This is a genomic window from Flavobacterium melibiosi (genome assembly GCF_048158545.1).
GTDB classification, from domain to species: Bacteria; Bacteroidota; Bacteroidia; order Flavobacteriales; family Flavobacteriaceae; genus Flavobacterium; species Flavobacterium melibiosi.
On record NZ_JBLNKU010000008.1, the window covers coordinates 57,672 to 115,342 of the forward strand.

Consider the following 57,671-nt stretch of genomic DNA (forward strand, 5'->3'; position numbering starts at 1 on the left):
CTAGCGCAGGATCGGTATCTAATCCTACAATCAGATAATCACAGCGTCGCTTGGCTTTTTTAGGTTTCTACTACTATGCTTGAACACACAATAAACAGTTGATAATCTATCGTATCTTAAACCGTTAATTGTTTAAATAATCGTCTAAGAATCAATATCAAAATAATTAAAAAACCACCTAAAAAACCACCTAAAACAATTCCTTTTGCTTTTCCAAATCTTTCTTTCGTCAAAGGTAAAATAGGCCTGTCAATTACTTGTATCAAAGGTGTTTCTTTGCGTAATGTAACTTTGGCTAATTCCGTTTGTTTGACTAGTTCAGTTAGAATAGCGGTGTTGGCTTGTACATCAACTTGCCTGCGTGCGGATGGTGCCCGTCGCACATTCATGGCAGGATTCAAACCAAATGTATTATCATTGGCTACCGCTACACCGGTAATGGCTCCGTTTAATTCTCTTCGAATAGAATCCGTTTGACGTTCCAGGATAGACATATTCATTCGAGCTTTCTTACTTTTACTAGTAACATAAAAATCAGAAACTTCTTTAACTAAAGCTTCGGTAAAATACTTAGAAAACAATTCATTAGAAGAAGAAACATCAATACTAATTATTGAGATTTTCTTGTCTTTTTGCCCGACAACCAATCCTTTCTTTGACAACTCTTCGTACATAACACCTAATATACTATCATGCACTCGCGTAAAATATTTACGTTTAGTATCCGGTAAAAACGCTATTGTTTTAAATTGTGGGTTCCCCATCCACTTTTCTCTCCAGCCTTGATCTTGCAGATACATTTCAGCAAGAGAAATAATTTTCCCATCCTGAACGACTGGACTCAACAAGGTTTGTTCCACCATTGCACGAGACTTAAACAACTCCGTCAAATTTGATCCTGTAAAAATACTGCCGCCGCCGCCGCCAAGATCGAACCCAAGTGAACTGGCCAGTCCAAGCGCACTACCTAATCCTCCTCCCCCTGATTTTTCATCTTCTAATGCAAAAGACAAAGTCGCGGTATATATAGGTTTCTTAATAAAAGAATAGCCCAAACCAATAGCGCCCCCTATGATTGCTGCCAACACTATTATTTTCCATTGAGAAAGTAAATAAGCATACCATACTTTTACTTTAATGATTAATTCTTTTAAAGAGATTTCGTCGCTAGGAATTTGTTTATTCATTTTTTCAAGATTTTACGCTTGTATCTATTTATTATTGAAATATTTTATTTAATAACGGTTAATCTATAATGGCCGTCCATATTTTTTGTTTGTTCTGTAAACTGTGACTCATGCGGCAAACTGAACAACGTCATCTCAATATCGCTATAATTACCCCTGCCAAACTCGCTAACACTCCCGCAATACTTACAAACTCTCCTGTACTCATTTTCTTGGCCTCCGGTTTTTCTGGCACTATAATTTGTGACCCCGGAGTTACTTTAGGATAAGATCTTATAAATAGGAACGAATGAGCCACTGCTGCTTTCCCATTAGGATAAATAATATAGGATTTCTTTTTCCATCCTTTATTGTCTACACCACCAACAGCACTTAAGTAATAACCAAATCCTTTTCCTTTTGTGTATGGGATTTCAGAAGTCAACAATACATTACCGGTAACTTTGACTCCTTCATTAAAAGCCGCTACTTCAATTTCATCACCAGCAAACAGCGTGACATTGGTATTACTTTCTGGATTTTTAACGATTGATTTCCAATCCACCGGTATTGTCGCAAATTTTAAATCCTCCTTTAATTTTTTGGTCAATTTTTTTTGAATACTATCTTTTTTACCCAAGTTCAAATTTACATTTTCTAAATCTTCTATTTGTTTGGCTTGAATTGGTCGTTTAATTTTAACCCCTTCTATATTAGCCACAGCCGTCAAACCACCTGCCCTCTGAATAATATCAAATACGCGTTCTTTTTTATTTGCTAAGACATATTTCCCGGAATAATTAACTGCTCCACTTACCGTCACTGATTCTGGTTTTTCATACACCGCCATTTTACGGATATTAACAACATCGAAAGGCTGTAATTCAAAGTTTTTCAACTGCTCATTATTGTTCGCTGTGATTTCAATATTAAATAGTTGTGCTTTACTTGGATTGGCATCATCTATTTCCTCAGACATGATCATTCGCGCTACCTCGACTCTTTTAGAAGCAGAACCGGTCAGACCACCTGCTTGAACCAACAAATCATTCAACGTTAAATTTTCATAATAATCATAAACTCCAGGTTTTTTTATCTCACCGCCAATCGTTATTTTATATTCTTCAACAAAATCCAAGATAGAATACACCGTTACAATATCTTCTCTCTTCAAAGCAACATCAGCTTCTAAGTCTCCGGCTAAGGCTTTAGCCAAATCCACATTCACGATTTCCGTTGTCAAATCTGATTGTAGTCGAATGATTCTAGCTCTATTTTGGTACGCATCCTCTTTTAAACCTTCCGCTTTTGAAATTAAGTCAGAAATACGCATTCCTTCGTAAAAAGAGTAGGTGTCCGGTCTAAAAACCGCACCTTCAATTTTAATACGGTTTTCAAATCGATTTAATATCTTAGACACTCTGAAAACATCACCAGAAAGTGGCTTATAACTATTGAATTCTGATGTATTAATGTCTATTACTTTAAATTCTTTGTCCGTTTTTTGCAATACATTTACCGAAGCGGTGTAAGCAAACTCATTAAAACCAGAAGCAAATGTCAATAAATCAGAGAATGTCTCTCCTTTTTTCATCTCAAAAATACCAGGACGTTTTACCTGTCCCTCTACAGTAACTCGCTGATTGTAGGCTGGAATTCGAATAACATCATTATCCTTTAAACCTACATTATCAGATTGGTCTCCATTGACCAAAAAACGATAAATATCCACATTTCTATACACCCTATTATCTCTCAACAGCTCAATATTCCTATAACTTCCATTTTTACCAGGACCGCCACCCAGAAACAAAGCATTATAAACAGTGGCCAATGAAGAGATGGAGTAGTTACCGGGTTGTTTACTCCCGATTATAGTAACCCGAATCGTTCTGATGCGACTCAAACTGATACCTACTTGTGATTGTCCGGATCGTACGGTACTATATACTTTAGCTATAGCCCCTTTTATTTTTTGGGTAGCTGCCTCAATAGTCATTCCTGAAACCTGAATTTGGCCTACATATTGAATAGTCACTTTGCCTTCTATTGAAACTGGAACACTGGCATTAAACTCCTGAACCCCATAAACGCTGACTTGTAATTCATCACCAGGCCCTAACACATAATTCACAGGAGTCGCCAATTTTAAATTGGGTTCGAAATTTAAGGTAGGATTATCAAACAATTCCGAACCAAAAATTAAGGCATTGATCGTATCTTTTACTTTTTTATTGACAATTTTCTCTTGTTTTCTGCTTAATTCATTTGATTCACCCTCTTCTTTTAAATCTTCTTTTTTGTTTAAAGTGGTAGCATTTGAATTTTCCGTTAAACGAATTTTTAATTTAGCAAACTCCGAGGCCGGCATTCCTTTTGCCAATGCCATTGGTTCTGCTTGTTCAACAGTCATATTATTAGTTTGCAACTGTGTTTTTATTTTTGCAATATCACTATCAGATAAATAATCCACCTTCACTGTGCTCAAATCATTGCTTTTTAACAAATCTTGTGCGAGCATAATTGAGGATTGAAAAAGGGCCATAAAAAATACAGCTGCAATAATTATTTTTCTCATATTTAATCTAAAATTTAAATTTATAAAATTTACAATTTATTCATGGCATTCAATTTAAAAAACACGTGTGACGCTATCACAAGCGTTAAAAACACCGCACAGCTACGCAGCAGTAAGCCACATTATAAAGGGCATACTCTTTTTAATTTTTTACAAAGCTAGAGTAAAATTACAGGAAAATCTATAGTTTCAGTAGGAAATATAAAACAAAAAAGCTTTCTGTTTGATTTATATTGCAGTACCAAAAAACAAACCCCGCCAATCTTTTGCGAAAGTAAACACAATTGTTTCTAAATGAAAAAAAAACGTGAATTCTATAAGGAATAACAGCATTAAATAGAAAAAAGTTTACAAAATAAAAATACTCTGTAAACTTTTAACTTTATTTTAATTCAAAAACGATCAGTACTATATTTTCAATAACGATTTATACCAAGGATCTTTTTTGTGTTTTACACCATAACCATAGCCGTATCCATACCCTTTTGTGGAATCCGTATCATTAAGAAGCAAACACAAGTTAGGCAGCTTTTGCTCTTTGTATAAGGTATTTGGAATATTGAGCATACGTTTTTCTAAAAAGTTAGCACGCGCTACATAAATAAAACAATCCGCATGTTTTGCAATCAATAGAGTATCCGCCACTAAACTTACCGGGGCGGTATCCACAATAATATAGTCGTATTGTGATTTTAGTGCTGCAAAAAGTAAGTCCACTTTTTTACTCATTAATAATTCGGCTGGATTAGGTGGTATAATCCCCGCCGGCAGTATATGAAAATCTTCAAATCCATCATATTTGACAATCAGATCTTCCAATTTTAAATCTTTCGATGATAAATAATTGGTAAACCCTCTTTCTGGCAAAGTAAAATATTCATCTAATCTTGGATTTCTGATATCCATACCAATTAACAATACTTTTTTTCCGGATAAGGCAAATGTTGCGGCAAGATTGGCCGATACAAAGGTCTTTCCTTCTTTAGGGAAAGTAGACGTTAAGAATATTGTTTTGGCTAACCCTTCCTCCGCTTTACTCAACATAAACTCCAGATTGGTTCTTATGATTCGCAAGGCTTCGGCAGAGCTGGTTCTGCTCTCCGATCTAATAATTTCCGAAGGACTATCCGAAGTAGGCACATCTCCTATAAATGGGATAAGCGTTTTTCCATCTAAGTCCAATCGACTCTTAATTTTGGTATCCAACAAATCATCGGTATAGATAATCCCAAATGGGATAAGAAGTCCTAATAATAAACCCGCTAAATAAATGATACTTTTCTTTGGCGAAACTGGAATTTTATTTGCTTTGGCTACGTCAATCACTCTTGCATTAGGTTCCGTAGCTGCCAGTGAAATGGCTGTTTCTTCCCTTTTTTGCAACAAATACAAATACAACTCTTCCTTTACTTTTTGTTGACGGGCAATAACCCTAAACTGACGTTCCTGAACCGGTATTTTACCGATTTTAGCATTCAGCATGCCTTCCTCTCTATTTAAATCTCTCTTTTGGATATTTAAACTGGATTGCATACGTAATAAACTGGTCTGAACGGTATTTTTTAAAGAGGCAATTTGTTGGTCCATCTTAATCACGGACGGATTTGATAAAGTAGCTGATTTCAGCACCCTGTTGCGGTCTAAAACCAATTGGTTGTAGGAACTGATCAGTCCTGAAGCATCTCCTTCACCTGCAATAATATTACTGGGCAACAAATCCGCATTCGTGCTTTTCTTCATAAAATCCAACATCGAAGACACCACATTCAGCTGTATCTCCGTCTCTATTCCTTTTTTATCGTATTCACTCGATCCCTCAATAAAAAGTTTCGCTTCTGATTCGATATCGGTCAGGTTATTGGATTTTTTAAAACTTTCAACATCTTGCTCCACACCATCTAACTCTTGGGTTATCAATTTCAATCGATTGGCAATAAATGTTGAAGTGTTTTCAGATATAAAATTCTTGTCGGCTGCCGCGTCTTCATTATAAATTTGAATCATGTTATCCAAAAAAGCTTCCCCTCTGCTTACCACTGCATCTTTGACAGAAATTTCAACAACACTACTAGTTTTACTGACGGAGGTAATTTCAAGATTTTCTCTAAAACTATCAACTACATCATCAAAAGAGCTTATTACCACTGTAAGAGAATGAATATCCTCCTTAGAAAAAACATCGTGAAATTTTGATTTTCTAAAAATTAACGTCCCATAGGCCGTTGCAATTTGCTCACCATAACTAAATTTAATTTTGTCCCCTAAAAGTATTTTTGTGGTATCATTTGTTTTTTCGACTTCCAATGCAAAGGTATTGGCCGTCAGTTCCGAAAATGCAAAATCAACTTTATTTTTATAAAAAATACCCGTTTTATTAATGATATCCACCTCAATTGGAGCATTACTGTAGATTTCCCTGTCTACAATATTTCCCTTTGCAAATATTCGAGTTGTAAGATTGAGTTTCCTAACAGTACTTTCCACTAAGGTTCTTGATTTCAGAATTTCAATTTCATTATCCACATTGCTTTTCATGGCACCTCCCAAACCCATATCGGCAAAAGCAGACAATTCAGACAGCATGCCGCCTTTTTTTTCGTCTTTAACCAAAAGGGAAGTCGTAGCCCTGTATTGGGGTACCGTATATCTTAAGTACAAAAAAGCTCCGAGTAAACAAATAGAAATTGCCAATACAAACCATTGCCATTGTTTTAGATACTTCTCTAAAAAACCTTTTAAATCAAAATCATTCTCTAAATCGTCGTCGAAATTATTATTTTCCATGCAAAAATTATTTGGTAGTCGTAATTAGTAAGGTGATCAAGGTGATGAGCAAGGACGATATAGAAATAATCACCCCTGTATTGGGCCCAATGGCCGCACCGTTTATTTTATTTTTATTGGGCTCCACATACACCACATCGTTTTGGGCTAAGTAGTAAAAAGGGGAGTTAATAAAATCTGCTTTGGTAATATCCACCCTGCTATAAGATTTCACGCCGTCTATTTCTCGAATAACCAATATATTATTTCTTTTACCGTAGATAGTCAAATCCTTAGCCATCGTTAAAGCTTCAATCAAAGTAATTCGATCCGAAGCCACGGGATAGGTACCGGGTAAATTTACCTCCCCTTGCACCGAAACTTTGAAATTCATGATACGAAGATTAATAATAGGGTTTTTAATATAGACCCCTATTTTTTGTTGTAACATTTGTAGCACCTCTGTACGGCTTAAACCGCTTACTTTTAATTTGCCTAAAACAGGAAATTCCATGAATCCGTTGGCATCTACCAGATACAACTGCATAGTCTCCTGACTGCGCACTAAATCTTGTCTGGAAGGACTAACCATACTAACTGATTTCAAATTAAAGGGCAAAGCGATTTCCGGATCTTCGGCAGAAACGATGATCATTAATAAATCATCCGGTTGCAATTTAATTTCATAGGAAGTAGCCTTTTCGGGAGGAACTATTCCATCAATACCCTGATAGTAGACAATATCGGTTCTGGAAGCACAGGAAAAAAGGAACAGGACCAAAAACAATGGAATTGTTTTATACAATAAAGGAAAATATTTCATACGTTGCTATTTATTATTTTTTAAGCGCCTGATAATTGCTTCGGCAGTTCGCAAAAGCTTGGGTTACATAGCGTCATTTGTATTTGCGACAAATCTATCGTTATGCTCATTTATAAAAATTTATTTTTTAAAAGTTGCAAATATAAGGATTATCTTTTTGATTAAATGTTAAAGAAAAAAGTGCTAATTAAATTGCGTTACAACCTTTAGTTTACTATTTATAACCCGTTGGGTTGCAATTATTAAAAACGTCAGTTCGAGTGTTTTTTGTGGAGTAAAACGGAACAAAAAATGTATCGAGAACCGTTTTTAATTCAAAATTTTCTTGTTCTCGATACCATTTTATAACGAAAATCACTACCATTGACGTTTTTATTTAATGTATTGAAAATCAATAATTTAACAAAATAAACATCCAAGAATAATACGTCATTTTATATTGCTTTTTTTAGAATAAAAATTATGCATCGAACTGACGAAAATTATAATTAAAAACTAATTCTAACTAACGGGTAAAATTTAGTGTTGAATAGCTATAAACACATTTTAGTGCGATTGTACCTGAACACTAATCCCTGAACACTGACCACTAAAAACTAATACGCATTTTTCTCTCCCTTGAACACATTAAAAACCGTCTGGAAAATAATTTTTAAATCCAATAACAGACTCCAGTTCTCAATGTACCAAATATCATGGTCCACACGATCCTTCATGTCAATGAGTTCCTTGGTTTCTCCCCTAAAACCATTCACTTGTGCCCAGCCTGTAATTCCGGGTTTTGCATAATGACGGACCAGGTAGTTATTAATCAATTCCGAGTATTGTTCCGTATGCATCAGCATGTGAGGTCGGGGTCCCACTACCGACATATTCCCCCAAAAAACATTTAAAAACTGTGGTAATTCATCCATATTGGTTCTGCGCATGAACGCCCCAATTTTAGTCACCCGTTTATCCCCAAGCGTGGCCTGTAATTTATCGGCGGAAGCATTCACGCGCATGGTTCTAAATTTCAAACAGCCAAACGCACGATTGTCCCTGCCGGAACGCTCTTGTTTAAAAAAAACGGGGCCAGGAGAATCCATCTTGATTAAAATCATTAGGATGGGAAATAACCATGGAAAAATCAAGACAATGACAAGCAACGAAAAACCAACATCAAATGTTTTTTTGGCAAGAAGATTGAGCGTAATTTCCAAAGGCTCCTTTCTTAGCATCAAAACGGGTGTATTCTCGTAAAAACTAATTTCGACCTTACGCGACTTCGTGTACAACTGAAAATCAGGGATGAATTTAATACGCACCATATAACGCTCACAGAGCTCGGTCAGCTCATTGATTATTTTTATATTATCAATATGCAAGGCAATATACATTTCGTCTACATTTTCATTGATGATATAATCCGGGATGGCATCAAATCCCCCTAATAATGGAGAGGATATAAAGGCAAAAGGATCTACCTTATCATCAAAAAAACCCAATACCCGATACCCATAAGTAAGATCTTTCGATAAAATCTTACGCATATGTTCTCCGGTATCATTAGCGCCTACAATAATTACATTCTTAAAATTGTACCCTTGAGCCCTGATATACTTCAAGACTTTCATAAAAAGCACCCGCGATACAAAAAGAAATACAAAAAATAGCAAATAGAAATACAACAAGCGCAAACGGGAAATTTCAGAATATTTTAAAACAACTACAAATAAAACAATCAATGCAACATGAAAGGCAATCATCCGAATGGTTCGCATCAGTATAGTCTCAATTCGTTCAATCCGTATAATCCGGTAGGAATCCTTGTAGAGCAACAATACAATCCAAAAAAGATTGGACAATAGGGAAATGGTACGTACTTCCTTTAAATCCAACCGATCCAAATTATCATACCGACTTAAAAAAGAAAGAATAATTGCTACATTCAGTAAAACGATGTCCCACATAAGAAAACAAAGTTTAAAATAACGCGAAAAACGGTAAGCGGCAAGTTCTTGTAAAAATGACATATAATGAGTAATGAATTTATGTTTTCAATTATTTTACAGTATTGGTTTATTAGGAACAAACTAGGAAGTACTTTTAAGTGCCTTTTTTCTATCTATTTATCACTCCTTCAACATCAAAAAAGTGCTTTGCATATTGATCGGTAATGAGTTCCCAATCATAGATGCTTGTGATTTTTTTACTATTTTCGTGTAACATCAGCTGATATTGATCCTGATGATATACCACATTTAACAGATGATTCGCCACATCATTAGATTCTTTAAAATAAATCGAATCATCTCCAAGAATATATTTGTTAAAAGGATTATCATTGGCACAAATCAAACTATTGGATGCCATTGCTTCTAAAAGTGACGGGTTGGTCCCTCCGACAGTGTGACCGTGAAAATAGATATTGGAATGATAGCGTAAATTATTCAAAACTTCCATATTATAAATACCACCAATAAATTGAATTTGATGGTGACTAGAAAACTTGTTTTTTAAATAATTGCCATAAGCGGTTTCATGATTGCCAATTACTAAAAAAGGACGAGATACATTGGCCTGTACAACCCCATCTAAAATGATTTCAATACTGTTTTCCGGTTCCAATCGGGCAATTAGCATATCATACTGGTAAGAAATCAAATTATATTCTTTAAGAATACTTGAATCCGGTGTCTCAAACAGTGTAGCACCATACGCAATATAAGTAGAGGTTGCCTTGTACTTCTCTTTTAGATAATCTTGAATTCCTATAGAATCGGATATTAAATGATCGCTGTATTTCACCCCCAAAGATTCTGCATAGCGAAGAAATTTTTTGACTTTTTCAGAGTATTTGGTACGTTTCCACTCCAATCCATCCATATTAGTGGTCACAACCGTTTTCTTAGGCAATAACCAGCCCCAAATAGAACTGCTCGTATACCCCAACTGTAATATCACATCACAATTACGTTTTCTGACATCTAAAATACAATTCAAATCATAAATGAATTGCCCAGCTGTTCCCAATTTATCCTCGGGATCATAACAATGTACAATTTGAACCCCATTCCATTCTTTTTCCTGATAAGGGTGATTGTGTGAATTATAAACAATAACTTCAAATCCTCTTTTAACCAAGCCCAAGGCAAGATATTCAGCACATTGCTCGAAACCACCATAATGGTTTGGTATGCCTCTTGTGCCAATTATTGCTATTTTCATTTATTTAAAACTGTATTGTAGGCTTTTAATGTTTGTTCAGCCGTTTGCTCCCAAACATAATTTTTTAATATTAATTGCTTCAAAGAATCTTTATTAGGTTCATTATAGGCTTTTAGAACCGCATTTTTAATTGAAAGAATATCATCCGGCTGGCAATAATAAGCTAAATCACTAAAATACTCTTCAGTGTCTCCTTTTGGAGTAACTACAATGTTGCAGCCCATAATTGCGGCTTCAAGAGAACTTAGTCCCGTGGTTTCAAACCAACTTGGTAAAACGTGCACTTTTGCAGCCTTAAATATTGATGCTAATTCCTTGTGATCTATGTGATCTATTATCTGCATGTTATCATTCTCTTCAATCAATCTAACACACTCTTCATAATATCCCATATGATTGGGAGAAGGCTTTCCAATGATTGTTAAAAACAAATTAGTTCCCTTTAATGCTTTAATTAAATTTAATTGATTTTTTCTTCCTTCAATTCTACCAACCGATAACACATGATTTTTAAAATTTTCATTGAGGCAGGTACTAGTACTAAAAGTTAAATTATTAATTGCGTTTGGAATTTTTAAATACGGTGTAGCTGTATGATACTTATTTACAAATCGATTATATTCGCTATGTGAATTTGGAAGTAGAAGACTTGCCTTATTCGCAACATATTTAATAGATGCTCTATGTCCATTCAATAAATAGAATTTTGAATTTATGGCATCTCCGTTTTTTAGAAACCTGGCAATTGCCTTAATATACTCTATTTTATCACTATTGAATATATTAGCTAGCAGCCCTAATCCACCACCTCTATTTCTTTCGTATTCACTATAATCCACAAATATCGTTGAAACAACAAATGGGAGTTTTGATTTTAAGATATGAGGTAATATATCGTCTGGTCTTATAATGTTAAAAAAATGCATAATATCATAAGTGGAATAATCAATTGCTACATCTCCTATATAAATATCCACATCAATCCCTAAATATCTTAAATATTCAGCAGTAGAATTTATTTGAATAGTGTCCCCCCCTGGCGATGTATTTAGGGTTTTCCTCGCAATCATGAGTACTTTCATTTTTCTACATTTTTTTATTAAGTAAGCCGCTACTGAATACTCTATAAATATCAATTAACCTATTTAAAATCATATAATGGTATTAACTAAACTGTCAATTTTTCAAAGCTTTTTTTATACTTTTTAATGGATTCATTCCTTTTTTTGTAGGAGTTAGGTATGCTCCTTCTCCATATTCATTCCAAGCATAAATTATTCCAATCTTTTCCTTAACCGTGTTTTTAGAATTTCTTTTAATCCAATTTTTACAGGAAAGTACCGAATTATACGCGCTTAAACCCGAAAACCCTTTGAAATAAGATGCTGTAGAATAATTATTCTTAGAATTTGCCCAAGGCCTAGGGTCCCAATTTAATGTGGTAACTGGCATGTAAGGCAATCTGGTTAACTGGGAGAACTGATTCCAAATGGCTACTTCAGCTTTTCGCATTTCATCTATTGGAATAACTCTTTTATCAGATTTAAGACCAGCATCATGATAATTATATCCAGTAATAACATCAAAACCACAGTCTTCAGCAAGTTTAATGTCCTTTTCTCGTGGATTTAAAACAATGGCAATTGATACCCCTTTTAGCCCTGATTTTATGGCCTGCTGTCTTAAATTAATAAGCGCTTCCCTAATTTTATCAACAGTTTTGAATTTATTTACTAACGAGCTTAAACTAAAAAAAGTTATAACAGGCTTACCATTAACCATTAAATAAGAATTTGATTTAAACTGAGAAATCCATTCATAGGTAACTGTGGCCCAATCATCAGGCCCAATTTCAAATCCAGAATGATTTGCCACAAGTAGATTATATTGTAATTTCTTTATATTTGGAGAGTTCAGATAGAATCCTAAACTCCTATTTAACGGTTCTTTTTTATAATTCTTTTCTCCCGTATAATACCAACAAAAACTAAAAAATGACAAACCAGAATTAGCTGCAAGATTAATCTGCTCATTCATTATAACTTGAGAGCTGGTAATCCAGCCCCATTTAGGCTCTCGTTCTGGAAATGATTTTTTTAATGCAGGAGTAATGTGGTAAGGATAAATACCTGTCCACCCATCAAAGTAGTATGCCCCCAGTTTTACGGTAACATCTGATTCTGAAAGTTTTGATTTTTTATTATTAGAAAGAACAAAGACACTTATCAAAACACATGTTAACGGGATAATAATAAAAGATTTATAACTGATTTTTAATATACTCATATTAGTAGTTCTCTTGATTTAATGAATTAGGCTATTCATCACATTAATTACTTTCTGAATAGATTTCTCTTTAAACATTTCACGCAACTCACATCTTAACTGCATGCTTTTTTTATGATCGTAAAGTACTATGTCTAATATATATTGGGAGAATTCTTCTGGGGTGTCTGCTATAAAAAAAACATCCAAAATTTCTTTTGGAAGTCCTTTAATTCCTACTGAAGTACAAACAACTTCATTGTCACGCATTAACATTTCAACTGATTTGATATTAACACCACTTCCAAACTTTACCGGATTTATTAATACATTTACTCGATCCAAATAAATATTTGGATTAGCTGGATTAGGTATTAACTCAATAGATTTTTGACAGTTGCAAAGTGCAATTACTTCATCTGAAGGTTCTGAACCTAAAATTAATATTCTTAAACTCGGATATTTCACTAATAAAAGGGGCAATACACTATTTACAAACCACTTTATCCCTTCAACATTGTTAGGCGTATTCAAATTGCCTAAAAATCCCACATTATAATCGAATTTAGTTGGTTTTATATGTAAATCTGATTTAGATAAAATGGGTGGTAACCAATGCCCATGGTTAAAGCCTTTATTTGTCCAGTATTTCAAATCATCAATTGATATGTCAAAGAAAGCATCACTCTTAGAAATAACACCTTTTTCGAATGACTTTAGATGTAAACAGGCGCCTAGTATTGATAACCTGGTTTTTAATCCTTTCGATAAAAGATATTGCCCTTTCATGTAAGAAGATTCAATATTATGTAAGCGAACCCCTATTGGTAGTTTTAAATCTTCTTTTAGCTTTTGCCCAATTAAAGCCCCATAAATATTATCTATAAAAATAAAATCGGGTGAAAATGCTTTAGATTCATTTAGAATTTCTTTGTATTTTTTTTCTGAAATGAAACGTGCTGCAACTAAAGAAGGGTATATAAGTAAACTTACAAATCGAATCCAATTTCTTAAAATATCTAAAACTATTAATTTATCTACATATTGCTCTAAGAATCTCTTTTCATCATCAGTTGGAACATTACCTTTTTTTATACCCTGCCAAGTAATTAAGAATACTCTATGACCTGCATTTTTAAAAGCTAGGATTCTATTAAGAATATCGACCTTTCCTCCATGATTAGCAGGATAAGGAAATTCGTTAGCTACAATTAAAATATTCATTTATTTTTATTATATTTAATTGATTCTTATCACTTATCTATCTATTAATAATAAGTATCATTTGTTATTTATCACGTCACTCAAAGCTTTTATATAGCTTTTTCCGTGAACTAAATCAGGTTCCATGTAATTTCCTTCAGCCCATTCATTCCAGGATTTAAGCATGACAATTTTATTTTCATCTTGTTTATTATTTATCATTTTTAATACATGATCAACATGCTTCTTAAAATATTCAGGGGTAGAACGATGAATAATAAAACCTCTATTTCCACTTCTTGGACTATGATCCCAATTAGGATAAATTGAGGGATAAAAATTTTCTTTTCTATCCAATTCTGATGTAAAATGAGGATAAGCTTCTTTATAGTCGACTGTGAAAGGGGGTCTTTTTAAAAAAAAGTTTTTTAACCTAAAAAAAGTTTTTTTTATCAGATTAGATGAACTGTAAACCCCCCACATTCTTTCAGATGAAAATGCTTTGTATCCAACATTTTCTAATGATTCTATATCATTGTCATTTTGTAATCTTCCAACAAAATGGATCCCTTTAAGTCCTTCTTCAATAGCCCATTTATTCCACAAGTTTAAAAATTCGTCCGGCAAAGTTTTCGTATCATAGATAAAAAATATGGGGCAATCATTCACTCTTATATATCTTGGGTCGAGAAATGCTTTCAATGCGTATTCAAAATGCAATCTATAATCTTCTTCGCCAGGATAGGTTTGCTCTATAAGTAAACGGTCTTTTTTAGCACCTTCACTATTCCATTCCTTTGCATACCAAGAATGATTAGCCCAACCCAAGCAAAAGGGGTAATCTGGTTTTCCACTTTTTAATACATCATCAAAAATATTTTCCATTAAACGTTTCCCATTTCCAAACCAGTAATGCCAATACATAAACCCTTCAATTCCTGCTTCTCTCGCCATTTCAGCCTGAGACTCTCTTACTTCCGGCATACGCAAATCATAATAACCCAAATCTGCTGGAACCCTTGGTTGATAGTGATTTTTATATAGTGATTTTGCTTTGCCAACATTAGTCCATTCTGTGAATCCTTTTCCCCACCAAAGATCATTCTCAGCTATTGGATGAAATTGGGGCAGATAAAATGCTATAACTCTTGCTTTTTTAGGTGTCATTAGTATATTAAGTATTGATGATATTATTTATTAATTTTTATCAGTGTTAATACATCCTTTATTTCTTAGATATTATTAATTATTCTTTTAAGAATATAGTTCAACTAGGAGTGATGTCACCCATACTTCAGAAAGGAATATAATAAAATTAGAGAGGATTACTTTTCAAGAATTGGTGATAACTTTTTGACTTTATTATATTTATTATTGGCTAATGAATTGATACTTAAAAATGAAACAATGAAAAAAGCGAACACAAATGTGTTAATCGAGTTGTTATTTGCAAAAGCTGTAACCCAACACGCAATCATCACGATCAATTTATCTTTAATATTATATTTTTTTAAGCAAAGATAGGATATGATAAGTTCGAGTATCACCTTAAGTACTCCTACAATCCATCCCCACCACGCAATAGTTAGAAGTATACCGTTTTCAATTGACACTTCTGTTCCTGGCATATAAATAGTACGTCCACCGAACACAATATCTTGAAAGCTCCAGCGTTCATTCCAGAAAAAGAAATAACTCATCAGTCGAGTAAGTGAGGAGTCGTCGGTAAGATTATTTTTTTCTGCCAATCGACCAAAAATATTGGAATTTTGCTGAATAAAATATGTAAAATCATTCAGAAACAGAGTATAAACAAGTGTTCCTAATACAATAATATAAATTGGTTTTAGATTGTATAGTACATAACGGTAAATCAGTAAACAGCCCAATATAATTGTCGCCGTTCGTGAATTAAAACTAATCATAGCTAAAGAACCCAATAGCAATAATAAAATTTTCAAAACCCAATTAATATCTTTACTAATCATAATAAATGACATAATAATAAGCGTTACATTAGCTGAATATAAGGGATGTTCCATCAAGCCAAACGCTCGAAAATCCATCTTAGCTGAAAATTCATTAAACTTTGCAACATATGAATAGTCAAAAAGGTTCATTTGCATTTTATACTCTATAACTGCTAGCACACAATGGCTAATGAAAAATGCTATTAAGATATAAAACATGAATCGCGGCGTATAATATTTTCGTGACGCTATGACAATGACGGCAAGAAATATCCACTGCAAAGCGTCTGTTACAGGGTATTTTTCCTTTTCTGGAAGAATAGCGTGTAAAATCATTCCAAAAAACATAACTCCAATATATAACCTCTCCACCTTGTTCCCTTTCTTGTATGTAGAAGAAAGTAGTAACGGTATTCCCATTAAGTAAGTTACATTTATTAACCAACCTATATATTTAACATCCCATACTAGATTTAAATATGATATGTTAATGGCAAAAATCAAGATTAAGCTAAATACAAATATCTTTTTTGTCATTTATTCTTGTTTAGTTACAGATTTCGTCATTTGAGTTTGGATCCCTAACAGCAGCACAGGAAATTAAAATTATTTTACAGCTGTCAGATATAGATTCATAGAAGGATGACATACAGCCAATCTGTTTATCGAAATATATTAGTTCGTCTGAATACTAATTATATGTTTGTACATATCAAAAATTCCTAGACAATATTGTTCATTCGAGAAATTGTCAATAGCAATGCGCTGTGCTGCAAGAGCTTTTTTTCTGTACGCCTCAGTACCAGCTATATTTGCTACTCGCATCATCTGTTCTTTTAGCTCTTCAGAACTATTGAAAAGATACCCACCACCCGTGGCATTCAAAATCTCTTTGGTTCCTCCTGTATTACGTCCAAGTACGAGACACCCCATAAATGAAGCCTCAACAGTCATTCGACCAAGCCCCTCAAAATTAGATGCCACGACAAGCGCTGTAGCATCCTTCATTAAATTTACTACATCAGGACGAAAATCGTGAAACTCTATACGGTCACCAACAGATAAACTAGATACCAATTCAGCAAGCTTTTCCGAATAGGATTTATTTTGTGATTTACCTACAATAATTAAGCGGTGTTCCGGCAGTTTATCTGCAATACTGGCAAAGGCTTTAATAGCTACCTCAACTCTTTTTTCGGGAGAAATCCGATTTGCAGAGAGAAAATATGGTTTCTTTTCATGAACATAGACTGCACTTGCCGCAGGTAAAATTCCATTCCACATAGCTTTAGCCGTTTTTATACTTTTCAAATCAAAATATTCCAAGATATCATTTGTAATTGCCACCACGTTTGTTGTCCGAAGCAACCTTTTAAAACTGCTCTTTGAAGGCATTATTGTCCATCCAAAATCTTTTGTTTGATATTCACGCAGATGCCAAAGATGAGGAATTCCAAGTTTATTACAAGCTCTTAAACCTTGCTGAAAAACACCTACGTTGGTATGTACAATATCCGGATTATGCTTTTGAATCAGCGTTAAGACTTGCTGGTTACTTCGGGATAATCGGTACAACTTCCGCATCAAACGCCAGGGAAATTTAACGAAATTATTTTGCCAGCCAAACAGTTGGCAATCTGGATAAACTGAAGTCTCATCTTCAAAGCTTTCCAAAACACATCCTCTCGCTTTTATATAGTCAATGAAATCGTAATTACAATTTAAGTTCGAGATAAGTATAACAATATCGCAACCCAAATCTATCATCCCATCTAATATTATTTGTAAGGATATTAAAGATCCATCCATAGATGTAGGTCCTAGAATATAAACTATTTTAATATTTTTCTCTCTCATCTTTTGTGTCTACTTAATAACTTTTCTATTTGCGTAAATACTATAACACGCTCCGTCTGCTCCAGACCTAGAGAAAAAATAAAAGTGAGCGACATTAAAATACAGGCAATTCCCGAAGAAACTAATCCCAAAAAGTTATCAGGGAAGAATTTACAAAGGTAGTTTGACAAAATTGCGGATGGTAAAGATGTTATTATTACTGGTGCAAAAACAGTTCTAAAATAATATTTGATTGACAAACCGAGTTGTTGTTTGGCAATGAGTAAGCGAAAAAAATGTGCTACAGCGTAAATTGAAATCAAGACAATTAAATAATAATACGCTGGAAAGCCAAGCTTAAATAAAAAGTAAGATATGGGTAAAATCAATAATGTCCAAAATCCTATAATAACTTGGTAATTTCGTATATTACCCGTAGCCTGTATAAGCGCAGAAATGGGGTTCTCAAAAACATTAACTAAAGAATATATCAGCATTAATTGAGAAAAGAGCACCATATCATCGCTAACTTGACTTAAGCCCAACCATATAACAAGTATTTTTGGCATTAAAATAATCAATGGTAAAGTAACTAAGAACAATAAATAAAAAGAAAGCTTAGAACTCCTAAAAACTAATTTAAACATATAATCATGCTCCCCAGAAGCATAACTCTTTATAATTTGTGGTCGTACCGCCATGTAAAAATTAGTACTGAAAGATACCACAATACTATTTATTTTATCAGATATTGCTTTTGCAGCATTTACTAAAGGGCCGAAAAAAATATTTAGAACTAATGTCTGGCCTTGTGTATTAAGAATGTACGTTACGCTGCCAAATATATTCCATCCCATATATCCTAGCATTTTTTTATATAATGATTGATCCCATGAAAATTGGTAGTTACATCCTTTTATTTTATATACGCAATACACACAATAGAATAGTGTTATCAAAAAAGTCACGAACATTGTCAGAAAACCATAAGTCAACAATTTATCAAAAGTTGACGCATAAAGAATATATGCCAATAAGAGTTTAAACATAACTTCAAGAAAACTCATAAATGCATAAATACCCATCTTTTCATGGGCAATAATTGACGACATATAGGGAATGGAAATTAAATCTATAAAGAAAGTAACAACCGAAAAGTAATAAACCCAAAGAGCAATATCTTTCTTGTCATTTGGTATCACTATAAAATCGTTTATTAGCCATGGTCCAATCGCTATAGCTACAAACATTAGCACTAAAGAAAAACTTAAAAAAATAGTTAGCAACATACTAAACACTCTATTGTAACTCTTACCATCTCCACTTCCCAACTCGAATGCTAAAAAACGTTGCGTGGCAGATGTCATCGAACCATTAAGCATCCCAAGAAAACCAACTACCCCCGCTACTACATTATAAATACCGTAATTCTCAATACCTAACTGTTCTAAAACGATTCGAGTTGTAAATAATGATACGAGAGACACTAATATCATTCGAAAATACAACAAAAGTGTATTTTTTGCTATTCGCTTATTATTTTCAGTATTGGGCATTAAGCATTCATTTTTTTAACTTTATTTTATTAATCATTATAGCTATTTCCTACGCTCCTGTTTACAAACCCTATACTATGTATCACATTAAAATTATTTTTAAATCCGCAGTAGCCAACCTTCAATTTTTTTTGTATTGGGAATATTTTCGGTCACTCTATGTCTAACATCTATAATTTGGGTAATAATTTATAAACTCTTTCAAATCTCCTTTAAAAGTAGTTTTAACTTAAATACACATCTTGCCGCCTCCAATCTTCCCACAATATATTTTAGTTTAACTCAGTAAATCAGGGTTTTCTCTTTCCAATTCATTGTATACATTTTTCACATCCTGCGAACTATCTTTATGCAAGATCAAATTAGCATTATCTGTACAAACAAAAATGGTATTTTTCAAGCCCACAAAAGCAGTATAATTGGTTGTCCCAATGACCATATTCCCATTTTTATCCACGGGGTGCCCAGTAGAGACCAAATAATCATAAACCGATTCAAAAGATCCCAAATCAGACCAAATGAAGGTGGATGGAACTACTTTTATTTTTTTGCTTCTTTCCATAACCGCATAATCAATGCTGATGGAGGGGATATCGAGAGACAACGCTAAATCTAACGTACCTTCAATATTGTTATCCCAGGCAATTTTGGATTTTTCGTATACTTCCGGTTTAAATGATTTCAATTCTTCCAGAAAAACTCCTGCTTTGAAACAAAACATGCCACTGTTCCATAGAAAATTTCCTTTGGCAATAAAATCCTTAGCAGTAACCTGATTGGGTTTTTCCCGGAAAGAAACAACATCGTCACCTTTACGTTCAATATAGCCATAGCCAATTTCAGGCTTGGTAGGAACAATTCCAAAAGTGACGATATACCCTTTAGCGGCTTTGGTAACTGCTTCGTTTATCGCTGCTTCGTAATTTTCCATTGCATCAATAATATGATCCGATGGGGTTACGATTAAAATATCTTCCGGATGAGCGGCAAAAGCAGCAAACGCAATGGCTGCAGCTGTGTTCCTTGGTGTCGATTCAATGATGTCAATATAGGAAGTGTTCGTTTTTTCTAAAATTTTTCTACTCAAATGACAGTTGTCAATGTTCCCGACAACCATCACTTTATCGGCTATATTGCGATTGCGATCTACGGTCATTTCAAATAAGGACTTGCCGTCAAAAATGTCTAAATATTGTTTGGGTTGACTTTTGCGTGACAATGGCCATAATCGGCTACCGACTCCTCCGGTTAGTATGACATGTGTAATTGAAGGTTTATTTTCCATGTTTTGCTTTTAAATCTTTGCTATATATGCTTTTATATTCTATACTTTTTACAATCTTCCATCAACTCCATCCCCTAAAATTCCTTTAACATCATACAATAAACTGATGTCATTTTGCAATTTAGAGATATCGATTGTCAGAAACTGATGGTGTGCCACTCCTAGAACGACTGCGTCAAATTTCTGATTTGGTATTAAATTAGTCGTAACCAAGTTATATTCTTTTTGTACTTCCAATGGATTTGCAAGAGGGTCATAAGTCGTTACTGTAATTCCGTAATCCGTTAAAGCAGCAATGACATCCACAATTTTGGTGTTGCGAACATCAGGACAATTTTCTTTGAAAGTGATTCCCAGCATTAAGAGCGTGGCCCCATTAACCGAAATTCCTTTTTTAATCATCAACTTTACCACTTGGGAAGCGACATAATCACCCATACTGTCATTCAATCGTCTCCCTGCTAAAATAATCTCAGGATGGTATCCAAATTCTTGTGCACGTTGCGCTAAATAATACGGATCTACCCCGATACAATGTCCACCAACCAATCCAGGTTTAAAAGGGAGAAAATTCCATTTTGTTTTTGCCGCTTCTAAAACAGCGTTGGTATCAATATTCATTAGATTGAATATTTTAGCCAGTTCGTTTACAAAGGCAATATTAATATCCCGTTGGGAGTTTTCAATTACTTTTGCAGCTTCGGCAACTTTTATGGAAGGAGCTAAGTGTGTCCCGGCAGTAATAACTGATTGGTACAACTCATTGACGCGCCTTCCGATTTCGGGAGTGGAACCCGAAGTAATTTTTAAAATTTTTTCTACGGTATGTTCTTTATCCCCGGGATTTATTCTTTCAGGGGAATATCCTGCAAAAAAATCAACATTAAATTGCAGTCCCGAAACCCTTTCCAACACCGGTACACATTCCTCTTCGGTTACCCCTGGATATACTGTAGATTCATAAATGACAATGTCTCCTTTTTTCAAAACACTGCCGACCGTTTCACTGGACTTATACAAAGGCGTTAAATCAGGACGGTTATTTTTATCTACCGGTGTGGGAACCGTTACGATGTAATAATTGCAATCCGCCAAATCAGTTACAGCTGTGGTACAATACAAGCCTTTAGTTTCACCGGGCTTTTCGAGCAGTACTTTTTGTAATATCGCATCTTCCACTTCAAATGTAGTATCCGTTCCTGATTGCAACGAAGCCACTCTGGATTGATTGATATCAAATCCTACAACAGCATGTTTGGTTGCAAATAACCGCGCTAGTGGTAAACCTACATAACCCAAACCAATCACTGCTATTTTTATAGTTGCACTCATTTTTTAAAACAATATCAATTAACTTTTGTTAACTATAATACACCGCTTCGCTATTCAAACTCACAAAAATGAGCTGAAATCGAGATAATTTTGTGTGCAAATATAGACATATAGATCAGTACTTTTATTGTATTTTAAAAGTTCAATGTTACATAATTATTATATCTACACAACAAAAAAATTAACGTGCTGTAAATCAGATATTAAACAAGCCCCCCAGCTTAAAATAAATTATATGCCATTTAAAACGGCATTGCTTTTTGCAAAAAAAATTCAATACACCAAACTATTTTTACTAAAAAAGCAGTATTTGTAAAATCAATTACAAATACTGCTTTGTATACTAAAAAACACCTGTTCCTTAATTAATTCATCGCAACGGATTTTAGAAACACCTCCAAGTTATAATTTACTTAAACTTCATTTTCAAAACACACCCCAATGATTCCAAAACCAGAACATAATGGGTGTTATTTACTTCCTGGACAATGGCGGTTTGAGTAGAAAATGGCCCTGAATCCAATGCTATGGTGTCGCCAACTTGAAATGGAACTACCGAAACTTCACAAGTATCAGGTCCGTCCAGTCCTCTTTTAATAATACTAATTTCTTCATCCCTGACAATGGCAGGTTTACCCAGCCAAAATAAATACCGTACCGCACCTGCCGACTGGAATACTAAATTTCGGTCAGACTCTGGCAATTGAACAAAAACATAGGAATTAAAAAGGGGTACTTCTACCTTCTTTTTTCGATCAGACCATTGACGCACTACAGTAATCAAAGGACAATAGCATTCTATTCCAAACTTTTTTAATTGTTCCGCTACTTTTTTCTCCCATTTGGGTTTTGTATAAACGACATACCAATTCATCTTGTTTGTTGTATAGTAATAAAATTAGTTTTCAGTGCAAGTAATCAGTCACAGTGTCAATATTCTGAATAAACTTTTAGACATGACAACACTCCTGTTACGCCACTCCTTTGCAACGTTGCAATTAATTAATTAGGAGCCTATCCCCTGATAAACAAACCCAATCGCTTCAAGGACCGGACCATCAAGTATGTTTCTTCCATCAAACACAAAAGCCGGTTTTTGCATGGAGTCATAAATTTTTTGCCAGTCATACTGGACAAATTCGTCCCATTCCGTAAGTATCGCTATGGCATGAGCGTTTTCGCAAGCTTCATAAGGCGTATCAAATGACATAATACTGGCTGCATTAGTGGAAGCCGCTCTGGTTGCTAAGTAATCCAAATCAGCCAACACTTTTTTTCTGGATACTTTAGGATCATAGACCGCAATTTTCGCATGTTCATTAATCAAATCATCGGCAACGTAAATAGCTGCTGATTCTCTGGTATCATTGGTATCTTTTTTGAAAGCCCAACCCAGGAATGTAATTTTTTTATCGGAAACGGTATTGTAAAGTGTTTGAATGATAGTATTGGAGAAACGTCTCTTTTGATGATCATTCATTATAATTACCTGTTCCCAGTAATCGGCCACTTCGTTCAATCCATACGATTTGGCGATATAGACCAGGTTCAAGATGTCTTTTTGAAAACAAGAACCCCCAAATCCAACAGACGCTTTCAGGAATTTTGACCCTATCCTGCTATCCATTCCTATGGCTTTAGCTACCTCATTGACATCAGCTCCCGTTTTTTCACAAAGCTCTGACATGGCGTTAATCGAAGAAATCCGTTGTGCCAAAAATGCATTCGCCGTAAGCTTAGACAGCTCTGATGACCAAACATTAGTTGTTAATATTTTAGCTGGAGCAACCCAATTTGAATACACATCAACCAGTGCCTGTATAGCCTTTTGTCCTTCTTCCGAAGGATCTCCACCAATTAAAATTCGATCCGGATTCAACAAATCCTGAACAGCAGTTCCTTCAGCAAGAAATTCCGGGTTAGAAAGAATTTGAAACTGCACCCCATTACCGGTATGATCCAGAATACTTTTGATTGCCTCAGCAGTTCTTACCGGAAGTGTCGATTTCTCAACCACTATTTTATTATCTTTTGCTACTCTGGCAATTTGTCTGGCACACAACTCAATGTATTTTAGGTCAGCCGCCATACCCTTCCCTTTTCCATAGGTTTTTGTAGGCGTATTTACTGATATAAAAATGATTTGGGCTTCGTCTATTGCTTTATCCACCTCCGTTGAGAAAAATAAATTTCTGCCTCTGGCTTCCCCAACAATTTTGTCTAATCCAGGTTCATAAATGGGAATATTATCTGTATTTGCATCGTTCCAAGCTGCAATTCGTTCTTCATTTAAGTCTACTACCGTAACTTGTATGTGTGGACATTTTTGAGCAATAACTGCCATGGTAGGACCTCCAACGTAACCGGCTCCTATGCAACAAATTTTTGTGATTTTCATTTTCTAATTTTCAATTTGCAAATATATTTTATTTTTTCTATCCACCTTTCCTCAAAAAAAGATTTTTTATTTAAGATTATCCCAGTACCAGCCAACGGCCTCTTTCAATCCTTCTTGCATGGAATACTTAGGATCATAACCTAATAAAGTCTTGGCTTTATCGATACTTGCCAAAGAATGTGGAATATCCCCCGCTCTGTTGGGCCCGTATTCAACAGGAACAGCAGCAATCCTCGGGTCATATTCCGACAAAAATTCTTTCAAATAATCAACCAGATTGTTTAACGTATTCCTGTCTCCATAAGCAGTATTGTAAACCGTATTTATCGCCACAGGATTTTTTGTCAGCATCGCCAACTCATTCATTTGAATCACATTGTCAATATAGGTAAAATCACGGGAGTAGTTTCCGTCCCCATTTATTTTTGGACTTTCCAATTGCATGAGTTGCATCACAAATTTTGGAATAACGGCTGCATAAGCTCCATTAGGATCTTGCTTCCTGCCAAAAACATTAAAGTATCGTAACCCTATTGTCTCTAAACCATAGGTTCTGCTAAATATTTCAGCATATAGTTCATTTACATATTTTGTTATTGCGTAAGGGGACAGCGGTTTTCCAATCACTTCTTCTACTTTTGGCAACCCAACGGAATCTCCATAAGTGGAAGAACTTGCCGCATAAACAAATCGTTTTACATTAGCATCACGAGCAGCTACCAGCATATTTAAAAACCCCGAAACATTGACATCATTGGTCGTAACCGGGTCAATTAAAGAACGTGGCACAGAGCCTAAAGCAGCCTGATGCAACACATAATCTACTCCTTTTACCGCATTTTGACAATCTGTTGCATTCCGAATATCTCCTTCTATTACACGAAAATTTGGATTATTGATAAAGTCTTTTAAATTATGTCTGTACCCTGTCGCAAAATTATCAAAACAAACCACTTCGTATCCTTTAGATAAAAAATATTCACAAAGATTAGAACCTATAAATCCTGCTCCGCCAGTAATTAATATGGTATTTTTTGTTCCTTCTTTCATATTTTCTTAATTTAAAAACAACCCATTATTTAGTTTGCTTTTTACGGAATTTTCTAGCAACTTTTTCGAAGATATTTTTTGGACTTTCCTCATCATGATATCCATTTGAATAAGTCCCATATCCATATCCGTAACCGTAACCATATCCGTAACCGTAACCAGCTCCGTATTTAGCTTTATTCTCAAAGCCATTCAAAATAATACTGGTATTATTTAACTCACCGCGCTTTACTCGGTTGTTCAGCAACATAATCATTTCTTTTTTAGTAAAATTCTGTCTTACAATATATAAAGTAACATCACAATATTGTGCTAATTCCAAAGCATCAGAAACCAGTCCAACTGGCGGTGTATCTAAGATAATGTAATCGTATTTTTTCTTTAACTCTTCAATTAAATCCTTCATTCCTTCACTCATAATCATCTCAGCAGGATTAGGAGGAACTGGACCCGAGAGAATAACATCCAGGTAGGGAATGTGCGTATGATTTATGATTTCTTCAACTGTTTTTTGCTTAATAAGATAATTGACAACTCCCACTTCATTGGACAAATTAAATTCAGTGAACAACTTAGGTTTTCTTAAATCAAGACCAATTACTACTGTCCTTTTCTCGCTTAACGCAAATACTGTTGCAATGTTGATAGAACAAAAAGTTTTTCCCTCACCACTTACTGACGATGTTATCATGAGTGTTTTAGCACCGTCTACATTTTGTTGTTTATATAAAAACTGAAGTGAAGAACGAATGGCCCTAAAGGATTCTGACAAAGCCGATTTAGGTTTGTCATAAACCGCTAAATTAGTATCATCTTTATTCAGCCCAATGACTCCTATCAAAGGAATTTGTGTCTGCTTACTGATATCCTCCGTATTTTGTATCGAATTATTAATAAAGAAAATGGCAAACACAAAAAGTAACGGAAACAATATTCCCAGAAATAATGCTAACACATAATTTACAGATGTTTTTGGCCCAATAAGTCCACCGCCAACATCCTTTGCCGGATCTATAAAATGGACGTCTGATAAATTTGCCGCTTTAACAATATCGGCTTCACTCCTTTTTTGAAGAAACGTGCTATAAATATTATCACTTAAATCATATTTTCGTTTAATCTTAATCAACTCTTGCTGATCTTCCGGAAGTTGTTTTATGGTACTTTCCGTTTCATTAATTTTACTGCTGACAATTGCTAAATCATACTGTAAAGAAGCTTTGGCTGTTGCTATATTTTCTAACAATACATTTTTAACAGCCTCCATTTGATTGTCGAAATCCTTGAATATCTTATCGCTTTTTACCGCATACGCCATTTCAGATCTTTGGGTAGACAATGCAATCAATTTCGAAACACTTACAACAATATTCGGATCTTCAATTCCTGCTACTGATGGTGCTGGAAGTTTAGAATAGTCAATACTATTCTTTAAATATGCTTTTAGTGAATTATAATAGGCCAGTTTACGTGTGACTTCGTCTTTCTTGACATCAAACTCCAGAATCTTATCCGAAAACTTGGCTCCGCCCTCTTCTATGTCATAGATATTTTTGTCTTTTCTAAATGATTTTAGTTCATTTCCCGTTTCCTTTAGTTGGGATTCCATCGTAACCAATGTACTGTCTATAAACGCAATTGTATTCGTCGCAAACTGATTTTTGCTGTCCAATTGTCTTTTCATAAGCATTTTAACTGTCGAATTCAAATATTCAACCATTCTTGCTTTATTGGTTCCTTGCATACCTAAGGTAATTATGGAACTGCCCTTATCATCTGATTTAACGTTTATTCCTTTGTATGCTGATACTGTTCCGTCAAAATCATTAAACCTTACAAAATACTCATTCCCTTTATAAAAACCAGGATTATCTTTTATTTGCAATTTCCAATTTAAAAAAGGCAATGCTACTTGCTCGCCAACTTTATATCTCTTTACTAAATCACCAATTGCAACCGCTGTATTACTGTAAGAATTACTTGAATAGGTTATTAATGAAACATTTTGGCTTTCAAATGGAATTCTGATTTCATATGTGTTTTCACTCAAAAATTTAATTCCAATTAGATTCCCTGTTAACTGCCCTTTTGATTTATCGATATTGACATAAAAAGGAACGGCTCCATAAGCATCTTCAAGTTTATATTTCCCTTGAACTAAGTAGTTAATGTAATATTGTAGTTTTTCCACAACCAATTCATTATGAGATCTGGATTGTAATGTTGTTGAAATGGTTTGAACCTGATCTGAAGTTCCCCCCCAGTTAAAAACCAAACTGGTATTTGAGGTAAAAAGAGGATTACTTTCTTCCTTTACCGAAATAAGTGTTTCCATACCGTAAATTTTTTCTTTACGAATATTTACTTGATAGGCAATTGTGAAAGTGATTAATAAACTCAGTAAAAACCATTTCCAATAACTTCCGATTTTCATCAAGAATCCCTTAAAGTCAAAACTCACTTGGTTTTCAAAAATCGAAAAATCTTTTATATCTAACATTTTCTGAACGCTGTTTTAATTTTTTAATAGCAAAAAGGTAGTTGTCCCCAATGACAATAGTGTAATGATTGTCCCCAACGATTCTATTCCTGTTTTTCCGGTTCCCCAAGTTTTTTGTTTGAGTGGTTTTACATAGATATAATCATTTGGTTGCAAATAATAATAAGGCGATTTCATCACATTTATATCGGTAAGATCTAAATCCTGCATTTGAACCCCGGTTGGTGTTTTCCTCATGATGGTCACCGATTTTCTATTTCCGGTAATCGTGATATCCCCAGAATTTGCCACAGCTTCCATAATAGTAACATGCTCCTGAAATAAAGTTTTAGTTCCCGTACTTCCTACTTCTCCATTAATAGTATATCTGAAACCTGCTAATTTTACGGTCACAAAAATATTAGCTTCGGTATTAAAATACTCTGCTAATAATTGCTTCTCAATTCTAACTCTAATCTCATCCAGCGTGTATCCAATCACGTTTAATTCTCCCAAAACAGGAACTCTGATATTCCCATGATCATCAACCGTAAAACCATCAAAATACAATCCTGCCTCTGATTTACCTCCTGAATTGCCTTCTCCTGTAGGGCTAAAAATAGCCACTAATTTTGGATCTATCGCTTTTATGGTGATACTCAAAACATCGTTAGTTTGCAATCGGTAAGGTTTTGATTCGACTGCTGCAATTGTGGCATCCTCTTGCGAATTATTCTTTTTCTGAAGATAAATTAAATCTTGAGTTGAAATACAAGAAGTAAATAACACACTAATAATTAGCAATAAATAGAATCCGGATTTGCTCATTTTCGATATTTTTAACGACAAATATAGCTTTTCATTTACGATTTAAAAAGCATAGCTATTCATTCAGTGGATTAATTATTTTTAAAAGACTTTTCAAAAGGCACTCTATGCAATATACTTCTCCCCAAGGTAACTTCATCTGCATATTCCAGTTCATCACCTACCGAAATTCCTCTTGCAATTGTTGATATAATTATTTCACAATCAGCAATTTGTTTGTAGATGTAAAAATTAGTGGTATCGCCTTCCATAGTGGAGCTTAAAGCAAATATTATTTCGTTTACACTACCTGATTTTACTTTTTCGACTAATGTAGTAATATTTAACTGACTAGGCCCAACCCCGTCAATAGGCGAAATTTTACCTCCTAAAACATGATAAATCCCTCTAAATTGACCCGTATTTTCAATTGCCATTACGTCACGAATATCTTCCACAATGCAAATGATTTGATGATTTCTGCTTTTGTTAGCACAAATTTCACACAGTACGCTATCCGAGATATTATGACAACTGCTACAATACTTAATATCTTCACGCATAGCCACCAAGGCTTGTGACAAAAAACCAGTTTGCTCTTTGGGTTGTTTCAATAAATGCAATACCAATCTTAACGCTGTTCGCTTGCCAATTCCCGGCAACTGAGACATTTCGTTAACTGCTTTTTCTATTAATTTTGAAGAAAATTCCATAAAAGCAAAAGTAGTCAATTTGTCCCGAACGTTCGGAATAGAAAATTTGAAAATTTGAAGATTATTTATGTAATTTGGTCCAAACAATTTTTACACAAAATGACTCCAAGCACCATTCTACTACTTATAATCGTTTATTTTGGAATTTTATTTTACATCTCCCATGCCGTAAGTAAAAAAGACAGTGGAAATGATGCTTTTTTTAAGGCCAATAAAAATTCAAAATGGTATCTAGTAGCTTTTGGAATGATTGGAACCGCACTTTCCGGAGTTACTTTTATTTCGGTTCCGGGAGAAGTGGGCGCACCAAGCGGAGAACAATTCAAGTATTTCCAGTTTGTATTGGGTAATGCGATTGGTTTTGTCATTATTGCAAAAGTGTTGCTGCCGCTGTATTATCGGATGAATCTAACTTCAATTTATGGTTATATCGAACACCGATTAGGAATTTATTCTTATAAAACTGCCGCAACAATTTTCCTGATTAGCAGAACAATTGGATCTGCATTCAGATTGTATCTCGTTGTGATTGTTTTACAACGTTTTGTTTTTGACTTTTACGGAATTCCTTTTGCCGTTACGGTTTTGATTTCGCTGGCTTTGATATTTGCTTATACCTATCGTGGCGGTCTAAAAACGATTATTATAACTGACACTTTACAAACTTTTTTCTTAGTCTCTTCTGTCTTTTTGACTATTTTCTTTATTTGCAGAAGTTTAAATTTAAATGCTTTTGAAGCCTTTGAGGAAGTGAAAAACAGCAATTATTCTAAAGTATTTTTCTTTGAAGATTTCATATCAAGCAAGTTTCATTTTGTGAAACAAATTCTGGGTGGAATTTTTGTAACCATTGCCATGGTCGGTTTGGATCAGGATTTAATGCAGAAAAACTTAAGTTGCAAGAACATTGGTGAAGCCCAAAAAAACATGTTTACCTTTACTGGAATATTTGTAGGTATCAATATCTTTTTCCTTAGCGTGGGTGCTTTACTTTACATCTATGCCACTAAAAACGGAATTGAAGTGCCAACCGATTTAGTTACCGGAAAACCCAGAACCGATTTACTTTTCCCTGAAATTGCCTTTAATCACTTAACGCTAATCCCATCCATTATTTTCTTATTGGGATTGACCGCTGCAACATTTGCGACAACTGATTCCGCATTAACAGCACTTACCACTTCATTTTGTGTAGATTTTTTAGGAATGGATAAAGCAGAAAATCTAAATAAACCAAATGTAGTACGAACCAGACATTTTGTTCATATTGCCTTTTCGTTTTTAATGTTTCTGGTCATTATTTTCTTTAATGCTATCAATGACAGTTCTGTAGTTGGAATGATTTTTAGGGTTGCATCCTATACGTATGGTCCACTTCTGGGATTGTATTGTTTTGGATTGTTTGTAAAGTCGAAGACTGTTAAAGACAAATTTGTTCCAATAATTTGTTTCCTATCTCCGGCTGTAACTTACTTTATCAGTGAAAATTCGAAAACATTATTTTTTGGATATGTATTCGATAACGAACTGATAATCGTAAACGGACTAATCACTTTTCTTGGATTGTTATTGATTAGCAAGAACGCTACTTCTGAAACACGATTTTAGATTTTTAGCCCATCCCGAAGTTTCGGGAGGCAGCGGCATCCTTTTCTTGTTCCGTTTTTTTAACGGAACAAGAAAAGATATAGCGAACAGCTGGACACGAGCGAAGCGAACTGACGAAGTAAATAGCTCTAAAACTAATATTGATTTGTTGCCAACATAACTAGCGTACACCCTATCTCGACTTTAATATCATTCAATTTCAACAATTGATAGAACTCCGGATTCTCAGTACCCGGATTAAAAATAACACGTTTTGGTTGCGCCTCAACAATATAATTGTAGTAATCGCGCTGACGCAAAGGATTCAGATAAAGTGTAACCGTATCGATATTTTTTAAAGGAATAGCTTTAGTTTGGATTTTTATTCCTGCTACTTCACCCGCGTTTTGACCAATTGCAAGAACAGAATGCCCTTTACCAACCAATTTTTCAATTGCTAAAAAGGAATATCTGGCTGGTTTTGTTGAAGCTCCAAGAACCAACGTTTTTTTATTTTTTATCATTTTCTGTAATTATATTTTGCAAAAGTAATCAAAAAGGTTCATGAGTTTAGCAATTATTAGGTTTAGTTACAAAAGCAATAAAAACAATATCCTAACATTTACACCTTTCATAGCATAAAAAAAAGAGTATTTTTACAGCATTAAATTAGAAAAATATGGATCTTTTTATTTACCTGTTTGTTGCCCTTTTTTCAGTATTGAATCCTATTGGTACCGTTCCTATTTTCGTAGGACTTACACAAAATGACACCAAAAAGGAGCGTTCCAGAATTTCTTTATGGACGGCGATAAATGTATTTATTATTCTTATTGTTTCGTTTTTTATTGGACAATATGTATTACTTTTTTTTGGAATTAGCATTGATGCGCTCCGAATAGCAGGAGGAATTATCATTGTGAGTTCAGGTTTTTCATTGCTTTCCGGCAAATTCACTAAGAAGAGAGGTATTAATAAAAAAGCAGAAACCGATGCTCAACAAAGGAATGACATTGCTTTGACTCCACTTGCAATCCCAATGCTTGCCGGTCCTGGATCTATTTCTTTACTTATTGCATTTTATCAGGAACACAATACAACTATGGAGATCATTATTTCTTCAATTGCTATTCTTGCAATTGCAGTTGCTATTTTTATTATCCTTAAAAGCGCTCATTATTTGGCAAAAATATTAGGAGCCTCCGGAATTATTGCGATATCAAGAATTGTAGGTTTTATTGTAATTGCGATAGGAATACAATATATTGTAAGTGCAATTATCAATATTATAAAAGGGAATTTAGCATAAGTATTTTCAATCTGGGCAAAGAATTCTGACTTTGCCCAGATTGAAAAAATTAATTTCTTGGCAAGAAAATTTCTGCCATCATACATCTGGCACTCCCTCCGCCACAAGCTTCAATAGTATCTAAACTTGAGCTTAAAATTTCAGCATGTTTTTCCAATTGCTCAATTTGTTTTGGAGTTAGACTTTGATGTGCAGCTGCACTCATAACCAAATATCGTTTTTCATTTGCTCCACGAACTTCAAGCATATTACCTACAAAATTGTTCATTTGAGCTTCGGTAATCAAAATAATTTCTTTTCCGTTTTCTTTTAGGTTATCCAAAACCATTTTGCGTTCTTTCTTATCATCGATACAATCAGAACAAATCACTGCAAAAGTTTCTCCCAAGCACATCATCACATTGGTATGATAAATCAGTTTTCGCTCTGAATCGACTGTTTGGAAAGCTTCAAAAATTACTGGTGCGTAATCAAAATCTTCACAGAATTCGATAAATAATTCTTCATCAGCTCTGGGAGATAAAGCGCAATACGCTTTGCTATTAGCTCTGTCCAGAACTAAACTTCCCGTTCCTTCCAAGAAAAAACCATCTTCCTCAGCCGACGTGTAATCCATTATATTACTGATTACAAAACCTTTATCTTCCAAGATATCTAAAATATCTTCGCGACGTTCCTCACGGCGATTTTCGGCAAACATTGGATATAAAGCTACATCCCCATTTTCGTGAAAAGAAACCCAATTGTTTGGAAAAATACTATCCGGTGTATCTGGATTTGAAGTGTCATCAACAACAGTTACATCAACACCTACTGCTCTTAATTTTTCCACAAAAGCATCAAATTCTTGTTGCGCTTTGGCATTTACCGTAGCCGGTAAAAGTCCTTCTATTACTTTTTGATAATAATTATTTACCGCCGTTTGCTCGTTCATTCGAAATGCAACCGGGCGAATCATCAATATGGAATTTGTTGTTTGTTTCATTTTTTATTTTTTTATTTCGTAGAGACGTTGCAATGCAACGTCTCTACATTGAAATTAATCTCTAATTAAAGGTAAGGTAGAACATCGTAATAATCCTTCTTGTTTCGCAATTTCTGCATATGGAATTTCTTCAACTACAAAACCGTTTGCACGCAACCAATTGTTAAGTCTAGTGAAGTTTTTTTCGGAAACTACAACATTCGTATCTATGGAAAAAATATTAGAATTCATATTATACATTTCCGCTCTGGTAATGTGAAACAAGTTTTCTTTTCCAAAAAGATTTATAAGAAAAAGATAGTCTGCCTCCTCACGGAATCCTCTTTTGTAAATAATCCCTTTATCAGCTCCAACAGGCTGAAAACAACAGTCCAGATGTAAAGCATTGTCGCGGGCTTCAATTTTTGATTTAACCAAATCGAATCCTTTGACAATTTTATTTGGAAACAACTCTTTGATGTATTGAACGCCTTGCACATTGGTTCTTGCCGTAATATAATCTTTGTAATCACTGCCTTTATAAGTTCCAATAAAAATATAGTCATTCCACAAAATCACATCTCCACCTTCAATATGTACTTCCTCTGGAGGGCGCACCACTTTTTTAGGTTCAATTTGGTCAATTATATATTGAATAGCATCTAATTCTCGTTCTCTATCCGGCAAAATATTCGATTTTACAAAAGTGTCATCAATCACAAAACCAATGTCTCTTGTAAATATCTGATTGTAATTTTCAATCATTTCTGGGCGAAAAACAGTCACATTATATTTTTTCAGCACGGTGTTAAATGCTTCCATTTCAGCAACCATATCAGACTCTATAGGATAAGTCCCCGCTAAAATATGCTCTAATGATTTTGGATCATAGGCTTCATCAGCCTTTGGAGTTGGTCCATTATTAACTGCTGAACCTAAAACTACGGTTCTTAATCTTGAAGTCTCATTCTTTATATGTAACGCTAGCATGAATTTTCACTTTTGGCAAATATAAAAAAAGCTTCACAAATTAGTGAAGCTTTTTGAATTGAATTTATCTTTTGTCAGCGGTAACAAAATCCCTCAAAGGACTACCAGTATATACTTGTCTTGGTCTTCCGATCGGTTCTTTGTTTTCTCTCATTTCTTTCCATTGTGCAATCCAGCCAGGTAAACGGCCTATTGCAAACATTACAGTAAACATATCTGTAGGAATCCCCAATGCTCTGTAAATAATCCCAGAATAGAAATCTACATTTGGATATAAGTTTCTTGATTTGAAATATTCATCTTCTAAAGCTGATTCTTCCAGTTTCTTAGCGATAGCAAGAATTGGATCTTCCACTCCTAAAGTTGCCAAAACTTCGTTAGCCGCTTTTTTAATGATTTTTGCTCTTGGATCGAAATTTTTATATACTCTGTGACCAAATCCCATCAATCGGAAAGGATCATTTTTATCTTTTGCTTTAGCTATATATTTCTCAGCGTCACCACCATTTTTGTGAATTTCTTCTAGCATTTCGAGTACTGCTTGATTGGCACCACCATGTAATGGTCCCCAAAGTGCAGAAACTCCTGCTGATATTGAAGCAAATAATCCAGCGTGAGAAGAACCTACCATTCTAACTGTTGATGTAGAACAATTTTGCTCATGATCCGCATGAAGAATAAACAATCTATCTAACGCATCAATTACAACAGGGCTTGCTTTATAAGGTTCCGTTGGTAATTCAAACATTAAACGCATGAAGTTTTCTACATATCCTTTTGTGTTATCATAATAATTTAAAGGATACCCCATACTTTTTCTGTACGTCCAAGTTGCAATTACCAAGAATTTACCCATGGTTTTACAAACTGCTTCATACATTTCTTTTTCATTTTCAACATTCACTGACTTTGGATTAAATGCTGTCAAAGCACTTGTCAAAGCAGCTAAAACACCCATTGGATGCGCTGTTTTTGGAAAACCGTCAATGATGTTTTTCATTTCTTCGTTTACCAAAGTATATTTTCTAATATCATTTTCAAATTGTTCCAACTGAACTTTAGTTGGCAATTCTCCAAAAATTAAAAGATAAGAAACTTCTAAGAAATCTGCCTTTTCAGCCAAATCTTCTATTGAATACCCTCTATAACGCAAAATCCCAAGCTCTCCATCAAGGAAAGTAATTTCGCTTTTACAAGAACCTGAATTTTTGTAACCCGGATCAATAGTAATTGCACCCGACAAATCACGTAATTTGTTAATATCGATAGCTACTTCATTTTCAGTTCCTACAATAATAGGAAGTTCGAATTTTTTGCCATCTAATTCTAATGTTGCTGTTTTTGACATAATATATTTGGAAATAAAACTTTTAAAATAAATAATTTACCAAATCTAGGGAATTTCAAATTAATTAAAAAATGAATACGACAATGAAATTGTTAAAAGTCAAAAAAAAAGCCATTCAATTTACATGAATGGCTTTGTCAGAAAAAAATATTTTGAATTATTTTATTTTGAAAGCTTTTAAACCTGGAAAATAAGCTGTACTTCCTAGTTCTTCCTCAATTCTTAATAATTGGTTGTATTTAGCCATACGATCTGAACGAGAAGCAGAACCTGTTTTAATTTGACCGCAATTCAAAGCTACTGCTAAATCGGCAATTGTATTATCTTCTGTCTCTCCTGAACGGTGTGACATTACTGAAGTATAACCCGCATTTTTAGCCATATTAACTGCTGCAATAGTCTCAGTCAAAGTTCCAATTTGGTTTACTTTTACAAGAATAGAATTAGCAATTCCTTTTTCAATACCAGTTGACAAACGTGTCACATTAGTAACGAATAAATCATCTCCAACTAATTGTACTTTATCTCCAATTTTATCAGTAAGTAATTTCCAACCGTCCCAGTCATTCTCATCCATTCCATCTTCGATAGAAATAATTGGATATTTAGAAACTAGTTCTGCTAAATAATCAACTTGTTCCGCAGAAGATCTAATCTTACCTGTTTCACCTTCAAATTTACTGTAGTCGTATTTACCGTTAACATAAAACTCTGCAGAAGCACAATCCAAAGCAATCATGATTTCATCTCCAAAAGTATAACCTGCAGTTTCAACTGCTTTTTTAATCGTATCTAAAGCATCCTCTGTTCCACCAGGAAGATTTGGCGCAAAACCACCTTCATCACCAACAGCAGTTGAAAGACCTCTGTCGTGTAACACTTTTTTCAAACTATGAAAAATTTCCGTTCCCATTTGCATTGCATGTGAAAAAGAAGTTGCTTTCACTGGAAAAATCATAAATTCCTGAAACGCGATAGGCGCATCAGAATGAGAACCTCCATTGATGATATTCATCATTGGAACTGGTAATGTATTCGCAGAAACACCACCTACGTATCTGTATAAAGGCAACCCTAATTCATTCGCAGCAGCTTTTGCTACAGCAAGAGAAACACCTAAAATTGCATTTGCCCCTAAGTTAGATTTATTTGGAGTACCATCTAAATCAATCATCATTTGATCAATAACATTTTGTTCGAAAACTGAAACTCCAACAAGTTCTTCAGAAATAATGGTATTAACATTTTTCACAGCATTCAAAACTCCTTTTCCAAGAAATGCCTTTCCTCCATCACGTAATTCAACGGCTTCATGCTCTCCAGTTGAAGCTCCAGATGGAACAGCAGCTCTTCCTAAAACACCATTATCTGTAATTACATCTACTTCAATTGTAGGATTTCCTCTTGAATCGAAAATTTGTCTTGCGTGAATTTTGATAATTATACTCATAATACTAAAATTTAAATTTTAAAATACAAATATATTCTATCTTTTGTAATGATTTAATGAAAATAATGAATGTTATTAACGAAAACGTTATAATTTTTTGACAAACAAAACATTTAGGCTATTTTAAGAATTTATTTTTACATTATCTGTTATTTTTTTCCATTCCCATTAAAATAAAAATACACGAATCCTGAACACTTTGACCCAAACTTATCCAAGTAAACTTCAACCTAAAACAAATTAATTTCAAGGAATAAAAAATCAAAACTTACTGATTATCAATAATATACATTAACTTTATATTCCTTTCTAGAAAGACAAGAATACACTTTATATCGTATATTTTTTAATTGGAAATTTTGACTATTCAATCTATAAATTAAAAAAATAAAAATGTGATGGAAACTTTAAAAAACCTTAACAATTTAATCAATTCTAGTGAAATCGTAGCATTATTGAACAAAACTGCTTCTCCATTGGAAAATACAACAGATTTAGATCCATTAATCGACTCTATCGGAGACGCAAAATATGTCCTTTTAGGCGAAGCCTCACACGGAACACATGAATATTATACCTGGAGAGCCAAAATTACGCAACGGTTAATTAAGGAAAAAGGGTTTTCGTTTGTAGGAGTAGAAGGGGATTGGCCCGATTGCTATCGTTTGAATCGGTATGCTAAAGGATATCTAAATTCTGGAAAAGACATCTATAGTGTGATGTCTGAATTTAAAAGATGGCCAACATGGATGTGGGCTAATTGGGAAACTGCCGCCTTTATAGATTGGCTCAAGTCTCACAATGAAAACTTAGCTGCCGATAAAAGAATAGGATTCTATGGCTTAGACGTTTACAGTTTTAGGGAATCAATGAATTCGATCATTCAATATTTAGAAAAAAATGACCCCAAAGCACTAGCGGTTGCAAAAACAGCTATGAAATGCTTTGAACCTTACGGCAAAGACGAAGGTCAATCCTATGCCAGAGCCTCTTCATACGTACCGGAATTATGTGAAAAAGAAATCCTGCACATGCTTGCCGAAATACTAAAAAATGTCCCCAACTACAATTCCGATGCAGAAAATGTTTTGAGTACCGAACAAAATGCATTCATTGCCAGAAATGCTGAAAAATATTACCGCGCCATGATCAAAAGAGGTTCCGCCTCTTGGAATATTCGTGACGAACACATGGTTTCCACTATACAACGTCTCATGAAATTCCATGGAAAGGAAGCGAAAGTCATAGTTTGGGAGCACAACACCCACATCGGTGACGCCCGTGCCACAGAAATGGCCTCTGAAGGAATGGTAAACGTCGGACAGTTAGTTAGAGAACAACATTTGATTGATGGAGTTGTTGCAGTAGGATTTGGATCTTATAAAGGCAGTGTGGTTGCCGGAAGAGAATGGGGAGATTCTATGCGGAAAATAAAAGTTCCTGAAGCTGTTGCGGGCAGTTGGGAGCATGCTTTTCATCTTGCAAGTAACGGAAAAAACAAATTAGTACTACTCAATAAAATAAAGGACGAAAAATGCCTTTCTTCTTATATAGGACACAGAGCTATTGGAGTTGTTTACAATCCAGAACATGAAAGATTTGGAAATTACGTCCCTACAATAATTCCAAAAAGATATGATGCTTTTATTTTTCTTGACGAAACAAGCGCTTTACATCCAATACACATTCAGCCTGATGGACACCAAATCCCAGAAACATTCCCTTTCGGGATGTAAGTTTTCATTGCTTTATAAAAAAAGGGCTTGACTTACTAAAAAGTCAAACCCTTGTATTTTAAATACATAAGCAGTAATGAACCCTATTAAAGCGTTAGCCTTTTATATTTTCAATAAACTGATCGAATAAATAAGAGGAATCATGTGGTCCAGGACTTGCCTCCGGATGGTATTGAACTGAAAAACAATTTTTGTTTCTCATGCGCATACCTGCAACCGTCCCATCGTTTAGGTGAAGGTGTGTAATTTCCAAATCAGGATGATTATCCAACTCTTCTTTATTTACGGCAAATCCATGATTTTGAGAAGTGATTTCTCCTTTTCCTGTAATAATGTTTTTTACAGGGTGATTTATTCCTCTGTGACCGTTAAACATTTTATAAGTTGAAATTCCATTTGCCAAACCAATCACTTGATGTCCAAGACAGATTCCGAATAATGGTTTGTTATTTTCAAGAATTTCTTTTGCTACTTGAATAGCACCAGAAAGAGGCTCAGGATCACCAGGTCCGTTAGATAAAAAATATCCATTTGGATTAAATGCTGCTAAATCTTGATAAGATGAATCATAAGGAAATACTTTTATATAGCAATCTCTTTTAGCAAGATTACGAAGGATATTCGTTTTAATCCCTAAATCAAGTGCAGAAATTTTATAGGTTGCATTCTCATCACCAAAAAAATAAGGCTCAGTAGTAGATACTTTAGAAGCTAATTCTAATCCTTTCATATCTGGAACTTTTGCCAATGAAGCTTTAAGTTCTTCGATTGGTGTTTCATCTGTACAAATCACAGCGTTCATAGCGCCATTGTCACGTATGTAACTTACCAGAGCACGTGTATCTACATCAGAGATACAAATAAGGTTTTGTTTAATAAAATAGTCTTCTAAACTCCCTGAAGCACCTTCACGAGAATAATTGAAGCTAAAGTTTTTACAAACCAATCCAGCTATTTTAATACTTTGTGATTCAACTTCTGAATCGTTTACACCATAATTCCCAATATGGGCATTGGTGGCTACCATTAATTGACCAAAATAAGAAGGGTCAGTGAATATTTCTTGGTAACCTGTCATTCCTGTGTTAAAACAAACTTCTCCAAAAGTGGTTCCACTGATTCCAATAGATTTACCATGGAATATGGTACCGTCACTTAATAGAAGAATTGCTTTTTGTCGTGTTGTATATTTCATTCGTTGATTTCTATTATTTTTTTAATAGTCTCATGGAACTCGCAAAGCTCGTTTCATCTGTAGTTAAATATTGTGCAAATTTAATCCTTTAAAGCAATGGATGCAAGTTTTTGAAATTTATTGTAAAATAAAAAACATACTAATCTAGCCCTGATGATCCCGAAGCGTCGGGAGGCATCCTTTTGCTTTTTATTTAAAAGCAAAAGATACAGTGGACAGCAGGACAATACGCGATTAAATCTCAAGGTTTTTGCTCCGAAAAAATCAAAAAAAAAGGATAAACTAGTACTAGCTTATCCTTGATTTTTATTGAATGATTATTTTCATAATTATTCAGCAGTCTCTGTAGTTGTTTCAGTTTCAGCAGCTGGAGCTTCAGTAGCTTCATCTTTCTTAGCTTTACCACCACGACGGCTTTTTGCTTTTTTAACTTCTTTTTTACCACCATTGTAAAGTTCATTGAAATCTACCAATTCGATCATTGCCATATCAGCATTATCTCCTAAACGATTTCCAACTTTAATGATACGAGTGTATCCACCTGGACGGTCTCCTACTTTAGCAGCTACGTCTCTGAACAAGTCAGTTACAGCATATTTACTACGTAAGTAAGCAAAAACGATACGACGATTGTGAGTTGTATCAGCTTTTGATTTTGTTATTAAAGGCTCAACGAATTGTTTAAGCGCTTTAGCTTTAGCAACAGTAGTGTTAATACGTTTGTGCTCGATAAGAGAACAAGCCATATTAGCTAACATAGATTTTCTATGTGCAGTCTGTCTGCTTAAGTGATTGAATTTTTTTCCGTGTCTCATTGCTATGTAAATTTAAACCTTGCGGCTTAGATTATTCTTTATCTAGTTTGTATTTTGCTAAATCCATACCGAAGTTCAAATTTTTAACTGCAACAAGCTCATCAAGTTCAGTTAAAGATTTTTTACCGAAATTACGGAATTTCATTAGGTCATTTTTATTGAACGATACTAAATCACCAAGTGTATCAACTTCAGCCGCTTTCAAACAATTTAATGCTCTTACAGAAAGATCCATATCAACAAGCTTAGTTTTAAGCAATTGTCTCATATGTAATGATTCTTCATCATATGATTCTGTTTGTGCAATTTCGTCAGCCTCGAGTGTAATTCTTTCGTCAGAGAACAACATGAAATGGTGAATTAAAACTTTTGCAGCTTCAGTAAGGGCATCTTTTGGATTAATAGAACCATCAGTTTTAATTTCAAAAACTAATTTTTCGTAATCTGTTTTTTGCTCTACACGGAAGTTTTCAATGGCATATTTTACATTTTTTACCGGAGTAAAAATTGAATCTGTAAAAATAGTTCCAATTGCAGCATTCTGTTTTTTGTTCTCTTCAGCAGGAACATATCCTCTACCTTTTTCGATCGTTAAATCGAAATTAAGTTTGATTTTACTGTCTAAATTACAGATAACCAGTTCTGGATTCAAAACTTGGAAACCTGAAATAAATTTTTGAAAATCACCAGCTGTTAATTGGTCTTTACCTGAAACAGAAATAGTAACTGATTCATTATCTATATCTTCAATTTGACGTTTAAAACGTACTTGTTTAAGATTAAGAATAATTTCGGTAACGTCTTCAACAACTCCTGAAATAGTAGAAAACTCATGATCTACACCTTCAATGCGAACAGATGTAATTGCATAACCTTCTAATGCTGAAAGCAAAACTCTTCTAAGTGCATTACCAACGGTCAATCCGTATCCTGGTTCTAAAGGTCTAAATTCAAATTTACCTTCAAAATCGGTTGAATCGATCATGATAACTTTATCGGGCTTCTGAAAATTAAATATTGCCATAAATTTCGACTAAGTCAATTATTATTTGTTGTACAACTCTACGATTAATTGTTCTTTAATGTTTTCTGGGATTTGAAGTCTCGCAGGTACAGAAACGAAAGTACCTTCTTTGATATCATTATTCCAAGTAATCCATTCATAAACATGACTTGAATTAGATAAAGAACGTTCGATAGCTTCTAATGATTTAGATTTTTCACGAACAGCAACTTTATCACCAGGCTTAAGGTGGTAAGAAGGAATATTAACCACTTCACCATTTACAGTAACGTGTCTGTGAGAAACGATTTGACGAGCACCTCTTCTAGAAGGAGCAATACCCATTCTGAAAACAACGTTATCTAATCTTGCTTCACACAATTGTAATAATACTTCACCAGTAACTCCTTTAGTAGCTGATGCTTTTTCGAATAAGTTTCTGAATTGTTTTTCTAATATTCCGTAAGAATATTTAGCTTTTTGCTTTTCCATTAACTGGACAGCATATTCAGATTTTTTTCCTCTTTTTTTAGCCATCCCGTGTTGTCCGGGTGGGTAATTTCTTTTTTCGAAAGCTTTATCGTCTCCGAAAATTGCCTCGCCAAATTTACGAGCAATTCTTGTACTTGGACCAGTATATCTTGCCATTTTAAATTGTTTAAGGTAGAGATTATGAATTCAGGTCTTATCCTTCGATAATCTATTTTCTACCTAGGTTATACTATATAATATATTTTGAGTATTATACTCTACGTCTTTTAGGAGGACGACATCCGTTGTGAGGCATTGGAGTAACATCGATAATCTCTGTAACTTCAATTCCACCGTTATGCAAAGAACGAATAGCAGACTCACGTCCGTTTCCTGGTCCTTTTACATAAACTTTTACTTTTTTAAGTCCAGCTTCAAGAGCTACTTTACTACAATCTTCTGCTGCCATTTGGGCTGCGTATGGAGTATTCTTTTTAGAACCTCTAAAACCCATTTTACCAGCTGAAGACCAAGAAATAACTTCACCTTTTTTGTTTGTCAAAGAAATGATGATATTGTTAAAAGTAGCAGAAATATGAGCTTCTCCCGTTGATTCAACGATAACTTTACGTTTTTTTGCAGTTGCTTTAGCCATATTACTTATTATTTAGTTGCTTTTTTCTTGTTGGCAACAGTTTTTCTCTTACCTTTTCTTGTTCTAGAGTTGTTTTTAGTTCTTTGTCCTCTTAATGGAAGACCAGTTCTATGACGGATACCTCTATAACATCCAATATCCATTAAACGTTTGATGTTTAAAGAAACTTCAGAACGTAATTCTCCTTCAATTTTAAAAGTTGATACCGCCTCACGAATTGCTCCGATCTCGTCATCATTCCAATCTTGAACTTTTTTATCTTGGCTAACTTGAGCTTTCTCTAAAATCTCAACAGCTCTACTTTTTCCTAATCCGAAGATATAGGTAAGTGCTATAACACCTCTCTTATTTTTTGGGATATCTACCCCTGCTATTCTTGCCATAACTATCCTTGTCTTTGTTTAAATCTAGGATTCTTTTTGTTTATTACGTACAATCTCCCTTTTCTTCGCACAATTTTGCACTCGGGACTTCTCTTTTTTACTGAAGCTCTAACTTTCATTTTGAATATCCTTTAATATCTATAAGTAATTCTTGCTTTTGACAAATCGTAAGGGCTCATTTCTAGTTTCACTTTATCACCAGGTAATAATTTGATGTAATGCATACGCATTTTTCCAGATATATGTGCGATTACAATATGTCCATTTTCTAACTCTACACGGAACATTGCATTTGATAATGCTTCAATGATCGAACCGTCTTGTTCTATTGCTGATTGTTTTGCCATAAATTAAGCTACTGCTTTTCTATTTTTACCAGTCTTCATTAAACCATCATAATGTCTATTTAACAAATATGAATTGATTTGCTGCATCGTGTCTATGGCAACTCCAACCATAATAATTAATGAGGTTCCTCCAAAAAACATTGCCCAAGATTGTTGAACATCCATAACGCTTACAACAATTGCCGGGAACACAGCAATTAAAGCAAGAAATAAAGATCCTGGGAAAGTTATTAAAGACATCACTTTGTCAAGATAATCAGAAGTTTCAACTCCAGGTCTAACACCAGGAATAAAACCACCACTTCTCTTTAAATCATCAGACATTTTGTTTGTAGGAACAGTAATAGCAGTATAAAAGAAAGTAAACACAATTATTAAAGTTGCGAAAACTAAATTATACCAAAAACCGAACATATTACTAAAAGCGCCGACAATTGATTGTGATGCATCTGATTTTGACAACCCTGCCACAGCAGCAGGTATAAACATAATTGCCTGAGCAAATATAATAGGCATAACCCCAGAAGCATTAAGCTTTAATGGAATCCATTGTCTATTACCACCCATAACATCTTGTTCGTAATCACCTGAAGTTGTACGGCGAGCGTACTGAACAGGTATTTTGCGGACTGCCATCACTAATAATACACAAGCAATAATAACCAGTAACCAGATAATAACTTCGATAACCAATAACATTGGCCCACCATTATTATTAGTCACACGGGTCGTAAATTCTTGAATAAAAGCTTGTGGAAATCTAGCTAAAATACCTACCATAATCAACAATGAAATACCGTTTCCGATTCCTTTGTCAGTGATCTTCTCTCCTAACCACATGGCAAAAATTGTACCTGTAACCAAAATAATTACTGAAGAAAATAAGAATTCAAAAGAATTAAATCCTAATAGAAAAGCATTACTTGGTAATGTTCTATAAAGATTATAGATATAAGTTGGTCCTTGAACTAAAGTAATACCTATTGTTAACCAACGAGTAATTTGATTAATCTTTTTTCTACCACTTTCTCCATCACTTTGAAGTTTTTGCAAATAAGGTATTGCAATTCCCATTAACTGAACAACGATTGACGCAGAAATGTAAGGCATAATACCCAAAGCAAACACTGAAGCTTGAGAAAATGCACCCCCTGTAAACATGTCAAGAATAGAGCCGATTCCATCCTTAGTCTGGCCGGCTAAATTCCCTAATTGTGTTGCATCAATACCTGGAAGAGTTACTTGAGCTCCAAAACGATATACTAAAAGCAATCCTAAAGTGATTAGAATTCTATTTTTCAGTTCCTCGATTTTCCAAACATTACTTAACGATTCAATAAATTTCTTCATCTTAATAGAAAAATTATATTGTTACAGCTTCTCCACCAGCAGCTTCAATAGCAGCTTTTGCAGTAGCAGTAAATTTGTGAGCGGTTACCTTTAATTTTGCTGTCAACTCTCCTCTTCCTAAAATCTTAACGATTTCGTTTTTAGTAGCCAAACGGTTAGCAACGTATACTGTCATATCAACAGCATCCGTTATCACACCATTGTCTACCAACAATTGAAGCGTATCAAGGTTTACACCTTCGTATTCTTTACGATTGATGTTTGTAAAACCAAACTTAGGCACACGTCTTTGAAGTGGCATTTGACCACCTTCAAAACCAATCTTTTTAGAATAACCAGAACGAGATTTTGCTCCTTTGTGACCTCTTGCAGAAGTACCACCTTTTCCAGAACCTTCTCCTCTACCTAATCTTTTATTTTGATTGTGTGTAGAACCTTCAGCAGGTTGTAAGTTACTTAAATTCATAACAGTATTTGTTATTTAGTTTCCTCAACAGAAACTAAGTGTTTAACTTTATTTATCATCCCAAGGATTGTAGGGTTTGAATCATGCTCTACAACTTGTCCCATTTTACGTAGACCTAAAGCTTCTAATCCTCTCTTTTGAGTAAGAGGACAGTTGATTTTGCTTCTAACTTGTTTTACTAATAATTTAGCCATAATTTCCTTGAATTAACCTTTAAAAACTTTTTCTAAAGAAACGCCTCTTTGTTTTGCAACAGTATAAGCACTTCTCATTTGCAATAAAGCATCAAAAGTTGCCTTAACTACGTTGTGAGGATTTGATGATCCTTGTGATTTAGATAATACATCATGAATTCCTACTGATTCAAGAACTGAACGAACAGCTCCACCAGCAATAACCCCTGTACCATGAGAGGCAGGAATTAAGAATACACGTGCACCACCAAATTTACCTTTTTGTTCGTGAGGAACTGACTGACCATTCAAAGGAATTTTTACTAAATTTTTCTTAGCATCTTCTACTGCTTTCGCAATTGCTTCAGAAACGTCTTTAGATTTTCCTAATCCATGTCCAACTACTCCATTTTCATCACCTACAACTACAATAGCAGAAAAACCGAAAGCTCTACCACCCTTTGTAACCTTAGTAACACGATTTACACTTACCAAACGATCTTTTAATTCAAGACCACTTGGTTTTACTAACTCTACATTCTTGTATTTACTATTAGACATACTATATTAGAATTTAAGTCCAGCCGCTCTTGCGCCTTCCGCTAATGATTTAATACGACCGTGATATAAATAACCTCCTCTATCGAAAGTTACTACGTCTATCCCAGCTTTTAAAGCTTTTTCAGCAACTAGTTTTCCAACTGCTGTAGCAACTTCAATGTTCGTACCGTTACCTATTTCTTTTTCTCTTGAAGAAGCCGCCAATATAGTAACTCCGTTTACATCATCAATAAGTTGAGCGTAAATTTCTTTGTTACTTCTAAATACAGATAGTCTTGGATTAGTAGCAGTACCACTAATTGATTTTCTAATTCTGAATCTAATTCGTTGTCTTCTTTCAGGTTTTGTTAATGACATAATCTTATTTTTTAAGCTGATTTACCTGCTTTTCTTCTTAATACTTCACCTACAAATTTAACACCTTTTCCTTTATACGGCTCAGGCTTACGGAAACCTCTGATTTTCGCAGCTACCTGACCTAAAAGTTGTTTGTCAAATGATGTTAATTTCACGATAGGGTTTTTACCTTTTTCAGATATTGTTTCCAAAGTTACTTCTGGAGCAATTTCTAAAACTATATTGTGAGAGTAACCAAGTGCTAAATCTAATTTTTGTCCTTGATTTGAAGCTCTATAACCAACTCCTACCAATTCTAATGACTTAGTAAAACCATCTGTTACACCGATAATCATGTTATTGATTAAAGATCTGTACAAACCGTGTTTTGCTCTTTGGTCTTTGTGATCAGACGATCTGTCTACTTGAACTTGACCGTCTTCAACTGTAACAGTAACGTCCGAAAACTCCTGAGTTAGTTGACCATTTTTTCCTTTTACTGTAATAATACCATTTGCAACTTCAACAGTTACACCAGCAGGGATTACAACCGGACTTTTACCTATTCTTGACATCTTATATAGTCTTTAAATTAGTATACGTAACAAATTACTTCACCACCAACATTTAATTGTCTGGCTTTCTTTCCCGTCATCAAACCTTTTGATGTAGAAACAATAGCAATTCCTAATCCGTTAAGGATTCTAGGAATAGTTGAAGAACTTGAATATTTACGTAAACCTGGTTTACTAATTCTTTGGATATCTTTAATTACTGACTCTTTAGTATCTTTATCATACTTCAAAGCGATTTTGATTGAACCCTGAACAGCGTTGTCCTCAAATTTGTAACTCAAGATATAACCTTGATCAAATAAGATCTTAGTTATTTCTTTTTTTAGATTAGATGCAGGAATTTCAACAACTTTGTGGTTTGCAGCCACAGCGTTACGAACTCTTGTCAAATAATCTGCAATAGGATCTGTATACATGTGTATTAATTTGCGGTTTTGGTTTTCAACAAACTATTTGCCGAACCTGAAACCAATTTATAAATGTTTATGATACAGACAAAACGTAAGTTAAGTCTGTATCAGGACGCAATAAATTACGTCTTACCAAGATGCCTTTTTAACACCAGGTATCAATCCGTTATTTGCCATTTCACGAAATGTAACACGTGAAAGACCGAATTGACGCATATACCCTCTTGGTCTACCTGTTAATTTACAACGATTGTGCAAACGAACTGGTGAAGCATTTTTTGGTAACTTTTGCAAACCTACGAAATCTCCAGCTTCTAACAAAGCTTTTCTTTTCTCAGCATACTTTGCTACTGTTTTTTCTCTCTTAACCTCGCGGGCTTTCATTGATTCTTTAGCCATGTCTTAATTCTTTTTAAAAGGTAATCCTAATTCTGTCAATAGAGACTTTGCTTCTTTATCTGTTTTTGCACTAGTTACAAAAGAGATATCCATTCCTGAAATTTTGTTTACTTTATCAATATCAATTTCTGGGAAAATGATTTGCTCCAAAACTCCAAGGTTATAATTTCCTCTTCCGTCAAAACCAGTAGCTTTAATACCACTGAAATCTCTTACACGTGGCAAAGCTGAAGTAATAAGTCTATCTAAAAACTCATACATTCTTTCTCCACGCAAAGTAACTTTTGCTCCAATAGGCATCCCTTTTCTCAATTTGAATGACGCAACGTCTTTCTTTGAAATAGTAGATACTGCTTTCTGTCCAGTGATCTTTGTTAACTCATCAACTGCATAGTCAATTAGTTTTTTATCAGATACAGCTGCACCAACTCCTTTACTTAAAACGATTTTTTCCAATTTTGGAACTTGCATTACGTTTACGTATCCGAATTCCTCTTTAAGAGCAGCAATTACTCTGCTCTTATATTCTTCTTTTAGTCTAGGTATATACGCCATTACTATAGTACTTGATTAGATTTTTTTGAAAATCTTACTTTCTTATCTCCTTCTACTCTAATACCAACTCTAGTTGTTTCCTTAGTTTTAGGATCAATTAAAGAAATATTAGATATTTGTATAGAAGCTTCTTTCTTTACGATACCACCTTGAGGGCTTTTTGCACTAGGTTTCGTATGTTTTGAAACCATGTTTACACCTTCAACAATCGCTTTGTTCTTCTCACGGTAAACACGTAAAACTTTACCTTCAGCACCTTTATGGTCTCCAGCAATTACTCTTACGATGTCACCTGATTTTATTTTTAGCTTTATCATCTTAAAACGAATTAAAGCACTTCTGGTGCTAATGATACAATTTTCATGAATTGTTTTTCACGAAGTTCTCTTGCTACCGGACCAAAAACACGAGTTCCTCTCATTTCACCAGCAGCATTTAATAACACACATGCGTTGTCATCAAATCTAATGTATGAACCATCGGCTCTTCTCACTTCTTTTTTGGTACGTACAACAACTGCAGTTGAAACAGCTCCTTTTTTAACGCTTCCGTTAGGAGCAGTATCTTTGATAGAAACTACAATCTTGTCACCAACAGAGGCATACCTTCTTTTGGTACCTCCTAAAACACGGATAGTTAAAACTTCCTTTGCTCCAGTGTTATCTGCTACTTTTAGTCTTGATTCTTGTTGTACCATAATTATTTAGCTCTTTCTAGGATTTCAACTAACCTCCAACATTTTGTTTTACTCATAGGACGCGTTTCGCTAATCCTTACAGTATCTCCAACGTTACAGTCGTTCTTTTCGTCGTGTGCGTGATACTTTTTAGTTTTCAACACGAACTTACCGTATAATGGGTGTTTTACTTTACGCACTTCAGCAACAACAATAGATTTATCCATTTTGTCTGAAGTTACAACACCAACTCTTTCTTTTCTTAAATTTCTTTTTTCTTCCATCTTTCAGCAGATTACAATTATTGCAACTCTCTTTTAGTAAGTTCCGTAGCTAATCTTGCAACTGTTCTTCTTACACTTCTAATTTGAAGTGGGTTCTCAATTGGAGAAATAGCGTGAGCCATTTTTAGGTCGGCATATGCCTTCTTAGTCTGGCTAAGTTTTTCTTGCAACTCCGCTGCAGAAAGATCTTTTATTTCTGATTGTTTCATAATATAATATAGATTATGCTTCGAAATCTCTAGCAACGACGAATTTAGTTTTTACTGGAAGCTTTTGAGCTGCAAGACGTAACGCCTCTTTTGCAACTGATAAAGGTACTCCTCCAACTTCAAACATAATTCTTCCGGGTTTAACAACAGCTGCCCAATATTCAACGGCACCTTTACCTTTACCCATACGTACCTCAAGAGGTTTCTTAGTGATAGGTTTGTCTGGAAATATTTTGATCCATAATTGTCCTTCTCTTTTCATAAAACGAGTTGCAGCAATACGCGCAGCTTCGATTTGACGAGAGGTTAAGAACATTCCATCTTCATGTACAGATTTAATACCAAACATTCCATTAGAAAGTTCATGTCCTCTTTGAGAGTTCCCTTTCATTTTACCTTTTTGTACCTTACGGTATTTTGTTCTTTTAGGCTGTAACATTTTTCTTTAGTTTAAAAATTTACTTTCGTTTACGAGCGTCTGGTTTTCCACCTTTATTAAAAGGTTTTCTATCTCCTCTAGGAGAATCACCACCTTTACCACCAGCACCAGATTGTTTTTTGTCCATTCCGGCAAGTGGAGAAAGATCTCTCTTTCCATAAACTTCACCTTTCATGATCCATACTTTGATACCCATTCTACCATAAGTAGTATGAGCTTCAGCCAAAGCATAATCAATGTCAGCTCTGAAAGTTGATAGAGGAATTCTACCTTCTTTGAAACCTTCTGAACGTGCCATCTCTGCACCATTCAAACGACCAGAAATCAAAACTTTGATACCTTCTGCGTTCATACGCATAGAAGCAGCAATTGCCATTTTGATTGCACGTCTGTAAGAAATTCTGCTTTCGATTTGACGACAGATGCTTGTAGCAACTAGATACGCGTCAAGTTCAGGTCTTTTAATTTCAAAGATGTTGATTTGAACCTCTTTGTCAGTAATTTTCTTAAGTTCTTCTTTTAACTTGTCTACCTCTTGTCCACCTTTCCCAATAATAATACCAGGTCTTGCAGTAGTGATAGTAACGGTTACAAGTTTCAAAGTTCTCTCGATGATTACTTTTGATACACTAGCTTTTGATAAACGAGCGTGGATATACTTTCTGATTTTGTGATCTTCGGCAAGTTTATCACCGTAATCATTTCCACCATACCAGTTTGAGTCCCATCCTCTGATGATACCAAGTCTATTTCCAATTGGATTTGTCTTTTGTCCCATGCTGCTTAAGAATTGCTTTGTGTGTTATTGATAGCTCCAAGCACGATTGTTACGTGGTTAGAACGTTTTCTAATTCTGTGTGCTCTTCCTTGTGGAGCTGGACGAAGTCTTTTCAACATCATTCCACCATCAACACGGATCTCCTTAACAAATAAACCAGCTTCTTCCATATTAGCTTCAGGGTTTTTTGCTTGCCAGTTGGCAATTACTGATAAAACCAATTTTTCTAATTTTCTTGAAGCTTCTTTAGAACTGAATCTTAAGATGTTAAGTGCTCTTTCTACCTTCTGACCTCTTACTAGATCTGCTACTAAGCGCATTTTTCTAGGTGAAGTAGGGCAGTTATTTAACTTTGCAAAAGCCAATGACTTGTTAGCCTCTTTTCTTGCATCTGCTGTTTCTCTTTTACGAACTCCCATTGCTTCTTATTTTTTACCTTTATTTTTTGCTCCAGCATGACCTCTAAAAGATCTAGTTGGTGAAAATTCTCCTAATTTGTGACCTACCATGTTTTCTGTTACGTAAACTGGTACAAATTGACGACCGTTATGAACTGCGATAGTTTGTCCAACAAAGTCTGGAGTAATCATAGAAGCTCTAGACCATGTCTTAACAACTCCTTTATTTCCACCTGCGATGTTTTCTTGAACTTTCTTGTCTAACTTATAATGAACGAAAGGTCCTTTTTTTAATGAACGTGCCATATCTTATTATTTCTTTCTACGTTCTACGATATACTTGTTACTCGGGTTTTTCTTAGAACGAGTTCTATAACCTTTAGCTGGTATTCCATTTCTTGAACGTGGATGTCCACCAGAAGAACGTCCTTCACCACCACCCATTGGGTGATCGACAGGGTTCATTGCAACAGGTCTTGTTCTAGGTCTTCTTCCTAACCATCTTGTTCTACCTGCTTTACCAGATACAACTAATTGGTGGTCTGAATTAGAAACCGCTCCAATTGTAGCCGAACAAGTCAACAAGATTAATCTTGTTTCTCCAGAAGGCATTTTAATTGTAGCATATTTTCCATCTCTTGCCATTAATTGAGCAAATGTTCCAGCAGAACGAGCGATTACAGCTCCTTGTCCTGGTCTCAATTCGATACAAGAAATTACAGTTCCAAGTGGAACTCTACTTAAAGGTAAAGTATTACCAATTTCAGGTTGAGATTCTGGACCAGAAACTAATTTCTGACCAACTTTCAATCCGTTTTGAGCAATAACATATGTTTTCTCTCCATCAGCGTAAGCTAACAAAGCGATAAATGCAGTACGATTTGGATCATATTCAATTGATTTAACCGTAGCAGGAATTCCTTCTTTTGTACGTTTAAAATCAATGATACGATATCTCTGCTTGTGACCACCACCCGTATAACGCATGGTCATCTTTCCTTGACTATTTCTACCACCAGAGTTTTTTATCGGCGCTATCAAAGAGCGTTCCGGCTTATCAGTTGTAATGGCGTCATAACCATTCACAACTCTAAATCGCTGACCTGGGGTAATAGGTTTTAATTTTCTTACTGACATTTTATCTTAGATATTGTTGTAAAAATCAATTGTTTCTCCTTCTTGTACTTGAACAATTGCTTTTTTAATTGCATTCGTCTTTCCACTGATTAAACCACTTTTAGTGTATTTAGTAGTTCTATCCGGTCTTACGTTCATCGTGTTAACACTCAAAATAGTTACTCCATAAGCAGCTTCAACAGCTTTCTTAATTTGCACTTTGTTTGCTTTTTTGTCAACAACAAATCCGAAGCGGTTTAAAACTTCACTTTCTTTGGTTACTTTTTCCGTTACTATAGGCTTAATTATGATGCTCATATCCTATTATTTACTTAAATTTTCTTCAATTATCTCCAAAGAACTCTCTAAAAGCACTAAGTTATTAGCGTTTAATATAGCATAAGTACTTAATTCTAAGCTACTTACCACGCTAGAGCCTTTTAAATTGCGTGACGACAAATATACATTTTTATTCGTATCACCCAACACAAACAGGGATTTTTTATTCTCTAACTCTAAAGCTTTCAAAACGTTGATGAAATTTTTAGTGTTTGGCGTTTCAAAATTAAAGTCTTCAAGAACGATAATGTTCGACTCTTTTGCTTTAATTGAGAAAGCAGATTTTCTAGCCAAACGTTTCAAGCTTTTATTCAATTTGAATGAATAACTTCTTGGTCTTGGTCCAAAAACTGTTCCACCGCCTTTAAACAATGGATTCTTTGCACTACCCGCACGAGCAGTACCAGTTCCTTTTTGTTTTTTAATCTTACGTGTACTTCCCGCTACTTCAGCTCTTTCTTTAGCTTTGTGCGTTCCTTGTCTTTGATTAGCAAGATATTGCTTAACATCAAGGTATACTGCGTGATTGTTTGGTTCTATACCAAATACTGAATCAGAAAGTTGAACTTTTCTTCCAGTATCTTTTCCGTTGAAATCTAATACTTTTGCTTCCATTACTTCTGAATGATTACATAAGAGTTGTTACATCCAGGAACACATCCTTTAATAACAAGTAGATTCTTTTCAGCAACTACTTTTAAAACTCTAAGGTTTTGAACTTTTACATTGTCTCCTCCCATTCTTCCAGCCATACGCATTCCTTTGAATACTCTAGATGGATAAGAAGAAGCTCCTACAGAACCTGGCGCTCTTAAACGGTTGTGTTGACCGTGAGTTGCTTGACCAACACCACCAAAACCGTGACGTTTTACAACCCCTTGAAAACCTTTACCTTTAGACACACCTTGTACATCTACAAATTCTCCTTCAGAAAAAATAGAAACATCTATAAGATCTCCTAAATTTTGTTCAGTTGCGAAATCTCGGAATTCAACGACTTTTTTCTTAGCTACAGTTCCCGCTTTTTTAAAGTGACCTAAAGCCGCTTTTGTGGAATGTTTCTCGTTTTTGTCATCGAAACCAAGTTGCAACGCTTCGTACCCGTCAACACCTTTGGTTCTGACTTGGGTAACAACACATGGCCCAGCTTCGATTACCGTACAAGGAATATTCTTCCCGTTCTCGTCGAAAATGCTAGTCATGCCGATTTTTTTACCAATTAACCCAGACATAATTATTAATTATTAATTATTAAATATAAATATAGAACGCAGCTTTTAACCGAATCCTATTTTTTTAAAGTGGTGCAAAAGTATAACTTATTTACACACAAACCAAAAAAATATTTTTCGCTTAAAAACAGCGTTCCTTTTTACTCTTAAACTACTTAAACTTTGATTTCAACCTCAACTCCACTTGGCAATTCAAGTTTCATTAAAGCATCAATAGTTTTAGATGAAGATGAATAAATATCAATTAATCTCTTGTATGACATTACTTCAAATTGCTCTCTCGCTTTTTTGTTTACGTGTGGAGAACGTAATACAGTGAAAAGTTTTTTGTGCGTTGGTAATGGAATTGGTCCTGTAACAACTGCACCGGTACTTTTTACCGTTTTTACAATCTTCTCAGCAGACTTGTCTACCAACATGTGATCGTAAGATTTTAATTTTATTCTGATTTTTTGACTCATTTTCTTAAAGATTATGCGTTTCCTTTTGCTTTTTTGATAACTGCTTCTGAAATATTAGAAGGCGTTTCAGAGTAGTGTGAAAATTCCATAGTAGATGTTGCTCTACCAGATGAAAGTGTTCTTAACGTAGTTACGTATCCAAACATTTCAGATAATGGCACATCAGCCTTAATGGTTTTAGCACCAGCTCTATCACCCATATCATTCACCTGACCTCTACGACGGTTGATATCACCTACGATATCTCCCATGTTTTCTTCTGGTGTAATCACTTCCATTTTCATGATTGGCTCTAATATAACAGCACCAGCTGCTTTAGCTACCTCTCTATAACCCATTCTTGCTGCAAGCTCAAAAGAAAGTGCATCAGAATCCACCGGGTGGAAAGATCCGTCTAATAAAGTTACTTTCAAACTATCTACTTGATATCCTGCTAAAGGACCAGTTTTCATAGCTTCTCTAAAACCTTTTTCAACTGATGGAATATATTCTTTAGGAACGTTACCCCCTTTTACTGCATTTACAAATTGCAATCCAACTGGAGCTTTACCGTCAACTTCATCTGCTGGTTCAAGAATAAATACGATATCACCGAATTTACCACGACCCCCAGATTGTTTTTTGTACGTTTCTCTATGTTGTGCTTTCTTAGTAAAAGCTTCTTTGTATTCAACTTGAGGCTCACCTTGATTCACTTCAACTTTGAATTCACGTTTCATTCTATCAACCAAGATATCTAAGTGAAGCTCACCCATACCAGAGATAATAGTTTGACCCGAAGCTTCATCTGTTCTAACTGTAAAAGTAGGATCTTCTTCAGCTAATTTAGCCAAAGCCATACCCATTTTATCTACATCAGCTTTAGTTTTAGGCTCAATTGCAATACCAATTACCGGCGCAGGGAATTTCATACTTTCTAAGATAATTGGGTTCTTTTCATCACACAATGTATCTCCAGTTTTGATATCTTTAAATCCAACTGCTGCTCCAATATCACCTGCTTCAATATACTCGATTGGGTTTTGTTTGTTAGCATGCATTTGGTAGATACGAGAAATTCTTTCTTTGTTTCCTGAACGTGTGTTCAAAACATAAGAACCAGCATCTAAACGTCCTGAATAAGCACGGAAGAAAGCTAAACGACCTACGAATGGGTCAGTAGCAATTTTAAAAGCTAAAGCAGCGAATGGCTCTTTAACATCTGGCTTACGCAAAATTTTAGTTTGATCTTCTTCTAACAAATCAGCATCATCAGGATGAATTCCTTCGATACCATCTTTATCCATTGGAGATGGTAAATATTTACATACCGCATCTAACATGAATTGAACTCCTTTGTTTTTGAAAGAAGAACCAGCAATCATAGGAATGATAGCCATATCCATTACAGCTGCTCTTAATGCAATGTTGATTTCTTCCTCTGTAATAGAGTTTTCATCTTCCATGAATTTTTCAAGCAAAGTCTCATCATAATCAGCTACTGCTTCAATAAGAATCGATCTGTATTCTTTCACTTCTTCAAGCATATCTTCCGGAATAGGCACAATATCATAAGTTGCTCCCAAACCTTCTTCATGCCATACTATAGCTTGATTTTTAACCAAATCCACAACACCTTTGAAATCATTTTCTTCACCAATTGGCAAAGTGATTGCAACTGCATTTGATTTCAACATATCTCTTACTTGTTGACAAACCATCAAAAAATTAGATCCTTGTCTGTCCATTTTATTAACGAATCCAATACGTGGAACTCTGTATTGATCTGCTAATCTCCAGTTAGTTTCTGATTGTGGCTCAACACCATCAACAGCACTAAATAAGAAAACCAAACCATCAAGTACACGTAAAGAACGGTTTACTTCAACTGTAAAGTCAACGTGTCCCGGGGTATCGATAATATTAAAGTGATAAGGTAATGTTTCAGGTAATACTTTACCTTGTTCAGTTGGAAAATTCCATTCACAAGTTGTAGCTGCAGAAGTAATTGTAATACCTCTTTCTTGCTCTTGTGCCATCCAGTCCATTGTTGCAGCACCATCGTGGACTTCACCAATTTTGTGTGATTTTCCTGTATAGAATAATATACGCTCCGTTGTTGTTGTTTTACCAGCATCAATGTGAGCAGCAATTCCTATATTTCTTGTATATTTAAGATCTCTAGCCATTTCTTAAGAATTAAAATCTAAAGTGAGAGAATGCTTTGTTAGCTTCTGCCATTTTGTGAGTATCCATTCTTTTCTTAACAGCCGCTCCTTCTTCTTTAGCCGCAGCTAAACATTCTGAAGCTAACCTTTGAGCCATAGATTTTTCGTTTCTTCTTCTAGAATAAAGTATTAACCACTTCATTGCCATAGAAATTTTTCTATCTGGACGAATTTGCATTGGAATCTGAAATGTAGCTCCACCCACTCTACGACTACGTACTTCTACGTGAGGCATAACATTGGTTAACGCATCTTTCCAAATTTCTAATGATGGTTTTTCTGCATCTTGTTTTTTAGACTCAATGATGTCAATTGCATCATAAAATACTTTAAACGCTGTCGATTTTTTTCCATCCCACATTAAGTTGTTCACAAAACGTGTTACCAGTTGGTCATTAAACCTTGGATCTGGTAAAAGTGGTCTTTTCTTTGCCGCTCTTTTTCTCATGTCTTTTTTTTAATAAAACGTCATACCCATACAAATGCGATTAATCACATTCCTATGAAAACAACTTTTTAAATTACTTTTTTGCTTCTTTTGGGCGTTTTGCTCCGTACTTAGATCTTCTTTGCGTTCTTCCTGCTACTCCTGATGTATCAAGTGCACCACGAACGATGTGATATCTAACTCCTGGTAAATCTTTTACCCTTCCACCCCTAACTAATACTATCGAGTGCTCTTGTAAATTGTGTCCTTCACCAGGGATGTAAGCATTCACTTCATTACCATTTGTCAAACGTACACGCGCTACTTTACGCATTGCAGAGTTTGGTTTTTTTGGTGTTGTAGTGTAAACACGCGTACAAACCCCTCTTCTTTGAGGACAAGAATCTAAAGCAACCGATTTACTCTTCTTAGTTATCTGAGTTCTTCCTGTTCTTACTAATTGTTGAATTGTTGGCATAATTAATACTAAAAATTTCTTATTATATTAAATTCCCGCTTTTTACGGGGTTGCAAATGTAGAAAATATTTTTCACTCTACAAACGTTAAACTATTAATTTTCAATAAGATTATT

The 57,671-nt window shown here is 34.7% G+C and carries 62 protein-coding genes; 3 read left to right on the top strand and 59 right to left on the bottom strand.

The genetic code is table 11. From position 1 onward, the window contains the following. Positions 1-116: 116 nt before the first annotated feature. From ACM55F_RS11095 to recR, 21 genes are all read right to left on the bottom strand, one after another. Positions 117-1,187 (bottom strand): Wzz/FepE/Etk N-terminal domain-containing protein, encoded by a 1,071-nt coding sequence (locus ACM55F_RS11095; RefSeq protein ID WP_416853875.1) that lies wholly within the window; start codon positions 1,185-1,187, stop codon positions 117-119. Between the two features lie 130 nt (positions 1,188-1,317). After that, positions 1,318-3,744 (bottom strand): SLBB domain-containing protein, encoded by a 2,427-nt coding sequence (locus ACM55F_RS11100; RefSeq protein WP_416853877.1) that lies wholly within the window; start codon positions 3,742-3,744, stop codon positions 1,318-1,320. Between the two features lie 408 nt (positions 3,745-4,152). Then, positions 4,153-6,528, bottom strand: coding sequence for a GumC family protein (locus ACM55F_RS11105; protein ID WP_416853878.1), 2,376 nt, complete (start codon positions 6,526-6,528; stop codon positions 4,153-4,155). Positions 6,529-6,535: 7 nt separating this feature from the next. Further along, on the bottom strand, positions 6,536-7,330 hold the full coding sequence (locus ACM55F_RS11110; RefSeq protein ID WP_416853880.1) for a polysaccharide biosynthesis/export family protein: 795 nt from the start codon (positions 7,328-7,330) through the stop codon (positions 6,536-6,538). A gap of 596 nt (positions 7,331-7,926) precedes the next feature. Then, the gene (locus ACM55F_RS11115) at positions 7,927-9,282 is read right to left on the bottom strand and encodes an undecaprenyl-phosphate glucose phosphotransferase (RefSeq protein ID WP_416853881.1); all 1,356 of its coding nucleotides are present in this window, start codon (positions 9,280-9,282) and stop codon (positions 7,927-7,929) included. Positions 9,283-9,433: 151 nt separating this feature from the next. After that, positions 9,434-10,540: a DUF1972 domain-containing protein gene (locus ACM55F_RS11120; RefSeq protein ID WP_416853882.1), complete on the bottom strand. Its 1,107-nt coding sequence runs from the start codon at positions 10,538-10,540 to the stop codon at positions 9,434-9,436. Beyond that, positions 10,537-11,622 (bottom strand): glycosyltransferase family 4 protein, encoded by a 1,086-nt coding sequence (locus tag ACM55F_RS11125; protein ID WP_416853884.1) that lies wholly within the window; start codon positions 11,620-11,622, stop codon positions 10,537-10,539. The genes ACM55F_RS11120 and ACM55F_RS11125 overlap by 4 nt, the downstream gene beginning before the upstream one ends. A 94-nt stretch (positions 11,623-11,716) precedes the next feature. Then, entirely contained in the window at positions 11,717-12,826 is a 1,110-nt protein-coding gene (locus tag ACM55F_RS11130) for a glycoside hydrolase family 99-like domain-containing protein (protein WP_416853885.1), read from the bottom strand. Positions 12,827-12,844: 18 nt separating this feature from the next. Continuing rightward, positions 12,845-14,029, bottom strand: a complete 1,185-nt coding sequence (locus ACM55F_RS11135) for a glycosyltransferase family protein (RefSeq protein WP_416853887.1) — start codon at positions 14,027-14,029, stop codon at positions 12,845-12,847. Positions 14,030-14,086: 57 nt separating this feature from the next. Continuing rightward, a complete protein-coding gene (locus ACM55F_RS11140; protein WP_416853889.1) occupies positions 14,087-15,175 on the bottom strand; it encodes a glycosyltransferase WbsX family protein in 1,089 nt (362 codons plus the stop codon). A 158-nt stretch (positions 15,176-15,333) separates the two neighbouring features. Then, positions 15,334-16,515 carry a hypothetical protein gene (locus ACM55F_RS11145; RefSeq protein ID WP_416853890.1) on the bottom strand — a complete coding sequence of 394 codons (1,182 nt, stop codon included), beginning with the start codon at positions 16,513-16,515 and terminating at the stop codon, positions 15,334-15,336. Positions 16,516-16,653: 138 nt separating this feature from the next. Beyond that, positions 16,654-17,835: a glycosyltransferase gene (locus ACM55F_RS11150; protein WP_416853892.1), complete on the bottom strand. Its 1,182-nt coding sequence runs from the start codon at positions 17,833-17,835 to the stop codon at positions 16,654-16,656. Then, positions 17,832-19,370: a lipopolysaccharide biosynthesis protein gene (locus tag ACM55F_RS11155; protein ID WP_416853893.1), complete on the bottom strand. Its 1,539-nt coding sequence runs from the start codon at positions 19,368-19,370 to the stop codon at positions 17,832-17,834. The genes ACM55F_RS11150 and ACM55F_RS11155 overlap by 4 nt, the downstream gene beginning before the upstream one ends. 277 nt (positions 19,371-19,647) lie before the next feature. Then, a complete protein-coding gene (locus tag ACM55F_RS11160) occupies positions 19,648-20,655 on the bottom strand; it encodes a mannose-1-phosphate guanylyltransferase (RefSeq protein ID WP_416853894.1) in 1,008 nt (335 codons plus the stop codon). Positions 20,656-20,703: 48 nt separating this feature from the next. Continuing rightward, a complete protein-coding gene (locus ACM55F_RS11165) occupies positions 20,704-21,987 on the bottom strand; it encodes a nucleotide sugar dehydrogenase (RefSeq protein WP_416853895.1) in 1,284 nt (427 codons plus the stop codon). A 409-nt stretch (positions 21,988-22,396) separates the two neighbouring features. After that, positions 22,397-22,861: a UpxY family transcription antiterminator gene (locus tag ACM55F_RS11170; RefSeq protein ID WP_416853896.1), complete on the bottom strand. Its 465-nt coding sequence runs from the start codon at positions 22,859-22,861 to the stop codon at positions 22,397-22,399. A gap of 132 nt (positions 22,862-22,993) precedes the next feature. Next, a complete protein-coding gene (locus ACM55F_RS11175; protein WP_416853897.1) occupies positions 22,994-24,385 on the bottom strand; it encodes a UDP-glucose 6-dehydrogenase in 1,392 nt (463 codons plus the stop codon). A 66-nt stretch (positions 24,386-24,451) separates the two neighbouring features. After that, a complete protein-coding gene (locus tag ACM55F_RS11180; RefSeq protein WP_416853898.1) occupies positions 24,452-25,435 on the bottom strand; it encodes an SDR family oxidoreductase in 984 nt (327 codons plus the stop codon). Between the two features lie 25 nt (positions 25,436-25,460). Beyond that, positions 25,461-27,935: a polysaccharide biosynthesis tyrosine autokinase gene (locus tag ACM55F_RS11185; RefSeq protein WP_416853899.1), complete on the bottom strand. Its 2,475-nt coding sequence runs from the start codon at positions 27,933-27,935 to the stop codon at positions 25,461-25,463. Between the two features lie 15 nt (positions 27,936-27,950). Continuing rightward, positions 27,951-28,742, bottom strand: a complete 792-nt coding sequence (locus ACM55F_RS11190) for a polysaccharide biosynthesis/export family protein (RefSeq protein WP_416853901.1) — start codon at positions 28,740-28,742, stop codon at positions 27,951-27,953. A 71-nt stretch (positions 28,743-28,813) separates the two neighbouring features. Further along, positions 28,814-29,434 (bottom strand): recombination mediator RecR, encoded by a 621-nt coding sequence (gene recR / locus ACM55F_RS11195; protein ID WP_416853903.1) that lies wholly within the window; start codon positions 29,432-29,434, stop codon positions 28,814-28,816. A 99-nt stretch (positions 29,435-29,533) separates the two neighbouring features. Between recR and ACM55F_RS11200 the strand changes: the two genes are divergently transcribed. Continuing rightward, positions 29,534-31,042, top strand: coding sequence for a sodium:solute symporter (locus ACM55F_RS11200; protein WP_416853904.1), 1,509 nt, complete (start codon positions 29,534-29,536; stop codon positions 31,040-31,042). A gap of 134 nt (positions 31,043-31,176) precedes the next feature. Here ACM55F_RS11200 and ACM55F_RS11205 read toward each other — a convergent pair whose 3' ends face one another. Next, positions 31,177-31,542 carry a CoA-binding protein gene (locus tag ACM55F_RS11205; protein WP_416853992.1) on the bottom strand — a complete coding sequence of 122 codons (366 nt, stop codon included), beginning with the start codon at positions 31,540-31,542 and terminating at the stop codon, positions 31,177-31,179. A gap of 158 nt (positions 31,543-31,700) precedes the next feature. Between ACM55F_RS11205 and ACM55F_RS11210 the strand changes: the two genes are divergently transcribed. Beyond that, positions 31,701-32,330 carry a MarC family NAAT transporter gene (locus ACM55F_RS11210; RefSeq protein WP_416853905.1) on the top strand — a complete coding sequence of 210 codons (630 nt, stop codon included), beginning with the start codon at positions 31,701-31,703 and terminating at the stop codon, positions 32,328-32,330. Between the two features lie 49 nt (positions 32,331-32,379). On the opposite strand, the gene ctlX is transcribed toward ACM55F_RS11210, so the two are convergent. The 4 genes from ctlX to eno all read right to left on the bottom strand — a co-directional run bounded on the left by ctlX (position 32,380) and on the right by eno (position 37,082). Continuing rightward, positions 32,380-33,315 carry a citrulline utilization hydrolase CtlX gene (gene ctlX, locus ACM55F_RS11215; RefSeq protein ID WP_416853906.1) on the bottom strand — a complete coding sequence of 312 codons (936 nt, stop codon included), beginning with the start codon at positions 33,313-33,315 and terminating at the stop codon, positions 32,380-32,382. 54 nt (positions 33,316-33,369) lie between these two features. Further along, positions 33,370-34,284, bottom strand: coding sequence for a dimethylarginine dimethylaminohydrolase family protein (locus tag ACM55F_RS11220; protein ID WP_416853907.1), 915 nt, complete (start codon positions 34,282-34,284; stop codon positions 33,370-33,372). 64 nt (positions 34,285-34,348) lie between these two features. Beyond that, positions 34,349-35,632, bottom strand: a complete 1,284-nt coding sequence (locus ACM55F_RS11225) for a citrate synthase (RefSeq protein ID WP_416853908.1) — start codon at positions 35,630-35,632, stop codon at positions 34,349-34,351. A 157-nt stretch (positions 35,633-35,789) separates the two neighbouring features. Then, on the bottom strand, positions 35,790-37,082 hold the full coding sequence (gene eno, locus ACM55F_RS11230; protein ID WP_416853910.1) for a phosphopyruvate hydratase: 1,293 nt from the start codon (positions 37,080-37,082) through the stop codon (positions 35,790-35,792). A gap of 398 nt (positions 37,083-37,480) precedes the next feature. Here eno and ACM55F_RS11235 point away from each other — a divergent pair, with 398 nt between their 5' ends. Next, positions 37,481-38,818 (top strand): erythromycin esterase family protein, encoded by a 1,338-nt coding sequence (locus tag ACM55F_RS11235; RefSeq protein ID WP_416853911.1) that lies wholly within the window; start codon positions 37,481-37,483, stop codon positions 38,816-38,818. A gap of 94 nt (positions 38,819-38,912) precedes the next feature. Here ACM55F_RS11235 and carA read toward each other — a convergent pair whose 3' ends face one another. The 33 genes from carA to rpsL all read right to left on the bottom strand — a co-directional run bounded on the left by carA (position 38,913) and on the right by rpsL (position 57,556). After that, positions 38,913-40,013, bottom strand: a complete 1,101-nt coding sequence (carA, locus tag ACM55F_RS11240) for a glutamine-hydrolyzing carbamoyl-phosphate synthase small subunit (protein WP_416853912.1) — start codon at positions 40,011-40,013, stop codon at positions 38,913-38,915. A 329-nt stretch (positions 40,014-40,342) separates the two neighbouring features. Continuing rightward, positions 40,343-40,828 (bottom strand): 50S ribosomal protein L17, encoded by a 486-nt coding sequence (gene rplQ, locus ACM55F_RS11245; RefSeq protein WP_131909663.1) that lies wholly within the window; start codon positions 40,826-40,828, stop codon positions 40,343-40,345. Between the two features lie 31 nt (positions 40,829-40,859). After that, positions 40,860-41,852 (bottom strand): DNA-directed RNA polymerase subunit alpha, encoded by a 993-nt coding sequence (locus ACM55F_RS11250; protein WP_039110214.1) that lies wholly within the window; start codon positions 41,850-41,852, stop codon positions 40,860-40,862. 21 nt (positions 41,853-41,873) lie between these two features. After that, positions 41,874-42,479: a 30S ribosomal protein S4 gene (gene rpsD / locus ACM55F_RS11255; protein WP_099713439.1), complete on the bottom strand. Its 606-nt coding sequence runs from the start codon at positions 42,477-42,479 to the stop codon at positions 41,874-41,876. 94 nt (positions 42,480-42,573) lie between these two features. Continuing rightward, complete coding sequence (rpsK, locus tag ACM55F_RS11260) at positions 42,574-42,957, bottom strand: 30S ribosomal protein S11 (protein WP_024981527.1); 384 nt, start codon at positions 42,955-42,957, stop codon at positions 42,574-42,576. Positions 42,958-42,965: 8 nt separating this feature from the next. Further along, complete coding sequence (gene rpsM / locus ACM55F_RS11265) at positions 42,966-43,340, bottom strand: 30S ribosomal protein S13 (RefSeq protein WP_091203660.1); 375 nt, start codon at positions 43,338-43,340, stop codon at positions 42,966-42,968. 2 nt (positions 43,341-43,342) lie between these two features. Then, positions 43,343-43,459 (bottom strand): type B 50S ribosomal protein L36, encoded by a 117-nt coding sequence (gene ykgO / locus ACM55F_RS11270; protein ID WP_008992256.1) that lies wholly within the window; start codon positions 43,457-43,459, stop codon positions 43,343-43,345. A 12-nt stretch (positions 43,460-43,471) separates the two neighbouring features. Then, complete coding sequence (gene infA / locus ACM55F_RS11275; RefSeq protein ID WP_007136545.1) at positions 43,472-43,687, bottom strand: translation initiation factor IF-1; 216 nt, start codon at positions 43,685-43,687, stop codon at positions 43,472-43,474. A gap of 3 nt (positions 43,688-43,690) precedes the next feature. Next, positions 43,691-45,037, bottom strand: coding sequence for a preprotein translocase subunit SecY (gene secY, locus ACM55F_RS11280; protein WP_416853914.1), 1,347 nt, complete (start codon positions 45,035-45,037; stop codon positions 43,691-43,693). Between the two features lie 13 nt (positions 45,038-45,050). After that, positions 45,051-45,503, bottom strand: coding sequence for a 50S ribosomal protein L15 (gene rplO, locus ACM55F_RS11285; RefSeq protein ID WP_416842887.1), 453 nt, complete (start codon positions 45,501-45,503; stop codon positions 45,051-45,053). An 11-nt stretch (positions 45,504-45,514) separates the two neighbouring features. Further along, entirely contained in the window at positions 45,515-45,697 is a 183-nt protein-coding gene (gene rpmD, locus ACM55F_RS11290) for a 50S ribosomal protein L30 (RefSeq protein ID WP_035668100.1), read from the bottom strand. A gap of 12 nt (positions 45,698-45,709) precedes the next feature. Continuing rightward, the gene (rpsE, locus tag ACM55F_RS11295) at positions 45,710-46,237 is read right to left on the bottom strand and encodes a 30S ribosomal protein S5 (RefSeq protein WP_035668102.1); all 528 of its coding nucleotides are present in this window, start codon (positions 46,235-46,237) and stop codon (positions 45,710-45,712) included. 6 nt (positions 46,238-46,243) lie between these two features. After that, on the bottom strand, positions 46,244-46,594 hold the full coding sequence (rplR, locus tag ACM55F_RS11300) for a 50S ribosomal protein L18 (RefSeq protein WP_416853915.1): 351 nt from the start codon (positions 46,592-46,594) through the stop codon (positions 46,244-46,246). 11 nt (positions 46,595-46,605) lie between these two features. Next, a complete protein-coding gene (gene rplF / locus ACM55F_RS11305) occupies positions 46,606-47,148 on the bottom strand; it encodes a 50S ribosomal protein L6 (RefSeq protein WP_035668106.1) in 543 nt (180 codons plus the stop codon). 17 nt (positions 47,149-47,165) lie between these two features. Then, the gene (gene rpsH, locus ACM55F_RS11310) at positions 47,166-47,564 is read right to left on the bottom strand and encodes a 30S ribosomal protein S8 (protein ID WP_035668108.1); all 399 of its coding nucleotides are present in this window, start codon (positions 47,562-47,564) and stop codon (positions 47,166-47,168) included. A 123-nt stretch (positions 47,565-47,687) separates the two neighbouring features. After that, entirely contained in the window at positions 47,688-47,957 is a 270-nt protein-coding gene (gene rpsN, locus ACM55F_RS11315; RefSeq protein ID WP_007136553.1) for a 30S ribosomal protein S14, read from the bottom strand. A 3-nt stretch (positions 47,958-47,960) separates the two neighbouring features. Next, positions 47,961-48,512 (bottom strand): 50S ribosomal protein L5, encoded by a 552-nt coding sequence (gene rplE, locus ACM55F_RS11320; protein ID WP_091173704.1) that lies wholly within the window; start codon positions 48,510-48,512, stop codon positions 47,961-47,963. Positions 48,513-48,514: 2 nt separating this feature from the next. Beyond that, positions 48,515-48,829 (bottom strand): 50S ribosomal protein L24, encoded by a 315-nt coding sequence (gene rplX / locus ACM55F_RS11325; protein WP_035668111.1) that lies wholly within the window; start codon positions 48,827-48,829, stop codon positions 48,515-48,517. Between the two features lie 11 nt (positions 48,830-48,840). Next, positions 48,841-49,209 (bottom strand): 50S ribosomal protein L14, encoded by a 369-nt coding sequence (gene rplN / locus ACM55F_RS11330; protein ID WP_026717863.1) that lies wholly within the window; start codon positions 49,207-49,209, stop codon positions 48,841-48,843. 2 nt (positions 49,210-49,211) lie between these two features. Next, complete coding sequence (gene rpsQ, locus ACM55F_RS11335) at positions 49,212-49,472, bottom strand: 30S ribosomal protein S17 (RefSeq protein ID WP_035668113.1); 261 nt, start codon at positions 49,470-49,472, stop codon at positions 49,212-49,214. 17 nt (positions 49,473-49,489) lie between these two features. After that, positions 49,490-49,681, bottom strand: a complete 192-nt coding sequence (rpmC, locus tag ACM55F_RS11340; RefSeq protein WP_035668115.1) for a 50S ribosomal protein L29 — start codon at positions 49,679-49,681, stop codon at positions 49,490-49,492. 13 nt (positions 49,682-49,694) lie between these two features. After that, the gene (gene rplP, locus ACM55F_RS11345) at positions 49,695-50,120 is read right to left on the bottom strand and encodes a 50S ribosomal protein L16 (protein ID WP_007803637.1); all 426 of its coding nucleotides are present in this window, start codon (positions 50,118-50,120) and stop codon (positions 49,695-49,697) included. Positions 50,121-50,139: 19 nt separating this feature from the next. Continuing rightward, positions 50,140-50,898 (bottom strand): 30S ribosomal protein S3, encoded by a 759-nt coding sequence (rpsC, locus tag ACM55F_RS11350; protein ID WP_035668118.1) that lies wholly within the window; start codon positions 50,896-50,898, stop codon positions 50,140-50,142. A 5-nt stretch (positions 50,899-50,903) separates the two neighbouring features. After that, positions 50,904-51,317 (bottom strand): 50S ribosomal protein L22, encoded by a 414-nt coding sequence (rplV, locus tag ACM55F_RS11355; RefSeq protein WP_035668120.1) that lies wholly within the window; start codon positions 51,315-51,317, stop codon positions 50,904-50,906. 6 nt (positions 51,318-51,323) lie between these two features. After that, positions 51,324-51,602: a 30S ribosomal protein S19 gene (rpsS, locus tag ACM55F_RS11360; RefSeq protein WP_007136562.1), complete on the bottom strand. Its 279-nt coding sequence runs from the start codon at positions 51,600-51,602 to the stop codon at positions 51,324-51,326. A gap of 6 nt (positions 51,603-51,608) precedes the next feature. Continuing rightward, on the bottom strand, positions 51,609-52,433 hold the full coding sequence (rplB, locus tag ACM55F_RS11365; protein ID WP_035668122.1) for a 50S ribosomal protein L2: 825 nt from the start codon (positions 52,431-52,433) through the stop codon (positions 51,609-51,611). Positions 52,434-52,439: 6 nt separating this feature from the next. Continuing rightward, complete coding sequence (rplW, locus tag ACM55F_RS11370) at positions 52,440-52,730, bottom strand: 50S ribosomal protein L23 (protein WP_035668124.1); 291 nt, start codon at positions 52,728-52,730, stop codon at positions 52,440-52,442. A gap of 6 nt (positions 52,731-52,736) precedes the next feature. Beyond that, complete coding sequence (gene rplD / locus ACM55F_RS11375; protein WP_035668126.1) at positions 52,737-53,366, bottom strand: 50S ribosomal protein L4; 630 nt, start codon at positions 53,364-53,366, stop codon at positions 52,737-52,739. Then, positions 53,366-53,983: a 50S ribosomal protein L3 gene (rplC, locus tag ACM55F_RS11380; RefSeq protein ID WP_143387621.1), complete on the bottom strand. Its 618-nt coding sequence runs from the start codon at positions 53,981-53,983 to the stop codon at positions 53,366-53,368. The genes rplD and rplC overlap by 1 nt, the downstream gene beginning before the upstream one ends. A 155-nt stretch (positions 53,984-54,138) precedes the next feature. Continuing rightward, on the bottom strand, positions 54,139-54,444 hold the full coding sequence (gene rpsJ / locus ACM55F_RS11385; protein WP_011963470.1) for a 30S ribosomal protein S10: 306 nt from the start codon (positions 54,442-54,444) through the stop codon (positions 54,139-54,141). Between the two features lie 11 nt (positions 54,445-54,455). Next, positions 54,456-56,612, bottom strand: a complete 2,157-nt coding sequence (gene fusA / locus ACM55F_RS11390; protein WP_416853916.1) for an elongation factor G — start codon at positions 56,610-56,612, stop codon at positions 54,456-54,458. Between the two features lie 10 nt (positions 56,613-56,622). Next, positions 56,623-57,099 carry a 30S ribosomal protein S7 gene (gene rpsG / locus ACM55F_RS11395; RefSeq protein ID WP_035668130.1) on the bottom strand — a complete coding sequence of 159 codons (477 nt, stop codon included), beginning with the start codon at positions 57,097-57,099 and terminating at the stop codon, positions 56,623-56,625. A gap of 73 nt (positions 57,100-57,172) precedes the next feature. Next, on the bottom strand, positions 57,173-57,556 hold the full coding sequence (gene rpsL / locus ACM55F_RS11400; protein WP_007136570.1) for a 30S ribosomal protein S12: 384 nt from the start codon (positions 57,554-57,556) through the stop codon (positions 57,173-57,175). Positions 57,557-57,671: the final 115 nt, after the last annotated feature.

Coding starts and splice junctions, on each gene's coding strand:
- ACM55F_RS11095 (WP_416853875.1), bottom strand. CDS start 1,187: ATGAATAAACAAATTCCTAGCGACGAAATCTCTTTAAAAGAATTAATC.
- ACM55F_RS11100 (WP_416853877.1), bottom strand. CDS start 3,744: ATGAGAAAAATAATTATTGCAGCTGTATTTTTTATGGCCCTTTTTCAA.
- ACM55F_RS11105 (WP_416853878.1), bottom strand. CDS start 6,528: ATGGAAAATAATAATTTCGACGACGATTTAGAGAATGATTTTGATTTA.
- ACM55F_RS11110 (WP_416853880.1), bottom strand. CDS start 7,330: ATGAAATATTTTCCTTTATTGTATAAAACAATTCCATTGTTTTTGGTC.
- ACM55F_RS11115 (WP_416853881.1), bottom strand. CDS start 9,282: ATGTGGGACATCGTTTTACTGAATGTAGCAATTATTCTTTCTTTTTTA.
- ACM55F_RS11120 (WP_416853882.1), bottom strand. CDS start 10,540: ATGAAAATAGCAATAATTGGCACAAGAGGCATACCAAACCATTATGGT.
- ACM55F_RS11125 (WP_416853884.1), bottom strand. CDS start 11,622: ATGAAAGTACTCATGATTGCGAGGAAAACCCTAAATACATCGCCAGGG.
- ACM55F_RS11130 (WP_416853885.1), bottom strand. CDS start 12,826: ATGAGTATATTAAAAATCAGTTATAAATCTTTTATTATTATCCCGTTA.
- ACM55F_RS11135 (WP_416853887.1), bottom strand. CDS start 14,029: ATGAATATTTTAATTGTAGCTAACGAATTTCCTTATCCTGCTAATCAT.
- ACM55F_RS11140 (WP_416853889.1), bottom strand. CDS start 15,175: ATGACACCTAAAAAAGCAAGAGTTATAGCATTTTATCTGCCCCAATTT.
- ACM55F_RS11145 (WP_416853890.1), bottom strand. CDS start 16,515: ATGACAAAAAAGATATTTGTATTTAGCTTAATCTTGATTTTTGCCATT.
- ACM55F_RS11150 (WP_416853892.1), bottom strand. CDS start 17,835: ATGAGAGAGAAAAATATTAAAATAGTTTATATTCTAGGACCTACATCT.
- ACM55F_RS11155 (WP_416853893.1), bottom strand. CDS start 19,370: ATGCCCAATACTGAAAATAATAAGCGAATAGCAAAAAATACACTTTTG.
- ACM55F_RS11160 (WP_416853894.1), bottom strand. CDS start 20,655: ATGGAAAATAAACCTTCAATTACACATGTCATACTAACCGGAGGAGTC.
- ACM55F_RS11165 (WP_416853895.1), bottom strand. CDS start 21,987: ATGAGTGCAACTATAAAAATAGCAGTGATTGGTTTGGGTTATGTAGGT.
- ACM55F_RS11170 (WP_416853896.1), bottom strand. CDS start 22,861: ATGAATTGGTATGTCGTTTATACAAAACCCAAATGGGAGAAAAAAGTA.
- ACM55F_RS11175 (WP_416853897.1), bottom strand. CDS start 24,385: ATGAAAATCACAAAAATTTGTTGCATAGGAGCCGGTTACGTTGGAGGT.
- ACM55F_RS11180 (WP_416853898.1), bottom strand. CDS start 25,435: ATGAAAGAAGGAACAAAAAATACCATATTAATTACTGGCGGAGCAGGA.
- ACM55F_RS11185 (WP_416853899.1), bottom strand. CDS start 27,935: ATGTTAGATATAAAAGATTTTTCGATTTTTGAAAACCAAGTGAGTTTT.
- ACM55F_RS11190 (WP_416853901.1), bottom strand. CDS start 28,742: ATGAGCAAATCCGGATTCTATTTATTGCTAATTATTAGTGTGTTATTT.
- recR (WP_416853903.1), bottom strand. CDS start 29,434: ATGGAATTTTCTTCAAAATTAATAGAAAAAGCAGTTAACGAAATGTCT.
- ACM55F_RS11200 (WP_416853904.1), top strand. CDS start 29,534: ATGACTCCAAGCACCATTCTACTACTTATAATCGTTTATTTTGGAATT.
- ACM55F_RS11210 (WP_416853905.1), top strand. CDS start 31,701: ATGGATCTTTTTATTTACCTGTTTGTTGCCCTTTTTTCAGTATTGAAT.
- ctlX (WP_416853906.1), bottom strand. CDS start 33,315: ATGAAACAAACAACAAATTCCATATTGATGATTCGCCCGGTTGCATTT.
- ACM55F_RS11220 (WP_416853907.1), bottom strand. CDS start 34,284: ATGCTAGCGTTACATATAAAGAATGAGACTTCAAGATTAAGAACCGTA.
- ACM55F_RS11225 (WP_416853908.1), bottom strand. CDS start 35,632: ATGTCAAAAACAGCAACATTAGAATTAGATGGCAAAAAATTCGAACTT.
- eno (WP_416853910.1), bottom strand. CDS start 37,082: ATGAGTATAATTATCAAAATTCACGCAAGACAAATTTTCGATTCAAGA.
- ACM55F_RS11235 (WP_416853911.1), top strand. CDS start 37,481: ATGGAAACTTTAAAAAACCTTAACAATTTAATCAATTCTAGTGAAATC.
- carA (WP_416853912.1), bottom strand. CDS start 40,013: ATGAAATATACAACACGACAAAAAGCAATTCTTCTATTAAGTGACGGT.
- rplQ (WP_131909663.1), bottom strand. CDS start 40,828: ATGAGACACGGAAAAAAATTCAATCACTTAAGCAGACAGACTGCACAT.
- ACM55F_RS11250 (WP_039110214.1), bottom strand. CDS start 41,852: ATGGCAATATTTAATTTTCAGAAGCCCGATAAAGTTATCATGATCGAT.
- rpsD (WP_099713439.1), bottom strand. CDS start 42,479: ATGGCAAGATATACTGGTCCAAGTACAAGAATTGCTCGTAAATTTGGC.
- rpsK (WP_024981527.1), bottom strand. CDS start 42,957: ATGGCTAAAGCAACTGCAAAAAAACGTAAAGTTATCGTTGAATCAACG.
- rpsM (WP_091203660.1), bottom strand. CDS start 43,340: ATGGCAAGAATAGCAGGGGTAGATATCCCAAAAAATAAGAGAGGTGTT.
- ykgO (WP_008992256.1), bottom strand. CDS start 43,459: ATGAAAGTTAGAGCTTCAGTAAAAAAGAGAAGTCCCGAGTGCAAAATT.
- infA (WP_007136545.1), bottom strand. CDS start 43,687: ATGGCAAAACAATCAGCAATAGAACAAGACGGTTCGATCATTGAAGCA.
- secY (WP_416853914.1), bottom strand. CDS start 45,037: ATGAAGAAATTTATTGAATCGTTAAGTAATGTTTGGAAAATCGAGGAA.
- rplO (WP_416842887.1), bottom strand. CDS start 45,503: ATGAATTTAAGTAACTTACAACCTGCTGAAGGTTCTACACACAATCAA.
- rpmD (WP_035668100.1), bottom strand. CDS start 45,697: ATGGCTAAATTATTAGTAAAACAAGTTAGAAGCAAAATCAACTGTCCT.
- rpsE (WP_035668102.1), bottom strand. CDS start 46,237: ATGTCTAATAGTAAATACAAGAATGTAGAGTTAGTAAAACCAAGTGGT.
- rplR (WP_416853915.1), bottom strand. CDS start 46,594: ATGTCATTAACAAAACCTGAAAGAAGACAACGAATTAGATTCAGAATT.
- rplF (WP_035668106.1), bottom strand. CDS start 47,148: ATGTCAAGAATAGGTAAAAGTCCGGTTGTAATCCCTGCTGGTGTAACT.
- rpsH (WP_035668108.1), bottom strand. CDS start 47,564: ATGTATACAGATCCTATTGCAGATTATTTGACAAGAGTTCGTAACGCT.
- rpsN (WP_007136553.1), bottom strand. CDS start 47,957: ATGGCTAAAGAATCAATGAAAGCCCGCGAGGTTAAGAGAGAAAAAACA.
- rplE (WP_091173704.1), bottom strand. CDS start 48,512: ATGGCGTATATACCTAGACTAAAAGAAGAATATAAGAGCAGAGTAATT.
- rplX (WP_035668111.1), bottom strand. CDS start 48,829: ATGATAAAGCTAAAAATAAAATCAGGTGACATCGTAAGAGTAATTGCT.
- rplN (WP_026717863.1), bottom strand. CDS start 49,209: ATGGTACAACAAGAATCAAGACTAAAAGTAGCAGATAACACTGGAGCA.
- rpsQ (WP_035668113.1), bottom strand. CDS start 49,472: ATGGAAGAAAAAAGAAATTTAAGAAAAGAAAGAGTTGGTGTTGTAACT.
- rpmC (WP_035668115.1), bottom strand. CDS start 49,681: ATGAAACAATCAGAAATAAAAGATCTTTCTGCAGCGGAGTTGCAAGAA.
- rplP (WP_007803637.1), bottom strand. CDS start 50,120: ATGTTACAGCCTAAAAGAACAAAATACCGTAAGGTACAAAAAGGTAAA.
- rpsC (WP_035668118.1), bottom strand. CDS start 50,898: ATGGGACAAAAGACAAATCCAATTGGAAATAGACTTGGTATCATCAGA.
- rplV (WP_035668120.1), bottom strand. CDS start 51,317: ATGGGAGTTCGTAAAAGAGAAACAGCAGATGCAAGAAAAGAGGCTAAC.
- rpsS (WP_007136562.1), bottom strand. CDS start 51,602: ATGGCACGTTCATTAAAAAAAGGACCTTTCGTTCATTATAAGTTAGAC.
- rplB (WP_035668122.1), bottom strand. CDS start 52,433: ATGTCAGTAAGAAAATTAAAACCTATTACCCCAGGTCAGCGATTTAGA.
- rplW (WP_035668124.1), bottom strand. CDS start 52,730: ATGAGCATCATAATTAAGCCTATAGTAACGGAAAAAGTAACCAAAGAA.
- rplD (WP_035668126.1), bottom strand. CDS start 53,366: ATGGAAGCAAAAGTATTAGATTTCAACGGAAAAGATACTGGAAGAAAA.
- rplC (WP_143387621.1), bottom strand. CDS start 53,983: ATGTCTGGGTTAATTGGTAAAAAAATCGGCATGACTAGCATTTTCGAC.
- rpsJ (WP_011963470.1), bottom strand. CDS start 54,444: ATGAGTCAAAAAATCAGAATAAAATTAAAATCTTACGATCACATGTTG.
- fusA (WP_416853916.1), bottom strand. CDS start 56,612: ATGGCTAGAGATCTTAAATATACAAGAAATATAGGAATTGCTGCTCAC.
- rpsG (WP_035668130.1), bottom strand. CDS start 57,099: ATGAGAAAAAGAGCGGCAAAGAAAAGACCACTTTTACCAGATCCAAGG.
- rpsL (WP_007136570.1), bottom strand. CDS start 57,556: ATGCCAACAATTCAACAATTAGTAAGAACAGGAAGAACTCAGATAACT.